This is a genomic window from Streptomyces sp. 142MFCol3.1 (assembly GCF_000424945.1).
Lineage (GTDB): Bacteria > Actinomycetota > Actinomycetes > Streptomycetales > Streptomycetaceae > Streptomyces > Streptomyces siamensis.
In genome coordinates, this window is the sequence record NZ_AUKV01000032.1 from 1 (window position 1) to 55,935 (window position 55,935).

52 protein-coding genes and 2 pseudogenes (1 of these 54 only partly in view) are annotated in these 55,935 nt (G+C 71.9%); 27 read left to right on the plus strand and 27 right to left on the minus strand.

Going from position 1 to position 55,935, the window contains the following annotated elements:
- Positions 1-774 (plus strand): molybdopterin oxidoreductase family protein (locus H305_RS55270; protein ID WP_037766320.1); only part of this gene is annotated, 774 nt, incomplete at its 5' end.
- A 75-nt stretch (positions 775-849) separates the two neighbouring features.
- Here H305_RS55270 and H305_RS0135010 read toward each other — a convergent pair.
- Positions 850-1,263: a gamma-glutamylcyclotransferase family protein gene (locus H305_RS0135010; RefSeq protein WP_028804549.1), complete on the minus strand. Its 414-nt coding sequence runs from the start codon at positions 1,261-1,263 to the stop codon at positions 850-852.
- Positions 1,260-1,586, minus strand: a complete 327-nt coding sequence (cutA, locus tag H305_RS0135015) for a divalent-cation tolerance protein CutA (protein WP_028804550.1) — start codon at positions 1,584-1,586, stop codon at positions 1,260-1,262. Before cutA ends, H305_RS0135010 begins: the two co-directional genes overlap by 4 nt.
- Before the next feature lie 209 nt (positions 1,587-1,795).
- Here cutA and H305_RS0135020 point away from each other — a divergent pair, with 209 nt between their 5' ends.
- Positions 1,796-3,439 carry a M4 family metallopeptidase gene (locus H305_RS0135020; protein ID WP_028804551.1) on the plus strand — a complete coding sequence of 548 codons (1,644 nt, stop codon included), beginning with the start codon at positions 1,796-1,798 and terminating at the stop codon, positions 3,437-3,439.
- Between the two features lie 217 nt (positions 3,440-3,656).
- Here H305_RS0135020 and H305_RS0135025 read toward each other — a convergent pair whose 3' ends face one another.
- Complete coding sequence (locus tag H305_RS0135025) at positions 3,657-4,226, minus strand: NADPH-dependent FMN reductase (RefSeq protein ID WP_028804552.1); 570 nt, start codon at positions 4,224-4,226, stop codon at positions 3,657-3,659.
- Positions 4,227-4,765: 539 nt separating this feature from the next.
- On the opposite strand from H305_RS0135025, the gene H305_RS0135030 reads away from it, so the two are divergent.
- From H305_RS0135030 to H305_RS0135040, 3 genes are all read left to right on the plus strand, one after another.
- The gene (locus tag H305_RS0135030) at positions 4,766-5,284 is read left to right on the plus strand and encodes a hypothetical protein (protein ID WP_028804553.1); all 519 of its coding nucleotides are present in this window, start codon (positions 4,766-4,768) and stop codon (positions 5,282-5,284) included.
- 158 nt (positions 5,285-5,442) lie between these two features.
- Positions 5,443-6,072 (plus strand): class F sortase, encoded by a 630-nt coding sequence (locus tag H305_RS0135035; protein ID WP_028804554.1) that lies wholly within the window; start codon positions 5,443-5,445, stop codon positions 6,070-6,072.
- A gap of 165 nt (positions 6,073-6,237) precedes the next feature.
- Entirely contained in the window at positions 6,238-7,272 is a 1,035-nt protein-coding gene (locus tag H305_RS0135040; protein WP_051371287.1) for a S1C family serine protease, read from the plus strand.
- 30 nt (positions 7,273-7,302) lie between these two features.
- Here the strand turns inward: H305_RS0135040 and H305_RS0135045 are convergent, their stop codons facing one another.
- The 4 genes from H305_RS0135045 to H305_RS0135060 form a co-directional block, all read right to left on the minus strand.
- Positions 7,303-8,085 carry a sulfite exporter TauE/SafE family protein gene (locus tag H305_RS0135045; protein WP_028804556.1) on the minus strand — a complete coding sequence of 261 codons (783 nt, stop codon included), beginning with the start codon at positions 8,083-8,085 and terminating at the stop codon, positions 7,303-7,305.
- 70 nt (positions 8,086-8,155) lie between these two features.
- Positions 8,156-8,803, minus strand: coding sequence for a response regulator (locus H305_RS0135050; protein ID WP_028804557.1), 648 nt, complete (start codon positions 8,801-8,803; stop codon positions 8,156-8,158).
- A 13-nt stretch (positions 8,804-8,816) separates the two neighbouring features.
- On the minus strand, positions 8,817-10,094 hold the full coding sequence (locus H305_RS0135055; protein ID WP_028804558.1) for a sensor histidine kinase: 1,278 nt from the start codon (positions 10,092-10,094) through the stop codon (positions 8,817-8,819).
- Positions 10,095-10,142: 48 nt separating this feature from the next.
- Positions 10,143-10,649 carry a hypothetical protein gene (locus H305_RS0135060; protein WP_028804559.1) on the minus strand — a complete coding sequence of 169 codons (507 nt, stop codon included), beginning with the start codon at positions 10,647-10,649 and terminating at the stop codon, positions 10,143-10,145.
- Positions 10,650-10,981: 332 nt separating this feature from the next.
- Here H305_RS0135060 and H305_RS0135065 point away from each other — a divergent pair, with 332 nt between their 5' ends.
- The 3 genes from H305_RS0135065 to nirD are packed head-to-tail and all read left to right on the plus strand — an operon-like array spanning position 10,982 to position 15,326.
- Positions 10,982-12,352, plus strand: a complete 1,371-nt coding sequence (locus H305_RS0135065; RefSeq protein WP_028804560.1) for an NAD(P)/FAD-dependent oxidoreductase — start codon at positions 10,982-10,984, stop codon at positions 12,350-12,352.
- The gene (nirB, locus tag H305_RS47940) at positions 12,352-14,976 is read left to right on the plus strand and encodes a nitrite reductase large subunit NirB (RefSeq protein WP_037766323.1); all 2,625 of its coding nucleotides are present in this window, start codon (positions 12,352-12,354) and stop codon (positions 14,974-14,976) included. Before H305_RS0135065 ends, nirB begins: the two co-directional genes overlap by 1 nt.
- Complete coding sequence (nirD, locus tag H305_RS0135075) at positions 14,973-15,326, plus strand: nitrite reductase small subunit NirD (RefSeq protein WP_028804561.1); 354 nt, start codon at positions 14,973-14,975, stop codon at positions 15,324-15,326. The genes nirB and nirD overlap by 4 nt, the downstream gene beginning before the upstream one ends.
- Before the next feature lie 305 nt (positions 15,327-15,631).
- Here nirD and H305_RS0135080 read toward each other — a convergent pair whose 3' ends face one another.
- The 3 genes from H305_RS0135080 to H305_RS0135090 all read right to left on the minus strand — a co-directional run bounded on the left by H305_RS0135080 (position 15,632) and on the right by H305_RS0135090 (position 21,210).
- Positions 15,632-16,567 carry an oxidoreductase gene (locus H305_RS0135080; RefSeq protein WP_028804562.1) on the minus strand — a complete coding sequence of 312 codons (936 nt, stop codon included), beginning with the start codon at positions 16,565-16,567 and terminating at the stop codon, positions 15,632-15,634.
- Positions 16,568-16,817: 250 nt separating this feature from the next.
- Positions 16,818-19,559, minus strand: a complete 2,742-nt coding sequence (ppdK, locus tag H305_RS0135085; protein ID WP_028804563.1) for a pyruvate, phosphate dikinase — start codon at positions 19,557-19,559, stop codon at positions 16,818-16,820.
- Positions 19,560-19,965: 406 nt separating this feature from the next.
- Positions 19,966-21,210 (minus strand): ROK family transcriptional regulator, encoded by a 1,245-nt coding sequence (locus H305_RS0135090; RefSeq protein ID WP_028804564.1) that lies wholly within the window; start codon positions 21,208-21,210, stop codon positions 19,966-19,968.
- A 119-nt stretch (positions 21,211-21,329) separates the two neighbouring features.
- Here H305_RS0135090 and H305_RS47945 point away from each other — a divergent pair, with 119 nt between their 5' ends.
- Together H305_RS47945 and H305_RS0135100 are read left to right on the plus strand one after the other, a co-directional pair.
- Positions 21,330-22,982, plus strand: a complete 1,653-nt coding sequence (locus tag H305_RS47945) for an MGH1-like glycoside hydrolase domain-containing protein (RefSeq protein ID WP_420708182.1) — start codon at positions 21,330-21,332, stop codon at positions 22,980-22,982.
- Complete coding sequence (locus H305_RS0135100; RefSeq protein WP_028804565.1) at positions 22,979-24,916, plus strand: glycogen debranching N-terminal domain-containing protein; 1,938 nt, start codon at positions 22,979-22,981, stop codon at positions 24,914-24,916. Before H305_RS47945 ends, H305_RS0135100 begins: the two co-directional genes overlap by 4 nt.
- 34 nt (positions 24,917-24,950) lie before the next feature.
- Here H305_RS0135100 and dusB read toward each other — a convergent pair whose 3' ends face one another.
- Positions 24,951-26,102 (minus strand): tRNA dihydrouridine synthase DusB, encoded by a 1,152-nt coding sequence (dusB, locus tag H305_RS0135105; RefSeq protein WP_028804566.1) that lies wholly within the window; start codon positions 26,100-26,102, stop codon positions 24,951-24,953.
- Positions 26,103-26,221: 119 nt separating this feature from the next.
- Between dusB and H305_RS0135110 the strand changes: the two genes are divergently transcribed.
- Positions 26,222-27,676, plus strand: coding sequence for an MFS transporter (locus tag H305_RS0135110; protein ID WP_028804567.1), 1,455 nt, complete (start codon positions 26,222-26,224; stop codon positions 27,674-27,676).
- A gap of 208 nt (positions 27,677-27,884) precedes the next feature.
- Here the strand turns inward: H305_RS0135110 and H305_RS47950 are convergent, their stop codons facing one another.
- On the minus strand, positions 27,885-28,961 hold the full coding sequence (locus tag H305_RS47950) for a helix-turn-helix transcriptional regulator (protein ID WP_078629405.1): 1,077 nt from the start codon (positions 28,959-28,961) through the stop codon (positions 27,885-27,887).
- 101 nt (positions 28,962-29,062) lie between these two features.
- Here H305_RS47950 and H305_RS0135125 point away from each other — a divergent pair, with 101 nt between their 5' ends.
- On the plus strand, positions 29,063-30,493 hold the full coding sequence (locus tag H305_RS0135125) for an MFS transporter (RefSeq protein WP_028804568.1): 1,431 nt from the start codon (positions 29,063-29,065) through the stop codon (positions 30,491-30,493).
- A 100-nt stretch (positions 30,494-30,593) separates the two neighbouring features.
- On the plus strand, positions 30,594-30,800 hold the full coding sequence (locus tag H305_RS0135130; protein WP_028804569.1) for a hypothetical protein: 207 nt from the start codon (positions 30,594-30,596) through the stop codon (positions 30,798-30,800).
- A gap of 29 nt (positions 30,801-30,829) precedes the next feature.
- On the opposite strand, the gene H305_RS0135135 is transcribed toward H305_RS0135130, so the two are convergent.
- The gene (locus tag H305_RS0135135) at positions 30,830-31,417 is read right to left on the minus strand and encodes a TetR family transcriptional regulator (RefSeq protein WP_028804570.1); all 588 of its coding nucleotides are present in this window, start codon (positions 31,415-31,417) and stop codon (positions 30,830-30,832) included.
- 26 nt (positions 31,418-31,443) lie between these two features.
- The gene (locus H305_RS0135140; RefSeq protein WP_028804571.1) at positions 31,444-32,448 is read right to left on the minus strand and encodes an aldo/keto reductase; all 1,005 of its coding nucleotides are present in this window, start codon (positions 32,446-32,448) and stop codon (positions 31,444-31,446) included.
- Between the two features lie 215 nt (positions 32,449-32,663).
- Here H305_RS0135140 and H305_RS0135145 point away from each other — a divergent pair, with 215 nt between their 5' ends.
- Positions 32,664-33,719: a chitinase gene (locus H305_RS0135145; protein WP_028804572.1), complete on the plus strand. Its 1,056-nt coding sequence runs from the start codon at positions 32,664-32,666 to the stop codon at positions 33,717-33,719.
- A 91-nt stretch (positions 33,720-33,810) separates the two neighbouring features.
- Here H305_RS0135145 and H305_RS0135150 read toward each other — a convergent pair whose 3' ends face one another.
- Entirely contained in the window at positions 33,811-35,193 is a 1,383-nt protein-coding gene (locus tag H305_RS0135150; protein WP_028804573.1) for a glycine--tRNA ligase, read from the minus strand.
- 272 nt (positions 35,194-35,465) lie between these two features.
- On the opposite strand from H305_RS0135150, the gene H305_RS0135155 reads away from it, so the two are divergent.
- From H305_RS0135155 to H305_RS0135170, 4 genes are read left to right on the plus strand one after another with little or no spacing between them, the layout of a single operon-like run.
- Positions 35,466-36,428: a metal ABC transporter substrate-binding protein gene (locus tag H305_RS0135155; RefSeq protein WP_028804574.1), complete on the plus strand. Its 963-nt coding sequence runs from the start codon at positions 35,466-35,468 to the stop codon at positions 36,426-36,428.
- 5 nt (positions 36,429-36,433) lie between these two features.
- Positions 36,434-37,213: a metal ABC transporter ATP-binding protein gene (locus H305_RS0135160; RefSeq protein WP_037766359.1), complete on the plus strand. Its 780-nt coding sequence runs from the start codon at positions 36,434-36,436 to the stop codon at positions 37,211-37,213.
- Positions 37,213-38,115, plus strand: a complete 903-nt coding sequence (locus H305_RS0135165; protein WP_028804576.1) for a metal ABC transporter permease — start codon at positions 37,213-37,215, stop codon at positions 38,113-38,115. Before H305_RS0135160 ends, H305_RS0135165 begins: the two co-directional genes overlap by 1 nt.
- A gap of 58 nt (positions 38,116-38,173) precedes the next feature.
- The gene (locus H305_RS0135170) at positions 38,174-38,599 is read left to right on the plus strand and encodes a Fur family transcriptional regulator (RefSeq protein WP_028804577.1); all 426 of its coding nucleotides are present in this window, start codon (positions 38,174-38,176) and stop codon (positions 38,597-38,599) included.
- A gap of 98 nt (positions 38,600-38,697) precedes the next feature.
- Here the strand turns inward: H305_RS0135170 and H305_RS0135175 are convergent, their stop codons facing one another.
- From H305_RS0135175 to H305_RS56500, 6 genes are read right to left on the minus strand one after another with little or no spacing between them, the layout of a single operon-like run.
- On the minus strand, positions 38,698-39,213 hold the full coding sequence (locus tag H305_RS0135175) for a YcxB family protein (protein WP_028804578.1): 516 nt from the start codon (positions 39,211-39,213) through the stop codon (positions 38,698-38,700).
- Between the two features lie 5 nt (positions 39,214-39,218).
- Positions 39,219-40,076 (minus strand): isoprenyl transferase, encoded by an 858-nt coding sequence (locus H305_RS0135180; protein ID WP_028804579.1) that lies wholly within the window; start codon positions 40,074-40,076, stop codon positions 39,219-39,221.
- A 36-nt stretch (positions 40,077-40,112) separates the two neighbouring features.
- The gene (recO, locus tag H305_RS0135185; protein ID WP_028804580.1) at positions 40,113-40,862 is read right to left on the minus strand and encodes a DNA repair protein RecO; all 750 of its coding nucleotides are present in this window, start codon (positions 40,860-40,862) and stop codon (positions 40,113-40,115) included.
- 22 nt (positions 40,863-40,884) lie between these two features.
- Positions 40,885-41,499, minus strand: a complete 615-nt coding sequence (locus H305_RS0135190) for a DUF1266 domain-containing protein (RefSeq protein WP_037766330.1) — start codon at positions 41,497-41,499, stop codon at positions 40,885-40,887.
- Between the two features lie 55 nt (positions 41,500-41,554).
- Positions 41,555-41,785 (minus strand): hypothetical protein, encoded by a 231-nt coding sequence (locus H305_RS0135195; protein WP_028804582.1) that lies wholly within the window; start codon positions 41,783-41,785, stop codon positions 41,555-41,557.
- Positions 41,782-41,925 carry a hypothetical protein gene (locus H305_RS56500; RefSeq protein WP_179332407.1) on the minus strand — a complete coding sequence of 48 codons (144 nt, stop codon included), beginning with the start codon at positions 41,923-41,925 and terminating at the stop codon, positions 41,782-41,784. The genes H305_RS0135195 and H305_RS56500 overlap by 4 nt, the downstream gene beginning before the upstream one ends.
- Positions 41,926-42,124: 199 nt before the next feature.
- Between H305_RS56500 and H305_RS0135205 the strand changes: the two genes are divergently transcribed.
- Both H305_RS0135205 and H305_RS47955 read left to right on the plus strand, forming a co-directional pair.
- A complete protein-coding gene (locus H305_RS0135205; protein ID WP_028804583.1) occupies positions 42,125-42,958 on the plus strand; it encodes a helix-turn-helix domain-containing protein in 834 nt (277 codons plus the stop codon).
- Positions 42,940-43,161: a DUF397 domain-containing protein gene (locus H305_RS47955; protein ID WP_037766333.1), complete on the plus strand. Its 222-nt coding sequence runs from the start codon at positions 42,940-42,942 to the stop codon at positions 43,159-43,161. The genes H305_RS0135205 and H305_RS47955 overlap by 19 nt, the downstream gene beginning before the upstream one ends.
- Here H305_RS47955 and H305_RS0135215 read toward each other — a convergent pair.
- From H305_RS0135215 to H305_RS56170, 4 genes and pseudogenes are all read right to left on the minus strand, one after another.
- A complete protein-coding gene (locus tag H305_RS0135215) occupies positions 43,122-43,829 on the minus strand; it encodes a hypothetical protein (protein WP_028804584.1) in 708 nt (235 codons plus the stop codon). The two genes, H305_RS47955 and H305_RS0135215, sit on opposite strands and share 40 nt — an antisense overlap.
- A 271-nt stretch (positions 43,830-44,100) precedes the next feature.
- The gene (locus H305_RS0135220; protein WP_028804585.1) at positions 44,101-44,760 is read right to left on the minus strand and encodes a response regulator; all 660 of its coding nucleotides are present in this window, start codon (positions 44,758-44,760) and stop codon (positions 44,101-44,103) included.
- Complete coding sequence (locus H305_RS56165; protein WP_028804586.1) at positions 44,760-45,101, minus strand: sensor histidine kinase; 342 nt, start codon at positions 45,099-45,101, stop codon at positions 44,760-44,762. Before H305_RS56165 ends, H305_RS0135220 begins: the two co-directional genes overlap by 1 nt.
- 172 nt (positions 45,102-45,273) lie before the next feature.
- Positions 45,274-46,029: pseudogene (locus H305_RS56170) on the minus strand (histidine kinase); the annotation flags it as partial.
- Between the two features lie 97 nt (positions 46,030-46,126).
- Here H305_RS56170 and H305_RS47965 point away from each other — a divergent pair.
- Positions 46,127-47,040 (plus strand): annotated as a pseudogene (locus tag H305_RS47965) (ATP-binding cassette domain-containing protein).
- On the plus strand, positions 47,037-47,867 hold the full coding sequence (locus H305_RS0135240; protein WP_028804588.1) for an ABC transporter permease: 831 nt from the start codon (positions 47,037-47,039) through the stop codon (positions 47,865-47,867). Before H305_RS47965 ends, H305_RS0135240 begins: the two are co-directional and overlap by 4 nt.
- On the opposite strand, the gene H305_RS0135245 is transcribed toward H305_RS0135240, so the two are convergent.
- A complete protein-coding gene (locus H305_RS0135245) occupies positions 47,833-48,330 on the minus strand; it encodes a protein-tyrosine phosphatase family protein (RefSeq protein WP_028804589.1) in 498 nt (165 codons plus the stop codon). The genes H305_RS0135240 and H305_RS0135245 overlap by 35 nt on opposite strands.
- Before the next feature lie 261 nt (positions 48,331-48,591).
- Positions 48,592-49,332, minus strand: coding sequence for a FadR/GntR family transcriptional regulator (locus H305_RS0135250; RefSeq protein WP_028804590.1), 741 nt, complete (start codon positions 49,330-49,332; stop codon positions 48,592-48,594).
- Between the two features lie 212 nt (positions 49,333-49,544).
- On the opposite strand from H305_RS0135250, the gene H305_RS0135255 reads away from it, so the two are divergent.
- The 5 genes in view from H305_RS0135255 to H305_RS0135275 are tightly spaced (at most 19 nt apart) and all read left to right on the plus strand, a layout consistent with a single transcriptional unit that may run on beyond the window.
- The gene (locus H305_RS0135255; RefSeq protein WP_028804591.1) at positions 49,545-51,179 is read left to right on the plus strand and encodes an ABC transporter substrate-binding protein; all 1,635 of its coding nucleotides are present in this window, start codon (positions 49,545-49,547) and stop codon (positions 51,177-51,179) included.
- A 19-nt stretch (positions 51,180-51,198) separates the two neighbouring features.
- Entirely contained in the window at positions 51,199-52,158 is a 960-nt protein-coding gene (locus tag H305_RS0135260; RefSeq protein ID WP_028804592.1) for an ABC transporter permease, read from the plus strand.
- Entirely contained in the window at positions 52,158-54,134 is a 1,977-nt protein-coding gene (locus H305_RS0135265; protein ID WP_037766338.1) for a dipeptide/oligopeptide/nickel ABC transporter permease/ATP-binding protein, read from the plus strand. Before H305_RS0135260 ends, H305_RS0135265 begins: the two co-directional genes overlap by 1 nt.
- On the plus strand, positions 54,131-55,222 hold the full coding sequence (locus H305_RS47970) for an oligopeptide/dipeptide ABC transporter ATP-binding protein (RefSeq protein ID WP_107440167.1): 1,092 nt from the start codon (positions 54,131-54,133) through the stop codon (positions 55,220-55,222). The genes H305_RS0135265 and H305_RS47970 overlap by 4 nt, the downstream gene beginning before the upstream one ends.
- Positions 55,219-55,935 carry the 5' portion of a dihydrodipicolinate synthase family protein gene (locus H305_RS0135275; protein ID WP_028804594.1) on the plus strand. It continues 219 nt past the right edge of the window, so 717 of the gene's 936 nt are visible here — the first part of the coding sequence; the start codon lies at positions 55,219-55,221; the stop codon falls past the right edge of the window. Before H305_RS47970 ends, H305_RS0135275 begins: the two co-directional genes overlap by 4 nt.

Consider the following 55,935-nt stretch of genomic DNA (forward strand, 5'->3'; position numbering starts at 1 on the left):
ACCGCCCGCACGACCGGAGCCGGGCCCGGGGCCGCCGGTGACTGCGACGACTGCGAGGACGCCTCGCTCGACGTGTTCGAGGACGACCCCGCGGGGGACGCCGGCGCCGTGCCGGGCGGCGGCAGTGGCCCCGCACCGGCGGACGGGGACGGCCCGGCGGGGACGGGAGTCGGCCCGGCGGGGACGGGAGTCGGCCCGGCGGGGACGGGAGTCGGCCCGGCGGGGACGGGAGTCGGCCCGGCGGGGACGGGAGTCGGCCCGGCGCCGGCCGCCGACGGCCCCGCGCGGGCGGGCGACGGCGCGGGCGTGCACCCCGGGACGCCGCGCCTCTTCCTCGACCGCTTCGCCACCGAGGACGGGCGGGCGCGGTTCGTGCCCGTGTCGCACCGGCCGGTGGCCGAGGAACCGGACGACGAGTACCCGGTGCTGCTGACCACCGGCCGGGTCGTGGCGCAGTACCAGTCGGGCGCGCAGACCCGGCGCGTCGACGAGCTCAACTCCGCCGCCCCCGGCCCGTTCGTGGAGATGCACCCGCGGTTGGCCGAGCGGCTCGGGGCGCTGGACGGTGACGCGGTGGCGGTCGTGTCGCGGCGGGGCCGTGCCGTGGCACCGGCCCGGATCACGAGCGCCATCCGGCCCGACACCGTGTTCATGCCCTTCCACTGGCCGGGCGAGGGCCGCGCCAACACGCTGACCAACCCGGCCCTCGACCCGACGTCGCGCATGCCGGAGTTCAAGGCGTGCGCGGTGCGTCTGGAGGCCGTCGAGCGGTGACCGCCAGGGGCGCGCCGGCACCCGGCCGGGGAGCGCCCCGCGGGGACGTCGTGGGCAGGTGCGCCGCCCGTCCGCTCAGAACCGCGAGCGCCAGTCCCCGCCCGTGATCCGCGTGCCCCGGGCGCGGAGGCGGGCCGCGACTGCGGGAGCGGCCACGTACACCCAGGCGCGGACGCCCGCGGTCCCGTCCGCACGCACGACGTCACGCGCCACCCGCTCGTAGAGGTTGCGCGGATCGCCCGGCGCGTACTCCTCCAACCGGTCGAGGGCGGCCAGGAGTTCCTCGTACTCCTGGGGCAGCGCGGTCACGAGTTCACCGCTCACCACTCCGCCGGCCTCCTCGACGGCGTACGGGTATCCGGGCCCGTCGTACAGCACGACGTCCCGCATCCGGACCGGTTCCTCGGACTGCGTGCGGCCCCGCAGGAACTGGTCGTGGTTGTGCTCGCCGGGGCGCAGGGTGCCGTAGACGAAGAAGGGGAGTCTCACCCGGCGGTCTCCTCCTCCAGCCATCGCAGGTAGTCCGCGCCGCCCCGGACGATCTCCGTCGCGATGATCTCGGGGGTGTCGTAGTCGTGCGCCCGCCGCAGATACGCCTCCAGTTCGTCGTACCGGGCGCCCGTCGTCTTGAAGAGCACCTGCCACTCGGCGGCGGTCTCGATGTCGCCCCGCCATCGGTAGACGGACGTGACCGGTCCGGAGATCTGCGCACAGGCCGCGACCCGCGCCTCGACCGCGCCGCGGGCGAGCGCCTCGGCCTTGTCGGCGGCATCGGTCGTGGTCAGGACGGTCAGCCAGGCGGCCGTGACCATGATCGGCTCCCTCTCGGTTCGTCGCGGCGGTCCCCGCACGGCCTCGGCGGCGGCTGCCTCCGAGGCCTTTGCAGAAACGATTCTCACCCCTCACACACCCACACACATCCATCAGTGCGCGCTATGGACATGACATGTCATGCACCTTTAAATCTGTGACGACATCAGCGCCTCCCCCACGCGCCCAAGGCGCCTTCCCAAGGAGACCGATGAGTCGGACACGGCACATCCGAGGTTCCCGTCTCGCCACCGCGGGCATAGCCGCGACCACGGCCACACTGCTGGCCGCCGCTCTGGCCCCGGCCGCGAGCGCGGACGGCAGACCGAGCAGGGCCACCGCCCTCGCGAACGCGGCGTCGGCGCTCGTGGAGCACGCCACGAGCCTGGGACTCACCTCCGCACAGGACACCTCCGTACGGGACGTCGTCATCGACAAGGACGGCACCCAGCACGTCCGGTACGACCGGACCTACCGTCAGCTGCCCGTTCTGGGCGGGGACTTCGTGGTCCACCTGGCGCCGGGCGGTGCGTACCGGAGCGCCGACCGCGCCACCCGCAGCCCTCTGTCGCTGCCGGGCGTGACCCCCGGCCTGGCCGCGCCCAAGGCCGCCGACCTGGCGGTGAACGCGCTGCGCGCCGCGAACCTGGGCGAGGCCCTGAAGAAGATCACGGCCAAGCCCCGACTGGTCGTCGACGCTCTGCACGGGGCGCCGAAACTCGCCTGGCAGACCGACGTGGTGGCACAGGACTCGCTCGGCAACCCGGTCGCCCGCAGCGTCCTCACCGACGCCCGTACCGGCGCGCAGATCGACGCCTGGGACACCATCGAGACGGCGACCGGCGACGGCCAGTCGCTCTACGGCGGCACGGTTCCGCTGGAGACCACGCTGTCCGGGTCGACGTACCAGCTCAAGGACCCCACGCGCGGGAACACCTACACGGGCGACGCGGCGAACAAGACGGACCTGTGCATCTTCGGGATCTGCTTCAGCCGCGCCCCGGCGACGCTGTTCACGGACGCCGACAACCACTGGGGCTCGGGCACCACGTCGGACCGCTCCTCGGCCGCCGTCGACGCCCAGTACGGCACGAACGAGACCTGGGACTACTACAAGAACGTCCACGGCCGCAACGGCATCGCCGGCGACGGCAAGGGCTCGTACAACCGCGTGCACTACGGCAACAACTACAACAACGCCTTCTGGGACGACAGTTGCTTCTGCATGACGTACGGCGACGGCGACGGGACGACGTTCGGCCCGCTGGTCGCGCTGGACGTGGCCGGACACGAGATGTCGCACGGCGTCACCTCGAAGACGGCCGCCCTCACCTACTCGGGCGAGTCCGGCGGCCTCAACGAGGCGACATCGGACATCTTCGGCACGATGGTGGAGTGGTACGCGAACAACTCCTCCGACGCCGGTGACTACCTGATCGGCGAGAAGATCGTCCGTTCCGGCTTCGGCAAGCCCGCCCTGCGCTTCATGGACAAGCCCTCCAAGGACGGCAACTCGGCCGACTGCTGGAGCAGTTCGGTGGGCAACCTCGACGTCCACTACTCGTCGGGGGTCGCGAACCACTTCGCGTACCTGCTGGCGGAGGGCAGCGGCGCCAAGACGGTCAACGGCGTCGGCTACGACTCCCCGACCTGCAACGGTTCGACGGTCACCGGCATCGGACACGACAAGGTCGGCAAGATCTGGTACCGCGCGCTGACGGTCTACATGACGTCCTCGACCAAGTACGCAGGCGCCCGTACGGCCACGCTGAACGCGGCGAAGGACCTGTACGGCGCGGGCAGCACCGAGTACAACGCGGTCGCGGCCGCCTGGTCCGCGGTTTCCGTGGCCTGATCCCGCGCACCCCCGGCCGTCCATGGGCAGGCGTCGACAGGACGCCTGCCCATGCGCGCTCCGTGACCGGGCCCGGGTCGGCCGCCGTCCCGCCGGGGCGGGCCCCCGCTCGGACCGGCGGACGCGGCGAAAGCGGCGGAAGCGGCAGGCCGTCGTCGCTCCCTTCGAACCGGCCGCCCATCCCCTCCGGACTTCGCCGGGGCCGCGCTCCGGCCCGCTACCCCCCGTACGGCCGCCTCTCCTTGGCCTCCCGCAGAGCCCGTGCCCACCAGGCCAGTTGGTCCAGCATCGTCGTGGCCGCGGCGGACGGGCCGGCCGGGTCGCGCGGCCGGCCACCGGTGTCGAAGGCGCCTGCCGCGCCGTGGAAGGACACCGTGTCGCGCACGGTCACGGCGTGCAGTTCGGCGAAGACCTGCCGGAGGTGTTCGGCGGCGCGCAGACCTCCGGAGATGCCGCCGTAGGAGACGAGGGCGACCGGCTTGGCACGCCACTCGGTGAAGTGCCGGTCGATCAGGTTCTTCAGACCCGCGGGGAAGGAGTGGTTGTACTCGGGGGTGAGGACGACGAAGGCGTCCGCGGCGTCCAGGGCCGGTGACACCTCCGCGAGCGCGGCCGCCACCGACGGCGACGGGTCGTGCGAGAGCGCCGTGGGGAGCGAGGCGGCGGCGACGTCGACGACCTCGACGGCGAAGTCGTCGCGTTCCCCGATGCGCTCCAGGAGCCAGTCGGCGACGACGGGGCCGAAGCGGCCCTCCCGGTCACTTCCTACGACCACCGTGACCCGCACCGGGGCTTCGGGGACGGCGGAGACGGCCGGCGCCGCGAGCGGGCCGGGGGCCTGGACCGGCGCGGAGCCCGGGACCGGTGCGGAGGCCGGGAGCGCCGGGTCGGACGCCGACGCGGAGCCGGGTGCGGCCGTGGAGCCGGCGGCCGGCGGGGAGACGGGTGCCGTGGTTTCGGCTGCGGCTGTGTTCATGACCCACACCCTCATACCTCAAGCTTTGTTGAGGTCAAGCGGACGAGGCCGCCGCCCGGCGCCGGTCCCCGCTCCCGCGCCGAAGCGGCGCCCGGTCACCCGTTCACACCTTCGCCAGCCTCCTTCGGGCCCTTTTCCGCGACGCGCCGGTCACAGACCGGTGACCTGCTGGAACGCCGTGGAACCAACCCGTGTGGCGCTCCTCCCTGACACCCGTTCACCTCATTTTTGACGGTCCATCAGGAAGCGGGTTCGGTCGTGTGCCACTTACCTCGGTAAAGCAGGGGCGTGACCGAGGCAGCGGCACTTGGGGGTGTCGCGGGCCGCGCCCCCTCGGAGGAGCAAGCACGATGCGACGTACCGCCCGGATGCTGACCGGTACCGCGCTCGCCGTCGCCGCCGCGGGTCTCGCCACGGCGCCCGCGTACGGCGGTGAGACCGGAAGGCTGGAGGTGTTCCCCTCGACCGTCGTCCCCGGCGCGGGCGTCACGGTCAACACGGCGGCGTGCGGCGCGGCGGCCGCGGCGGCGGGCGATGCAAGCGCGGTCGGCGCCGGCACGTTCCCGCTGGCCCCGAGCGCTCACGAGAACGACGCGATCGGACAGTTCCGGGTGCCGCCCAGCGCTCAGCCGGGGACGTACGAGATCGTCGCACAGTGCGCGGGGGGCAAGCAGGTCACGGGTGACCTGATGGTGACCCTGACGTCCACGCGCGAGCAGGTCCAGCCGCGTGGACTGGTGAAGACGGGGGTCGGTGGTGCTCTGGGCACCGATCCCGTGCAGACCGCGGCGGGAGTGGCGGCCCTGGCCGTCGCCGCCGCGGGCGGTACCTGGCTCCTGCATCGCCGGGCGAGAGGCGACGGGATCTGACGGACACCCTCCGCCGTCCGTCCGCCGGTACCGCCGTCCCCTCCCCCTCCGTGGCCCGACGCCCCTCGCGGCCCGGAGGGGGAACGGGACCCGACCCGACCGACCCGCAGGATCCAGGAGAGAGCGCGGCCTTGGACATATCCCGCCAGGAGGCTCACGTGCGCCCGGTCAGCAACACAGCGATAGCGTCCGTCACCGTGGTCGCCCTCTGTTCCGGCGCCTTTCTGCTGCGCAGCGGCGCCGAGACGAACGCACCGCCCCAGCCGTCCGCCGCGCAGGCGGCGGCACCCGGCACCGGTGAACGGCGGCCCGCCGCGCCCGCGCTGCCGCACTCCCCGCCGGAGCGCATCCGCATACCCTCCATCCGCGTGGACGCCCCCCTGATGGGTCTCTCCCTCACCCCGCAGGGCAGCCTGGACGTCCCGCCCGCGGAGCAGAAGAACCTCGCCGGCTGGTACGAGGCCGGCACCACACCGGGCGAACGGGGCACCGCGATCGTCGCGGGACACGTCGACAACTCCGAGGGCCCCGCCGTCTTCTACGACCTCGGCTCCCTGAAGAAGGGCAATGTCATCGAGGTGGCGCGCCGCGACGGCGGCACGGCCGTCTTCACCGTCGACTCCGTCGAGGTGTACGACGCCCGCGACTTCCCCGACGACAAGGTGTACGGCGCCGCGCGGCGCCCCGAGCTGCGCGTCATCACATGTGGCGGCGGCTATTCGAAGACGACCGGGTACCAGGGCAACGTCGTCGTCTTCGCCCATCTGACGGGCAGCCGCGCGGCCTGACCGACAGCGGCCGCGTCGTCCGGCGGCGGTCGTTCCGCCGCGACACAGATGCGGCAAAGGATTAGCCTGGAAGGGGCAGTTCATCTCCCCGGCTTGAGTGTTGGGGCCCGGCCGGGAGCTGGGAGGGCCCTGATGAGGCCGATAGCGAGAGTCTGCGTCACCGCCGTGTCAGCCATCGCCCTGAGCGGCGGGCTCACCACCGCGCAGGCGCGGGCGGACGATCCTGACGAGATCTTCGAGAAGGTGGCACCCGCGACCGTGCAGGTGCTGGCGGGCGGCGAGGCCGACGGTACCGGCGTCATCTACGACGCCGAGAAGGGGCTCATCGTCACCAACGACCACGTCGTCGCCGGTCAGACCTCTCTCCAGGTCCGTATCGAGGACGGTGGGCCCGTGCCCGTGCGGGTCGTGGCGGCCGATCCCTGCGAGGACCTGGCGATCGTGAAGCTCGCCACCCCGCAGGACGACCTCAAGGAAGTGGAGTTCGGCGACAGTGGCGACCTCAGACAGGGCGACCAGGTGACCGCGATCGGCTATCCGGTCGGCGCGGGCGACACCAGTCACGAGAAGGCGGTGCTCACCACCGGCGTGGTGCAGTCCCCCGAGGTCGCGCAGACGGGGCAGGTCAGCTCGCCCAACCTGTCGTCCACCGTGCAGCATTCCGCGACCCTCAACCCGGGCAACTCCGGCGGCCCGCTGCTGAACAGCGACGCGAAGCTCGTGGGCATCAACACCTTCAGCATCGAGGGCACCCAGGGGCAGTACTACTCCATCGCGGGCGACCACGCCAAACCCCTCCTGGAGGGGCTCGCCGAAGGGAAGAGCAAGAACAATCCCGGGTGGCAGGGGCTGGTCGCGCTGAGCGACCCCAACTTCGCGTCCTACTTCCCCGGACAGGAGACCGAGGCGACGAAGCTTCAGAAGGCCATCACCGCCAAGGGGATCGACGGCGTCTACGTGACGAGCGTGGACGGCCACTCCGTGGCCGCCAAGGCGAACATGACGGCCGGTGACGTGATCACCGACATCAAGGACACGAAGGTCACGTCGGTCCCGCAGGTGTGCGACATCCTCCAGTCGTCCGCACCGGGCGAGAAGGTCGACGTGCTCGGGGCGTACACGAGCGACACGGAGTTCGAGGACGGGACGTCCGCCAAGGCCGGGGACACCTGGAGCGCCACCGTCACGCTCAGCCAATGAGCCCCGTCCGGGCCGGGCGACTCCCCGCGGCTAGGCGATCCACTGCTGGTAGGCCATGTTCGCCACCAGCGCGAACACCACCGTCAGCAGCACGACGCGGACGAACCCGCTGCCCTTCTTGAGCGCGGTGTGTGCCCCGACGGTGCCGCCGACCAGATTGAAGACGGCCATCAGGGCGGCGAGCTGCCAGTGCACCGTGCCCTTCCAGGCGAAGGTCGCGAGGGCACCCGCGTTGGTGCAGCAGTTGACGATCTTGGCGGTGGCGGAGGCGGTCACCAGATCGAGGTGGAGGAGCGCGGTGAGGGCGAGCACGAGGAACGTGCCCGTGCCGGGGCCGATGAGCCCGTCGTAGAAACCGATGCCGAGGCCCGCCAGCCCGATCGCGGCGAGGACGCGACGCGCGGAGACGGGCGTCGTCGGGGGCGCCGTGCCGAAGGCGGGCCTGAGGATCACGAAGGCGCCGACACCGAGCAGGACGACCATGACGACCGGCTTGAGCACGTCGGTGCTCAGCCCGGCCGCGACGAACGCGCCCGCCGTGGAACCGGCGAGCGCCGCGAGCCCGATCCGCACCGCGAGGCGCACGTCGACGGGCGCCTTGCGCGCGTACGTCACGGCCGCGCCGGTCGTGCCGACGATCGCCACCGCCTTGTTGGTGCCGAGCGCGTACGCCGCCGGGGTGCCGCTCGGCAGTCCGAGCAGCAGCGCGGGGAGCAGGAGCAGCCCGCCACCGCCCACCACGGCGTCGATCCAGCCGGCCGCCAGGGAGGCGAGGCACAGGACGACGACCATGGTCAGCGATATGTCGGGCATGATCGCGACCCTACGGACGAGGTAGATGTGCCGTCCATCGATCCGGTGAACCTTGAGCGACTTCTGAGCTTCAGCGCACCGAGTCCAGATAGCGCAGGACAGCGAGGACCCGGCGGTTGCCCGTGTCCGACGGCGGCAGGTCCAGCTTCACGAAGATGTTGGCGACGTGCTTCTCGACGGCCCGCTCGGAGACGGTGAAGGCGGCGGCGATCGCGTGGTTGGTGCGGCCCTCGGCCATCAGCGCGAGGACCTCCCGCTCCCGTGGGGTGAGCGTGTCGAGGGCACCCGCCCGGCGGCTCGCGCCGAACAGCTGCGCGACCACCTCGGGGTCGAGGGCCGTACCGCCGCGGGCGACGCGCTCCATGGCGTCCACGAACTCGCCGATGTCGACGACGCGTTCCTTCAGCAGATAGCCGAACCCGGCGGGTTCGCGGAGCAGTTGCGTCGCGTACGTGGTCTCGACGTACTGCGAGAAGAGCAGCACCCCGGTGCCCGGGTGGTCCGCGCGCAGCCGTACGGCGGCCCGCACCCCCTCGTCCGTCTGTGTGGGCGGCAGCCGGATGTCGACGACGGCGACGTCCGGCCGGTGCTCGGACACCGCCGTCAGCAGCGCCTCCGCGTCCCCCACGGCGGCGGCGACCTCCACACCGCGCAACCTGAGCAGCTGGGCCAGCCCGTCGCGCAGCAGGGCGGAGTCCTCGGCGATGACGACGCGCATATGACCTTCCGGATCAGTAGGGCAGTTCGGCCGTGACCACGGTAGGACCTCCCGGCGGGCTGTCGCAGGTGAGCGTGCCGTCGACGGTACGGGCCCGGGTGCGCAGCCCGGTCAGGCCGGAGCCCGCGCCGATCACCGCTCCCCCGCGGCCGTCGTCGCGCACGGTCAGCCGCAGCAGTCCGTCCCGGGCGGTCACGGTCACGGCGGCGGCGCTCGCCGCGCTGTGCTTGGCCGCGTTGGCGAGGAGTTCGGCGGCGCAGAAGTACGCGATCGACTCGACGGCCGGGCCGGGGCGGTCGGCGATGTCGGCCCGGACCTCGACGGGCAGGGCACTGTCCGCGGCGAGGGTGGCCAGGGCGGTGTCGAGGCCCTGGTCGAGCACGGGCGGGTGGATGCCCTTGACGAGGTGGCGCAGGTCGGCGATGGCCTGGGTGGCGTTGCCCTGCGCGGTGTCGACGACCGTGAGGATCTGCTGCGGGGAGGCTCCCGTGCCGATCAGCTCCTTGATCATCGTGAGATGCATGGCGAGGCCGACGAGCCGGGCCTGGGTGCCGTCGTGCAGATCGCGTTCGATCCGGCGCAGGGTCGCCGCCGCGTCCTCGACGGCCTGTGCGCGGGTCTCCTCCAGGGTGCGGATGCGGCGGTCCGCGGCATCGGGTCCGAGCAGCGCGGTGAGCAGGGCGCGGTGCGGGGCGAGGGCGTGGCGCAGCAGCCAGGACGCGGTGGCGAGGAGCAGCAGCCCGAGGGCCACGGGGATCAGCCAGCGGGGCCAGGAGTCGACCTGGAAGCCGAAGAACTCCAGTGACACACGGTGCTCCGTGCCGTCCGAGGCCCGCCGGGTGTCGTAGTTCCAGTTCTCGATCAGGGGGTGCAGGGTCAGCAGGACGCCGTATACGTAGCCGATGACGACGGTGACGAGTCCGAAGACCGCGGTGAAGGGTGTCGCCAGCGCGCAGGCGACGGCGCGCCATCCGCCGCGGTCGGCGAGCAGGGCCCGGCGCCAGCCGAGGATACCGCTGCCGGTGCGGCGCTGCGGGTCCTCGATCTCCAGCCCGAGCAGCCGCCGTGCCAGCGCGCGTTGCAGCCTGCCGAGCGCCAGCGCTCCGCGCACGGTGACGGCGATCAGCCACAGCCCGAGCGTGGTGATCGACAGGACGCCGCCGACCAGCAGCCCCACGAGGGTGAGGAGGAAGCCGACGAGGGCGAGCGGGAAGGCGATCAGGCCGTAGAGGAGGGCCGCGAGGGCCCGCCGCCCGAACGGGAGGGCGAGCACGGCGCGGAGCTGGTTCATGGGATCAACCTAGAAGTCGCGGAGAGGGCCGGGGGTCTCGCGGGGCGGTCACGGCAGGAGGGCCGACGCGACACGGAGCTGGACGGCCGCCATGGCACGGCCGAGCCAGGGCATGACCAGCAGGAAGCCGAGGCCGCCGGCGACGGCGTGGAAGGTCCAGGCGCCGGCGAAGGTGGGCCCTCCCCAGGCGTCCGCGTAGTCGGAGCCGGCGCGCAGGGGCCAGCCCAGGTTCATCGGCACGAGGGACCAGCCGTATGCGGTGACGGCGAGGACCAGGAGGTTGAGGGGTGTCGCGAGGAGCGCGTGGGCGAGGCCGCCCGAGGAGCCGGCCGGGCGGGCGCCGAGGAAGCGGCGCAGCAGACCGCGCTGCCAGCGCCCGGTCGGAGCGCCCAGCAACGACAGCGGCACGCACGCCACGCCGACCGGGAAGGCCAGCAGCGCGTAGGCGACGCGGCGCCACGTGCCCGCGGTGAAGGGTTCGCGGACGAACCGCCAGACGCGTACGGCGGTGTCGTCACGTGCGGGCGGCGGCTGGAGTCCGCGGGCGGTGGCCATGGTGGTCCCCCTGTGGGCGAGCTGGTGTGGTCCGGCACCTCAAGGGTTGCGTGCGCGGGCGGCGCGTTCGATGGTGCCCGCACGGAAACCGGGGGTTCGGTCAACCCCACCTCCCCCGCTCCGCGCCGGACCGGCCGAGGCCTCACCTCCGCTCCGGCCGGACGGGCGAAGGCCTCACACCCGCGCCGCATCGCCCACCCGAAGCCTCACACCCGGCGTCCGTCGCCCGACCCGAAGCCTCACACCCGGGGTCCGGTGCCGCTGAGGGCAGCGTTCCTCCCGGGAAACAGTCGTGATCCTGCCGGGTAACACCGGCACCGCACCGTGTGGTCATGACCTCGAATACGCGTGTGGTGGTGATCGGCGCCGGGCTCGCGGGCGTACGGCTCGCCCGGCGGCTCGCAGAGCTCGGCGCGTCCGGCGGCCCCGTTCTCGTCGCTCCCGGCGGCCCCGCGGTGCCTGCCGCGCCCGGCGTCTCCGTGGTGCTCGTGGGCGAGGAGGAGCACGCACCGTACAACCGCGTCCTGCTCGCGGAGGTCCTGGCCGGACGGTACGCGCCCGAGGTGATCGCCCTCCCGGCACCGGGCGGCCTGGTCCGCGCCCGGGTCACCGGCATCGACCGGGCCGCGCGCACCCTGCGCTGCGCGGACGGCTCGGAGATCGCATACGACACGCTGGTCCTCGCGACGGGCTCGAACCCGGTGCTCCCGCCGCTGCGCGGACTGTTCGCGCAGGGCGGCCACGAACTCCCGGAGGGCGTCCACGCGTTCCGCACCATGGACGACTGCCTGGGCCTGTCGAAGGCCGTGCGGGAGGGCACCCGCGCCGTGGTGATCGGCGGCGGACTCCTCGGTGTCTCGGCCGCGCGTGCCCTCGCCGTGCGCGGTGCCCAGGTGGTGCTGGCGCAGCAGTCCGAGCGGCTCATGGAGCGCCAGCTGGACCCGGCGGCCTCCCGCCTCGTCCACCGGCACCTCACCGACCTCGGGGTGGAGGTGCACACCGAGTGCCGGGTGCGTGACGTGCGCTGTGTCGGCGGCGCGGTCCGCTCGGTGGAGATGGCCGACGGTTACGCCCTCGACGCCGACCTCGTCGTCCTCGCCTGCGGGGTCCACCCGCGTACGGGACTCGCCCAGCAGGCGGGCCTCGCCGTCCACAAGGGAATCCTCGTCGACGACGAACTGCGCACGTCCGACCCGCACATCCGGGCGATCGGCGACTGCGTCCAGTACGACGGGACGGTCTACGGGCTGGCCGCTCCGGCCCTCGAACAGGCCGACGTGCTGGCCGGGCTGATCGTCGCCGAGGCCGCGGTCGCGGGGCGCGCCGCGGTCGCCGACGGTCCGGGCGCCGCGGACAGCTCCGGCGCCGCGGACGCTCCGCGTGACCGGGCGGGCTCCGCCGCCCGCTACACGGGGACCCGGTCGCTGACCCGGCTCACCCTCGCGGGCGGCCGCGCCCCCTTCGACCTCGCCGCGTTCGGCGAACCCGACCCCCGCCCCGGGGACGACGTCGTCCAGCTCACCGACGCCACCCGCGGCACCTACCGCAAGGTCGTCGTCCGCGACGACCGGGTGGTCGGCGGCGTGCTCGTCGGCGACCTGGGCACCGTCGGTGCCCTCGCCCGCGCCTGGGAGGGAGCGGAGCCTCTCCCCGGGGACGGCGCACCACTGCTCCACCTGCTCACCAACGACGGAGGCTCCTGATGTCCATGGACACCCCCACGATCGTGCTCGTCGGCCATGGCATGGTCGGCCAGCGCTTCCTCGAAGCGCTCGCCGAGCGCGGGCTGACCGCCACGCACCGCGTGGTCGTGCTCTGCGAGGAGCCCCGCCCGGCCTACGACCGGGTCCAGCTCACCTCGTACTTCTCGGGCCGCACCCCGGAGGAGCTCTCCCTCACCGAGACGGAGTTCATCAAGGAGCACGGCATCGAGCTGCACCTCGGCGACCCGGCCGAGTCGATCGACCGTGCGGCGCGAAAGGTGACGGCCCGCTCGGGTCTGACGGTCGCGTACGACACGCTCGTCCTGGCCACCGGCTCGTACCCCTTCGTCCCGCCGGTCCCCGGCAAGGACGCCGAGGGCTGCTTCGTCTACCGCACGATCGAGGACCTGCTGGCCATCGAGGCGTACGCGAAGGCGCGGGCCACGACCGGCGCGGTGGTCGGCGGTGGACTGCTCGGGCTGGAGGCGGCCGGTGCCCTCAAGGGACTCGGACTGTCCACGCACATCGTGGAGTTCGCGCCCCGGCTCATGCCGGTGCAGGTCGACGAGGGCGGTGGCGCGGCACTCCTGCGCACCATCGAGGAGATGGGCCTGACGGTGCACACGGGCACCGGCACGCAGGAGATCGTCACCGGGGACGACGGCGCCGTGACCGGCATGCGGCTGTCCGACGGCTCCGAACTCCCCACGGACCTCGTGGTGTTCTCGGCGGGGGTGCGTCCTCGGGACCAGCTGGCCCGCGACACCGGGCTCGCGGTCGGCGAGCGCGGCGGCATCACGGTGGACGCCCAGTGCCGCACCTCCGACCCGCGGGTGTTCGCGATCGGCGAGTGCGCCCTCGCCTCGGACGGCCGTGTGTACGGCCTGGTCGCGCCCGGTTACGAGATGGCCGAGACCGTCGCCGCCACGATCGCCGCCGACGAGGCGAGCTTCACCGGCGCCGACCTCTCCACCAAGCTCAAGCTCCTCGGCGTCGACGTCGCCTCCTTCGGCGACGCGCACGGTGCCACCGCGGACTGCCTCGACGTCGTCTACGCCGACTCGCGGTCGGGCACGTACAAGAAGCTGGTCATCGGCCGGGACGGCGAGTTGCTCGGCGGCATCCTGGTCGGCGACGCGGAGGCCTACGGCACGCTGCGCGCCCTGACCGGTTCGGTTCCTCCCGTCGCGCCCGAGCAGCTGGTGCTGCCGGCGGGCGCGGGAGCGCCGGTCGCGCTCGGCCCCTCAGCGCTGCCCGACTCCGCGGTCATCTGCTCCTGCCACAACGTCACCAAGGGCACGATCCGCGGCGCGGTCACCGAGCACTCCTGCACCTCGGTACCGGAGGTCAAGAAGTGCACCAAGGCGGGCACCGGGTGCGGCAGTTGCGTCAAGGTGCTCGGCCAGCTCGTCAACGACGAGCTGGAGGCGAGCGGCGTCGAGGTCGACCACGGGCTGTGCGGCTGCTTCGGGCAGACCCGCGAGGAGCTGTACGAGATCGTCCTCGCGCTGCGGATCACCTCGTACCAGGTACTGCTGGACCGGCACGGCCGCGAGGAGGCCCGTGGTGGCGAGGGGTGCGAGATCTGCAAGCCGGCCGTCGGCTCGATCATCGCCTCCCTCGCGCCGACGATCGGCGCCGACGGGTACGTCCTGGACGGTGAGCAGGCCGCGCTCCAGGACACCAACGACCACTTCCTCGCCAACCTCCAGAGGAACGGCTCGTACTCGATCGTCCCGCGCATTCCCGGGGGCGAGATCACTCCCGAGAAACTCATCGTGATCGGCGAGGTGGCCCGCGACTTCGGGCTCTACACGAAGATCACCGGCGGCCAGCGCATCGACATGTTCGGCGCGCGCGTCGAGCAGCTGCCGCTGATCTGGGCGCGGCTGGTGGACGCCGGCTTCGAGTCCGGTCACGCGTACGGAAAGTCCCTGCGCACCGTCAAGTCCTGTGTGGGCCAGACCTGGTGCCGGTACGGCGTCCAGGACTCGGTACGCATGGCGATCGACCTGGAGCTGCGGTACCGGGGGCTCAGGTCCCCGCACAAGCTCAAGTCGGCGGTGTCCGGCTGCGCCCGCGAGTGCGCCGAGGCGCAGTCCAAGGACTTCGGCGTGATCGCCACCTCCAGCGGCTGGAACCTGTACGTCGGCGGCAACGGCGGTGCCACCCCGCGCCACGCGGACCTGCTCGCCCAGGACCTGAGCGACGCCGAACTCGTGCGCCTGATCGACCGGTTCCTGATGTTCTACATCCGCACCGCCGACCGGCTGGAGCGCACCTCCACCTGGCTGGAGCGCATCCCGGGCGGCCTCGACCACGTGCGGGACGTGGTGGTCCACGACTCGCTGGGCATCTGCGAGGAGCTGGAGTCGCTGATGTCGGCGCACGTGGCGAACTACCGCGACGAGTGGGCCGAGACCATCAACCACCCGGAGAAGCTGGCCCGGTTCGTGTCCTTCGTGAACGCCCCGGACACCCCCGACCCGGTCGTCGGGTTCATCCCCGAGCGCGACCAGATCAAGCCCGACCTGCCGCTGCTGACCATCGGCACCCATCCGCAAGCTCTCGGCTCCGCTCGAGCAGGGGAGACCCCGTTCCTGGAAGGAAGCGCCCAGCGATGACCCTGGCACCCGAGACGACCACGGCCCTCAGGCTCCAGCTCCTGCTGGAGGACGGCTGGTTCACGGTCTGCGACCCGTCCCTGCTGACCCCGGGCCGCGGAGTCGCCGCACTGCTGCCCGACGGCCGTCAGGTCGCGTTGTTCACCGACCGCGCGGGTCGGACGTACGCCGTCGACAACCGCGACCCGTTCACCGGTGCGGCGGTGCTCTCCCGCGGTCTGACCGGCACCCACCGGGGCCGTCCGTTCGTCGCCTCCCCGCTCCTCAAGCAGCGCTTCGACCTGGAGTCGGGACGCTGCCTGGACGACGACTCGGTCGGCGTGGCGGTGTACGAGGTGCGCGCCGCCTGACCGGCCCCGCGCTCAGCCGCGGTGCCGCCCTGGACCACATCCGGGAGGGCGTCCGCATCAACGTCGTCAGCCCGGGCGCCACCGCCACCACGATGTCGCCGCGTCCCGGTGAGACCGAGGCGGGACGCGCGGAGCGGCCGCGGCACGACCTGCCGCTCGGCCGGGTGGCGCGGGCCGTCGGCAGCGGGCCGTCACCCGGGCGCGAGCCGTCGGCAGGCGTGGGAGGGCGGCACGGCCTGGGTGGCCGGCAGGGCGCGGGTCCAGGCGCCGTCCCGGCGGCGGGGCAGCTCCCGCGGCCGGTGGCGTCACGCCTCGATCGCGTCGTAGGTGACGCCCGTCAGCCGCTCCGAGGCGGCCCAGAGGCGCTCTCCCGCCCGGTCGTCGCGGGTCCACGGAGCCCGCCACGACGGCGCGGGCGCGCCCCGCCACATCGCCAGCGACGGGCCGGTGAAGGAGTCGGGCGCAACCCGGGGCGCGGTGGCGGCGTACAGCGAGGGCAGCGCCCCGGCCTCGGCGCTCTGCGCGAAGAGCCGGTTACCGGCCTCCATCAGCCGCTCGGCTCCCTTGCGGCCCTCCAGCCGGGGCCCCGCTGCCTGGAGGCCGGTGGCGGCGTAACCGGGGTGCGCGGCGGCCGCGACGACGTCCGAGCCGGCGGCGGCCAGGCGCCGCGCCAGCTCGTGCGTGAACAGCAGGTTGGCGGTCTTGGAGCGGGCGTAGGCGATCCACTTGCGGTAGCGGCCGCGATCGCTGCCCAGGTCGTCGATGTCGATGTTCGCCAGCGCGTGCACCATGCTCGACACGGTCACGATCCGCGCGCCGGGCGTGCGCAGCAACGCGGGGAGCAGGAGCCCGGTGAGCGCGAAGTGCCCGAGGTGGTTGACACCGAACTGGGTCTCGAAGCCGTCGCCGGTGCGGCTCTCGGGCGGCGCCATGACCCCGGCGTTGTTGACGAGGAGGTCGAGCCGCTCGTAGGCGCCCGCGTACCCGGCCGCGAACTTCCTGACGGAGGCCAGCTCCCCGAGGTCCAGCGGCAGGAACTCCACGTCCGCCGTCGGCACTTCCGAGAGGAGCCACTCGCGGGCCGCGGTGCCGCGCGCCGCGCTCCGGCAGGCCAGGACGACCCGGGCGCCGCGCCGGGCCAGCTCCCGCGCGGTCACGAAGCCGAGGCCGCTGTTGGCCCCGGTGACCACCGCGGTGCGCCCGCTCTGGTCGGGGATGTCGCCCGTGTTCCACCCGGTCATGACGGATTCCCTCTCCGGTTCCCGCGTCCTCGACGATCACGGTCCCCGCGCTCACGGTACGCGCCGTCCCGTCCCCGGGCAGGCGGAGAGGGCGGCACCCCCCGCACAGGGGTACCGCCCTCTCTTCGCGCACCGGGACCACCGCCGTCGGTGAGGGTCGGGGACCGACGGCGGTCCCGGGGCCGGGACAGGCCCTCAGGGCCTTGCGGGTGTCGTTCGGATCAGATCGGGCTGATCCGAACGACACCTTCTAGCGGTGGTCACTGCCCTTCGACGTCGACGCCGCGCGCCCCGCCTCCAGGCGGGCCACCGGGATCCGGAACGGCGAGCAGGAGACGTAGTCGAGCCCGACCTCGTGGAAGAAGTGGACCGACTCGGGGTCGCCGCCGTGCTCGCCGCAGACGCCGAGCTTCAGCTCGGGGCGCGTCTGCCGGCCCGCCTTGACGGCGGACTCCACGAGGGAGCCGACACCGTCCTTGTCGATCGTCTCGAAGGGGGAGACTCCGAAGATGCCCTTCTCCAGGTAGGCCGTGAAGAAGGAGGCCTCCACGTCGTCCCGGCTGAAGCCCCACACGGTCTGCGTGAGGTCGTTCGTGCCGAAGGAGAAGAACTCGGCCGCCTCGGCGATCTGACCGGCGGTCAGCGCGGCGCGCGGCAGCTCGATCATCGTGCCGATGGCGAGCTTCAGCTCCGTACCGGTCGCCGCCTGCACCTCGGCGATGACCTGGTCGGCCTCCTCGCGGACGATCTCCAGCTCCTGGACGGTGCCGACGAGCGGGATCATGATCTCGGCACGCGGGTCGCCCTTCGCGTTCTTGCGCTCGGCGGCGGCCTCCGCGATCGCCCTGACCTGCATCGTGAACAGACCGGGAATGACCAGGCCGAGGCGCACACCGCGCAGGCCCAGCATCGGGTTCTGCTCGTGCAGGCGGTGCACGGCCTGGAGCAGCCGCAGCTCGTTCTCGTGCGGGTCCTTGCGGGACTCGGCGAGCGCGACGCGCACCGACAGCTCGGTGATGTCGGGAAGGAACTCGTGCAGCGGCGGGTCGAGCAGCCGGACGGTGACGGGCAGGCCGTCCATCGCGGAGAACAGCTCGACGAAGTCCTGCTTCTGGAGCGGGAGCAGCGCCTTGAGGGACTCCTCGCGCTCGGCATCCGTGTCGGCCAGGATCAGCCGCTCGACCAGCTCACGCCGGTCGCCGAGGAACATGTGCTCGGTACGGCACAGGCCGATGCCCTGGGCGCCGAAGCGACGGGCGCGCAGCGCGTCCTCGGCGTTGTCGGCGTTGGCACGGACGCGCAGGCTGCGCTTGCGGTCGGCGAAGGCCATGATCCGGTGCACGGCCTCGACCAGCTCGTCGGCGTCGTCGGCGCCGGCGTGCATCCGGCCCTCGAAGTACTCGACGACCGGGGACGGGACGACGGGGACCTCACCGAGGTACACCTTGCCGCTGGAGCCGTCGATCGAGATGAGGTCGCCCTCCTCGACGACGTGCCCCCCGGGCACGGTCATCCGGCGGCGCTTGGTGTCGACCTCCAGCTCCTCGGCGCCGCAGACACAGGTCTTGCCCATGCCGCGCGCGACGACCGCCGCGTGCGAGGTCTTGCCGCCGCGCGAGGTCAGGATGCCCTCGGCCGCGATCATGCCGTCGAGGTCGTCGGGATTGGTCTCCCGGCGGACCAGGATGACCTTCTCCCCGGAACGCGACCACTTCACGGCGGTGTACGAGTCGAAGACCGCCTTGCCGACCGCCGCACCCGGCGAGGCCGCGATGCCCCGGCCGACCTGCTCGACCTTCGCGTGCTCGTCGAAGCGCGGGAACATCAGCTGGGCGAGCTGGGCGCCGGTGACGCGCTGCAGCGCCTCGGCCTCGTCGATCAGGCCCTGGTCCACCAGCTGCGTGGCGATACGGAAGGCCGCGCCCGCCGTGCGCTTGCCGACGCGGGTCTGGAGCATCCACAGCTGGCCGCGCTCGATGGTGAACTCGATGTCGCAGAGATCCTTGTAGTGGTTCTCCAGGGTCTCCATGATCTGCATCAGCTGGTCGTACGACTTCTTGTCGATCGACTCCAGCTCGGCGAGCGGGACGGTGTTGCGGATGCCCGCGACGACGTCCTCGCCCTGCGCGTTCTGCAGGTAGTCGCCGTACACGCCCTGGTGGCCGCTGGCGGGGTCACGGGTGAAGGCGACGCCCGTGCCGGAGTCCGGGCCCAGGTTGCCGAAGACCATGGAACAGACGTTGACGGCGGTGCCCAGGTCGTGCGGGATGCGCTCCTGGCGGCGGTACAGCTTGGCACGGTCGCCGTTCCACGAGTCGAAGACCGCCTTGATGGCGAGGTCCATCTGCTCGCGCGGGTCCTGCGGGAAGTCGCGGCCGGCCTCGGTCTTGACGATCTTCTTGAACTTGGTGACGAGCTTCTTCAGGTCGGCCGCCTCGAGGTCGGTGTCGACCGTGACCTTCTTGGCGTCCTTCGCGGCGTCCAGCGCCTCCTCGAAGAGCTCACCGTCCACACCGAGGACCGTCTTGCCGAACATCTGGATGAGGCGGCGGTACGAGTCCCACGCGAAGCGGTCGTCGCCGGCCTGCTTGGCGAGGCCCTGGACCGACTTGTCGGAGAGGCCGATGTTCAGGACGGTGTCCATCATGCCCGGCATCGAGAACTTCGCGCCGGAGCGGACGGACACGAGCAGAGGGTCGTCGGCCTGGCCGAGCTTCTTGCCCATCCTCGCCTCGAGGGCTTCGAGGTGTGCACTCACCTCGTCACGCAGTGCCGCGGGCTCCTCGCCGCTGTCGAGGTACGTCTTGCACGCCTCGGTCGTGATCGTGAAACCCGGGGGGACGGGAAGGCCCAGGTTGGTCATCTCGGCGAGGTTCGCACCCTTGCCGCCGAGGAGGTCCTTGAGGTCCTTGTTGCCCTCGGTGAAGTCATAAACGAACTTCACGCCTTCGACGCCGTTCTCGGCTACGTGAAGATCCTTGTTTTCCGACACGCGTCTCGACTCCTCGACGTCGCGGTGGCTGCCCTGACGGCGAGGAACATACCCAGATCGAAGGCGCCTGGGTACGTCCACTTGCGCGTCATGCGCCTGTAACCACTCGTCCGCCAGCAGATCGAAAGTCAAAGCTTGGCAAGCGCCGAGGCCCGGATGTTTTCACTTCTTGAACGCAGGATCCCTCACGACACCCCATGAACGCTCACATGAGCGACCTTCAGCACGCCTGAGTTTAATCGATGAACGATCAAGGGGTGGCACTGAGTGCCACCCCTTAGGGAAGTGCAGCCGCCCAAGATCCGCTCATCTGAGCAGCATCCTTATCAAGGGTGGCGAGAATCACGCCGATGAGGACGTCCGGATTTCACCATGCGGACCGGTTCGCGGACACGACACACGGTGGTCACACGCCGAGCGCGGCCAGCCGCTCCTCGGCCCGCTCCGGCGCGTACAGATGCTCCACCACCAGCGCACCGGCCCCCACCAGCCCCGCCCGCTCACCGAGCCGCGAGGTCACCACGTCCAGATGAGCGGTGGAACGGGGCAGCGCCCGCTGATAGAGGAGCTCACGCACACCCGTGAGGAAGGGAGTTCCGGCCAAATCGCCGGCGATCATCAGAACACCGGGGTTGAGCAGCGTCACCACGGTGGCGAGGACGTCACCGACCTGTCGTCCCGCTTCCCGCGCCAGCGCCATCGCCTCCGGGTGTCCGGCCGCCAGCAGGTCCCGCACATCCGAGCCGGACGCGGCGGGGACCCCCGCCTCGGCGAGCCGGCGTGCCACCGCGCCACCGCTCGCGACGGCGGCCAGGCAGCCGTACGAGCCGCACCTGCACAGCGCGTCGGCGCCCACCCGGATGTGCCCGATGTCGCCCGCGCCTCCGTCGACGCCCCGGTAGATGCTGCCGCCCACGACCATGCCCGCGCCTATCCCGGTGGAGACCTTGACCAGGGCGAACGCCGAGCAGTCCGGATAGCCGGTGCGCTGCTCGCCGTACGCCATGAGATTGGCGTCGTTGTCCACGAGGACGGGGACCGCCGCCCGGCCGGCGCCCGGAGCCGTGCGCGGGCCGGCATGTTCGGCGAAGGCACGGCCCAGACGGCCCCTTGTGTCGTAGCCGTCCCAGCCCGGCATGATCGGCGGCTGCACCACGCGGCCGGTGTCGCTGTCGACCGGACCCGGCACCGCGAGGCCGATGCCGCACACCGAGTCCGCGCGCTGCCCGGCCTCCTCCAGCAGGCCGGCGAACCAGCGTCCCAGTTCGTCCAGGACCGCCTCCGGGCCCTCGTCCACCACCAGAACGCCGGTCCGCTCGGCCAGGATCTCCCCGGTCAGCGTGAGGAGGGCCGCCCGGCCGTGCCGGGTGTCGAGGTCGGCGGCCAGGACGACGGCGTGCTCGTCGTCGAACTCCAGGGTGATGGAGGGGCGGCCCCCGAGGGGCGAGTCGACCGGACCGCCGGCGCCCTCACGCAGCCAGCCCGCGCGGAAGAGCCGGTCGAGCCGCTGGCCGACCGTGGCGCGGGACAGACCGGTGGCCTGCTGGAGCGCACCTCGCGTGGTGGCCCGGCCGCTGCGCACCAGTTCGAGCAGATCTCCGGCGCTCGCCTGGTGTCCGGCCTTCACGGTTCCCTCTGCCCTTCCCGTCATGCGCACCCCCTTGCGTTCCTCAACTCTGCATTACATATTGAGTTTTGCGTGTTAAATAGACGTAACCCTACGGTAGCCACTGCCGAACCGGTCGGCCGGACGTCTTCGGGGAGACCTGAGTGGACCGCACAACCCAGCTCACCGCCCTGCGCACGGGGACCGCCACCCCCCTGCACACCTCCGGCACTCCCGCACACGCCTCAGGCCCGCCGCTCCCGCCCGGCACGGGCGGGAGCTCCCGGTCCGGACCACTTGTGTACGACTCTGCCGGTCCGGCCGGTTCCCTGCACCTCAGGGCCGCGCGCGTCCTCGACGACAACTGGACCGGCACGTCCACGGTGCCTTCGCGCGGCCTGTACCCGCACCAGTGGTCCTGGGACTCCGCGTTCATCGCGATCGGCCTGCGCCACCTGTCGCCGCTGCGCGCCCAGACGGAGTTGGAGACCCTGCTCGGCGCGCAGTGGGCCGACGGGCGCGTCCCGCACATCGTGTTCAACCCCTCCGTCCCGCTGGACGCGTACTTCCCGAGCCCCGACTTCTGGCGCTCCTCGACCGCGGGGCGGGCTGCGGGCGCCCCGCGCACCGTACAGACGTCGGGCATCGTGCAGCCACCGGTGCACGCACTCGCCGTCTGGCTGGTGCACCGCGCGGACCCGGGCCTGTCGTGGGCGCGCGCGTTCCTCCCCCGGATGTATCCCCGTCTCGCGGCCTGGCACCGCTATCTCCTGCACCGCAGGGACCTGGGGGGCGGCGGCCTCGCCTCCGTGGTCCACCCCTGGGAGCAGGGCATGGACAACAGCCCCTGCTGGGACGCCCCGCTCAGGCGGGTCGCCCCGGCGCCGGCCCGCTCCTTCCGCCGCGCCGACCTCGACCACGGGGCCGCCGAGGACCGGCCGACCGATCTCGACTACGGGCGGTACGTGCGGCTGGCCGCCGACTACCGGGACGGCGGATACGCGGACGGGGGCGGCGCGTTCGCCGTCGAGGACCCCGCGTTCAACGCGCTGCTGATCGCCTCCGAGCACGCGCTGGCGTGCGTCGCGCAGGAGCTGGGCGCGGCGGGCACGGCCCGGCACGCCCGCGCCGAACGCCTCACCGCGGCCCTGGTGGAGCGGCTGTGGGACCCGGCGGCGGGCATGTTCTTCTGCCGGGACGTGCACGACGGGGGCGAGAGCGGTGCTCGCGACACGGAGCGGCGGTCCCGGAGCAGGGCTCGCGACACGGAGCGGCGCTCTCCGGGTGGAGCGCTGATCCGCGAGCGCGGTGTCGCCGGGCTGCTGCCGATCGTCCTGCCCGCGCTGCCGCGCGACATCGCCGCCGCCCTGGTCCGCACGGCGAGCGGCCCGCACTTCGGACTCGGCGGCGACACCCGGCTCGTACCGAGCTACGACCTCACGGGGGACGCCTTCGACCCGCACCGGTACTGGCGCGGGCCGGCCTGGTTCAACACCAACTGGCTGCTGGAGCGCGGTCTGCGGCTGCACGGGGAGCACGCGCGGGCGGACGGTCTGCGGGCCGCACTGCTCGACACCGCGGAGGAGTCCGGATTCGCGGAGTACGTGGACCCGTACTCCGGCGAGGCCTGCGGAGCGCTCGGCTTCAGCTGGACTGCCGCGCTGACGCTCGACCTGCTGCACGACCCCTTCGGGGCGGACCGATTCGTGTCCCCGGCGGGCCGCGACGCGTTCGACAGGACACACGGCGCAACACCACACGACACGACGGCACACAGCGCATGCGAGACGGGCGCCAAGGGAGGGGACCGGGGATGACGGACCGGCATCATCTGCTCGTGCACGGTGGGACGTTCGCCGCCGTGGGTGACGGCGGGGACATCAGCGGCGTGCGGAGCGGCAGCTCGCCGGACGGGCTGTTCGTCCGGGACGCCCGGCACCTCAGCCGCTGGCAGCTGACCGTCGACGGCGCGGTGCCCGAGGCGCTCACGCCGGTCGCGGACGGCGACACGGCACGCTGCGTGCTGGTGCCGCGCGGTGGGCGCACTGAGCCGCCCGCCTGCACGCTCTTCCGCGAACAGGCGGTCTCCGAGGGCGCGTTCGTGGAGGCGCTGCGCGTCACCAGCAATCGTCCGACGCCCACCACGGTCCGTATCGCGGTCACCGCGGACGCCGACTTCACCGACCAGTTCGAACTGCGCTCCGACCACCGCACGTACGCGAAGACGGGCGTGGTGCGGCAGCGTCAGGTCCTGGACGACGGCGTGGAGTTCAGCTATCGGCGCGGTGAGTGGCGGTCCTGTACGACGGTCACCTCCGAGCCCGCGCCGGACGGTGTGGAGGAGACGGGCACGGGCGCCCGGCGCCTCGTGTGGACGCTCGAACTCGAACCGCACGGTTCGGCTGAGCTGGCGCTGCGCGTCGCCGCCCGTCCGCACGGCACAGTCGTGGCGCCGCCCGTACCGCTGTCCCCCGCCGCCGCCAGCGAGCAACTGCTCGAACTCGAAGGGGAGTTCGCGAAAGGGGTGCCCTTCCCGACCGGCTGGCCGGAGCTGGCCGCGGCCTGTGCGCGCGGCCTGTCCGACCTGGCCGTGCTCCAGGTCCCGGCGACGGGCCCGGACGGCGAGGAGCTGCGGGTGCCCGCGGCCGGAGTCCCTTGGTTCCTCACCCTGCTGGGCCGGGACGCCCTGCTGACCTCGCTCTTCGCCCTGCCGTACCGTCCCGGGCTCGCCGCCGCCACGCTGCCCGCGCTCGCCGCGACCCAGGCGACGGAGACGGGCGCCGGCGCGGTGGCCCAGCCCGGCAAGATCGTGCACGAGGTGCGGCACGGCGAACTGGCGCACTTCGGGCAGGTGCCGTACGGACGGTACTACGGCTCGGTCGACGCGACTCCGCTGTTCCTGGTGCTGCTCGGCGCGTACACGGAGCAGACCGGCGACATGGCGCCGGCCCGCCGCCTGGAGGCCAACGCCCGCGCGGCGATCGGCTGGATGCTCGACCACGGCGGTCTGACCTCGCGCGGCTATCTCGTCTACCGCGCGGACGGGGGCGGCCTCGCCAACCAGAACTGGAAGGACTCGCCGGGGGCGATCTGCTCGGCCGACGGCAGCCGCCCCACCGGCCCGGTGATGGCGGCGGGCGCCCAGGGGTACGCGTACGACGCCCTGCGCCGGACCGCACAACTGGCGCGCACGGTCTGGGACGACGAGGTCTACGCGGCCCTGCTCGAACAGGCCGCCGCCGATCTGCGCGACCGTTTCCAGCGGGACTTCTGGATGTCCGAGCACGGCTTCCCCGCGCTGGCGCTGGACGGCGACGGCCGGCACGTCGACGCGCTCGCCTCGGACGCGGGCCATCTCCTGTGGTCCGGTCTGCTGGACAAGGAGTTCGGCGAGCTGGTGGGCCGCCGTCTGCTCGAACCGGACTTCTTCTCGGGCTGGGGCGTGCGCACGCTGGCCTCGGGACAGCCCGCGTACCACCCGATGTCGTACCACCGCGGTTCGGTCTGGCCGCACGACAACGCGCTGATCACGCTGGGACTGGCTCGCTACGGCCTGCACGACGAGGCCCGCACGGTCGCGCACGGGCTGGTCGACGCGGCGACCGCCGCCGGGCACCGGCTCCCCGAGGTCCTCGCCGGTTACGGCCGTGACACACACCGCGAGCCGGTGCCGTACCCGCACGCGTGCGTACGGGAGTCGAGGTCGGCGGCGGCTCCGCTGGCGCTGCTCACCGCCGTGGGAGGTGCGTAGCGCGGGGCGGCCTGCCCCGGGCGCACGGACCGGGTCAGCCCCCGGACGTGTCCAGTTCCGCGTCCTCGCTGATCCCCGCGCAGTCGTACGGGTCCTTCAGCCAGCCGTCCGGCAGGACGACCCTGTTGTTGCCGGAGGTGCGGCCGCGGGGACCGTCCGCGCCGGCGGGCCAGGACTGGTCGAGGTCCAGCTCGCCGAGTCCTTCGGAGAGTTCGGCGAGCGACGAGGTGATCGCGAGGCGCTTGCGCATCTCGGAACCGACCGCGAAGCCCTTCAGGTACCAGGCGACGTGCTTGCGGAAGTCGATGACCCCGCGGGCCTCGTCGCCGATCCACTCCCCGAGCAGGGTCGCGTGGCGGACCATGACGTCCGCGACCTCGCGCAGCGTCGGCCGGGCGAACTCCGCGCGCCCCTCGAAGGCGGCCACCAGGTCGCCGAAGAGCCAGGGCCGGCCGAGGCAGCCGCGGCCCACGACGACGCCGTCGCAGCCGGTCTCGCGGACCATCCGGATCGCGTCCTCGGCGGACCAGATGTCGCCGTTGCCGAGGACGGGGATCTCCGGAACGTGCTCCTTGAGGCGGGCGATGGCGTCCCAGTCCGCCGTGCCGCCGTAGTGCTGTGCGGCGGTCCTGCCGTGCAGCGCGATCGCCGTGACGCCTTCCTCGACGGCGATCCGCCCGGCGTCCAGGAAGGTGATGTGGTCGTCGTCGATGCCCTTGCGCATCTTCATGGTGACCGGGAGGTCGCCGGCGCCGGTGACGGCCTCGCGCAGGATCGCCCGCAGCAGGTTCCGCTTGTAGGGAAGGGCGGAGCCGCCGCCCTTGCGGGTCACCTTCGGGACCGGGCAGCCGAAGTTCAGGTCGATGTGGTCGGCGAGGTCCTCCTCCGCGATCATGCGGACGGCCTTGCCGACGGTGGCGGGGTCCACGCCGTACAGCTGGATCGAGCGCGGCTTCTCGGTCGCGTCGAAGTGGATCAGCTGCATGGTCTTCTCGTTGCGCTCGACCAGCGCCCGCGTGGTGATCATCTCGCTGACGAACAGGCCCTTGCCGCCGCTGAACTCGCGGCACAGGGTGCGGAACGGCGCGTTCGTGATCCCGGCCATGGGCGCGAGGACGACGGGCGGCTGCACCGTGTGCGGGCCGATCGACAGAGGGGACGCGGGGGCGAGGGTGGGCGTGGACATTCCCCCATTGTCGCGTACGCCGGCGGATGCTCGTACGGGGATCCGGTCTCGCCCCGCGGCCAAGATCGTGTATCAGTCATTAGTTAGACGCACTATCGAAAACGGCGTACGCTGGACGGATGCCCGAGCTCAGCCACCGCCACCGGATGCTGGTGCTCGCGATCTGCTGCATGAGCCTGCTGATCGTGAGCCTGGACAACACGGTCCTGAACGTCGCCCTCCCCTCGATGCAGCGGGAACTGCACGCCGACGTCGCGGGCCTGCAGTGGACCATCGACGCCTACACCCTGGTCCTCGCCTCGCTGCTGATGCTCGCGGGCTCGACCGCCGACCGCATCGGCCGCCGCAAGGTCTTCACCGCGGGCTTGGTGATCTTCACTCTCGGTTCGGTCCTGTGCTCCCTCGCCCCGAACCTCGAATCCCTCGTCGTCTTCCGCATGGTGCAGGCGGTCGGCGGTTCGATGCTCAACCCGGTGGCGATGTCGATCATCACCAACACCTTCACCGACCCACGCGAGCGCGCCCGCGCGATCGGCGCGTGGGGCGGTGTCGTCGGCATCTCCATGGCCGCCGGCCCCCTGGTCGGCGGCCTCCTCGTCGACTCGGTCGGCTGGCGCTCGATCTTCTGGATCAACCTCCCGGTCGGCCTCGCGGCGCTGCTGCTCACCCTGCACTTCGTCCCCGAGTCCCGCGCCCCCAAGGCCCGCCGCCCCGACCCGGTCGGACAGCTGCTGGTCATCGCGCTGCTCGGTTCACTGACGTACGCGATCATCGAGGCGCCCAGCTCCGGCGCCCCGAAGACCCTCGCCTTCGGCGCGATCGCCGTCGCCGCGCTGCTCGGCCTCCTGTGGTACGAGCCGCGACGGGCCGAACCCCTCATCGATCTGCGCTTCTTCCGCTCCGCACCGTTCAGCGGGGCCACGGTCATAGCCGTCAGCGCGTTCGCCGCGCTCAGCGGCTTCCTCTTCCTGTCGACGCTCTACCTGCAGAACGTGCGCGGCCTGGACGCGTTGCACGCCGGTCTGTGGATGCTGCCCATGGCCGCCCTGTGCTTCGTCTGCGCTCCCCTGTCGGGACGGGTGGTCGGCAGCCGGGGACCGCGCCTGCCGCTGCTGATCGCCGGCGTGGCGATGTCGGCGAGCGGCGTCCTGTTCGCGGCCTTCGAAGCCGAGACGTCGAACGTCACGCTCGTCGTCGGCTACGTCCTGTTCGGGCTCGGCTTCGGTTTCGTCAACGCGCCCATCACCAACACAGCCGTCTCCGGCATGCCCCGCTCCCAGGCGGGCGTCGCCGCCGCCGTCGCCTCGACCAGCCGCCAGATCGGCGGCACCCTCGGGGTCGCCGTGGTCGGCGCCCTGCTGGCGTCGGGGGTGCAGGGTGCGGCCTACCGGGACGTCTTCGTGTCGGCCGCCCGGCCCGGCTGGTGGATCATCGCCGCGTGCGGCCTCGCGGTCCTCGTCCTCGGCGCGCTGACCAGCGGACGCTGGGCCCGCAGGACGGCCGAGGACACGGCCGCGCGGCTGGTGTCGGAGGAGCCCCCGGAGGTACGGGACCCGGCCGGCGTACGCGCCTAAGGGGCTTCGTTCGGATCGGCTCGGATCAGGCCGCGGCGTCCGGTGGCTCTCGCTGGCTCCTCGCGGCAGCGCGGCTGCCCGGTGACCACGCGCTCGACGACGAGGTCGAACCGGCCTGCGACGGCCGCGCCGATCATAGGCCGGGCACCTCCCTGACCTGGCCGGTGCGCAGTGTCGGGGACCGCGACCGGTCGGCGCGGGCCGGCCGTCACGCGGGCCGGCCGTCCCGCTCCGGATTCCCGTCCGCCAGCGCCAGGGCGTACAGCCGCTCCAGCCGCTCACGGCTCTCCTCGTCCGTCGGGACGTACGTCACCATGCGGGCCCCCAGGTCGGGGGCGAGCCACAGGTCGGTGTGGTCGACGGTGACCAGCCCCACGTACGGGTTGAGGAACTGCTTGGTCCTGCTGCGGGCGCCGCCCACCACCTCGTACCGCTCCCAGTGCTCACGGAACTCCGCCGACTCGGCCGTCAGCCGCTTGACCAGCATCTTCCAGGCGGGTTCGCCGAGGTGTCCGGCCATCGAGCCGCGCAGCTTCGCGGCCATCATGCGCATCGCGTCGTCGAGCTGCACGATCGACCTGCGCCACTCGGCGTTCGTGTAGACGAGGACCATGCAGTTGCGGTCCTCGGGCCGCACCGCGTCGAGGTCGCTCATCAGCAGGCGGGCGTACGTCCTGTTGTACGCGAGGATGTCGTACCGGCTGTTCTGGATGCAGGCGGGGACCGGCTCCAGCTGGGTCAGCATGTGCCGCAGAGCCGGGGTGATCGCCGGGCACTGCGCGGCGGGCGAGGGGTCGACGGCGCCCGCCAGCTGGAAGAGGTGGGCACGCTCGCTCGCGTCCAGCAACAGGGTGCGGGCCAGCGCGTCGAGGACCTGCTCGGAGACCTGGATGTCCCTCGCCTGTTCGAGCCACGTGTACCAGGTGACGCCCACGGCGGAGAGCTGCGCGACCTCCTCGCGGCGCAGTCCCGGGGTGCGTCGGCGTCGGCCGCGGGGCAGTCCGACCTGCTCGGGCGGGATGCGTTCGCGCCGGCTGCGGAGGAAGCCGGCGAGTTCGTGACGCCTGATCTCGCTGCCGCGGGATGCGGCGGCGGAGGGCCGGTCCGCGGCGGGGGCGGCCGGTCCCGGCTGCGGGGCTGCGGACGGGGGGCGGCCCCGTCCGGCCGGGGCGGGAGCCGGCGCGTCGGCCGGGGTGCGGGCCGGTGTCCCGGCCTGCGCGGCCGGGGCCGGGTGTGCTGCCCGCCGGGCCGGGGTCGTGGTCGTCTCCCGCGCCATCGTCGTCATGCCTCCAGCCTGAGCCTCACCGGAACCTGTTTCCAGGTACTGCTTCTACCAGGATAAGAACACTCTGGTACCAGCTTGAGGCGGGGAGAAGGCTGGGGGACGTGACCGATACCGCAACTCTCACGACCCCGACCGGCTCCCGAGTCGCCCCACCCGTGCTCGGCGGCGTCGGGCTCTTCACCGTGCTGCTCGGTGCGGCACTGCCCCTCATCGACTTCTTCATCGTCAACGTCGCCCTGCCGACCATCGGCCGTGACCTGAACGCGGGCGAGGCCGTCCTCGAACTCGTCGTCGCCGGCTACGGAGTCGCCTACGCCGTCCTGCTCGTCCTGGGCGGACGCCTCGGCGACCTCTTCGGCCGGCGGCAGTTCTTCCTCGGCGGCATGGCCGCCTTCGGCCTGACGTCCCTGGCGTGCGGGCTCGCGCCCTCCGCCTGGACGCTGGTCGCGGCACGCGTCGCGCAGGGCGCGGCGTCCGCGGCGATGCTGCCGCAGGTCCTCGCGACCATCCAGTCGGCGACCAGCGGGCCGCGCCGCGCCAAGGCGATGAGCCTGTACGGCGCCACGGCCGGACTCTCCATGGTCGCCGGGCAGGTCCTCGGCGGCGTCCTGGTCGCCGCCGACATCGCGGGCACGGGCTGGCGCTCGGTGTTCCTCGTGAACGTGCCCGTCGTGATCGTGGGCCTGGTCCTCGCCGCACGCGCCGTACCGGAGACCCGCTCGCAGCGCCCGGAGCCGGTCGACGCCCCCGGCACGATCCTGCTCGCGGTGTCCCTGCTCGCCCTGCTCGCTCCGCTGACCGAGGGCCGGGCTGCGGGCTGGCCGCTGTGGACCTGGCTGTCGCTGGCCCTGTTCCCGCTCGCGGCGGCGACGTTCTATCTGGTCGAACGCCGCAAGGACCGAAGCGGCCGTACGCCGCTGGTTCCGCCGAGCCTGTTCGCGCTGACCTCGCTGCGCCGCGGCCTGGTGATGATCGTGCCGTTCTCGATCGGCTTCAGCGGCTTCATGTTCGTGATCGCGGTGGCGCTTCAGCGCGGTGCGGGTCTAGGTCCGGTGCCCGCGGGGCTCGCCCTGGCGCCCATGGCCGTCGTCTTCCTCGCCGTCTCCCTGTGCGGGCCCCGGCTGGTCGCCCGCCACGGCACCCGTGTCGTCACCGTCGGCGGTCTCGTCCAGGCCGTGGGCGTGACGCTGCTGGCGCTGGCCGCCTGGCGGTCCTGGCCGGACCTCGGCGTGCGGGAGCTGCTGCCCGGCGCGGCGGTGGCCGGCGCCGGCCAGGCCCTCCAGCTGCCGGTGATCTTCCGGATCATCCTCTCCGAGGTGCCGCCCGCCCGGGCCGGCGTCGGCAGCGGCGTCATGATCACCACCCAGCAGTCGGCCCTCGCCCTGGGTGTCGCCACCCTGGGCTCCCTCTTCCTGGCCCTGGTCCCCTCCCACGGCATGCGGGACGCCCTGGTGACCACGCTCCTGGTCCAACTCGCGGGTGTGGTCCTGACCACAGCACTGAGCCTCCGCCTGCCGCGCACGATCAGCTGACCCCGAAGATGTTCAACTCGCCGCCGAAGAAACCCCGTTGATCTTCTCCGTGCTGCACACTCCTAAGCGCACGAGCGGAGCGCTGTCATTGGAGGGCGTCATGCTTCAGATCAACACGAGCAAGGTGAGCCGCTGGGACCAGCACGGCCGGGAGCATGTCGTCCATGTGCAACGTGCCGGCGTGCAGCGGACGATCAGATGCGACACGTGCGGATGGCGCAAGGGTGCGCAGTTCCTGCCGTGGCTGAAGGCGGAGGAACATCTCGCCGAGGCGCATCAGGCGACGGTGGATCCGGCCGACGCGTGAGGGGGACGCGGGGCCGGGCGCCCGGCGGGTCAGGCGCGCAGGCCGCGCAGGACCAGGGCGACGACCGCCTCGAAGTCCGCCTCGATGCCCGGCTGTTCCCATTCGCGGGCGTAGCAGGGGTCGTGGAAGCGGCCCGTGGCGTCGAAGGCGGCGCGGGCCGAGACGGCGGGGTCGGCGGCGTCGAACACGCCACGCGCGGCGCCGTCGCGGACGATCTCGGTGAGCTGGCCGGTGAGGTCGGCGATGTGCCCCTCGACGACCGCGCTGTTCTCTCCGATCAGCACGGTGTAGGTGGCGAAGAGCTGGGGGTCGTCGCCCGCCTTCTTGCGCTTGGCCGCGAACAGACCGGTGAACCAGTCGCGCAGCCGCGACGCGGGGTCGCGGTCCTCGGCGACGATGCCGGCGAGGGCCTCGGACGTGCGGTCCAGCCAGCGCTGGGTGACCGCTTCCCGCAGCGCCGCCTTCGTACGGAAATGGCGGTAGACGCTGCCGTGGCTGACGCCGAGCGCGCGGGCCACGTCCACCACGGTGGCCTTGGCCGGGCCGTGGCGGCGCAGCACCTCCTCGGTGGCTGCGAGGATGCGCTCGGCGGTCAGGGTCTCGGAGGTCGGTGCCATGACGAAGACCGTACCTGCCGGTGCCGTCAGCGTTCGCTGTCGAGGTGTGCCATCTGGGCCTCCGGGTAGCGGGCGCCCGCGGCCGCGCCCGCCGGCACCGCTTCCTCGATCGCGGCCAGGTCGTCCGGGCCGAGCGTGACGTCGAGGGCGCCCAGCGCCTCCGTGAGACGGTCGCGGCTGCGCGCGCCGACGAGCGGGACGATGTCCTCGCCGCGCGACAGCACCCAGGCGATCGCGATCTGCGCGACGCTGACGCCCTTCTGTTCGGCGATCTTCCGCAGGGCTTCGACGAGCGTGAGGTTGTGCCTCAGGTTGTCGCCCTGGAAGCGGGGGCTCATGGCCCGGAAGTCGTTCGCGGTGAGCTGCCGGTCGGCCGTGAAGTGGCCGGAGATCAGCCCGCGGGACAGCACGCCGTACGCGGTGATGCCGATGCCCAGTTCCCGGACGGCCGGGAGGATCTCCCGCTCGATGCCGCGGGAGATGAGCGAGTACTCGATCTGGACGTCGGCGACGGGCGCGGTCGCGGCGGCCCGGCGGACGGTGTCGGCGCCGACCTCGCTCAGGCCGATGTGCCGGACGTGCCCGGCCTGGACCAGTTCGGCGATGGCGCCGACCGTCTCCTCGATCGGCACGTCGGGGTCGACCCGCGCGATCCGGTACACGTCGATGTGGTCCACGCCCAGCCGCTGGAGCGAGTACGCGGCGAAGTTCTTCACGGCGGCGGGGCGGCCGTCGTAGCCCGTCCAGCCGCCGTCCGGGTCACGCAGCGCACCGAACTTGACGCTGGTCAGGGCCTGTTCGCGCAGGGCGGGAGGGGCGGAGCGGAGCGCTTCGCCGATCAGCATCTCGTTGTGGCCCATGGCGTAGAAGTCGCCGGTGTCGAGCAGGGTCACGCCCGCTTCGAGCGCGGCGTGGACCGTCGCGAGGGACTCGGCCCGGTCGGTGTCGCCGTACAGCGCGGACATGCCCATGCAGCCGAGGCCGAGGGCGGAGACCCGGGGGCCGGTGGTGCCGAGAGTGCGGGTGCGCATGAGGACTCCTTGTGTCCCGAGGGGGTGGTAACGTCCCCAGCCTGACATGACAGATGACAGATTTCAATATCTGTCATCTGTCATTTGCCAGCCCGCGTCCACCCCTCTGGTCCAGACCTATTGACGAAAGGTCTGGACCGCGAGCACTGTCATGCCTACGACATTTCTTGCCAGCTCTACGGACACCTCGCCGTACCCCCACCCGGGAGGCCCGCATGATCCGCCGGAAACTCCGTCTGCTGGGCGCCGCGCTCGCGGCGGCCTGTCTCGCACAGCTCATGACCATCGGCGGCGCGCCCAGCGCGTCCGCCGCCGACACCTGCGCCGTGAAGTCCCGCCCCACCGGGAAGGTCCTCCAGGGGTACTGGGAGAACTGGGACGGTTCGTCCAACGGCGTCCACCCGCCCTTCGGCTGGACCCCGATCACCGACTCCCGTATCGCCGCGCACGGCTACAACGTGATCAACGCCGCGTTCCCCGTCATCCGCTCGGACGGCACGGCGCTGTGGGAGGACGGCATGGACGCGGGCGTGAAGGTCGCGACGCCGGCGGAGATGTGCGCGGCCAAGGCGTCCGGGCAGACGATCCTGCTGTCGATCGGCGGCGCCGCCGCGGGCATCGACCTCAGCTCGTCCACGGTCGCCGACCGCTTCGTCGACACGATCGTGCCGATCCTGAAGAAGTACAACTTCGACGGCATCGACATCGACATCGAGACCGGGCTCGTCGGCAGCGGCAGCATCGGGCAGGCGTCCGCGTCGCAGGCCAACCTGATCCGGATCATCGACGGGGTGCTGTCCCGGATGCCGTCGAACTTCGGCCTGACCATGGCGCCGGAGACCGCCTACGTCACGGGCGGCAGCATCGCGTACGGGTCGATCTGGGGCGCGTACCTGCCGATCGTGAAGAAGTACGCGGACAACGGACGCCTGTGGTGGCTCAACATGCAGTACTACAACGGCAGCATGTACGGCTGCTCCGGCGACTCGTACTCCGCGGGCACCGTGCAGGGCTTCACCGCCCAGACCGACTGCCTGAACAAGGGGCTGGTCGTCCAGGGCACCACGATCAGGGTGCCGTACGACAAGCAGGTCCCGGGCCTGCCCGCCCAGTCGGGCGCGGGCGGCGGCTACATGTCGCCGAGCCTGGTGTCCCAGGCGTGGTGGCACTACGGCACGTCCCTCAAGGGCCTGATGACCTGGTCCGTCAACTGGGACGGCTCGAAGAACTGGACGTTCGGCGACAACGTCAAGGCGCTCGAGGGTCGTTGAGCGACAGGAGCCCCCGGTTCCGCGTGGAACCGGGGGCTCGTGTGCGCCGGGCCGGGCGTGCGGCCCGGCGGCGATCAGGCGCGGGGCGCGGTCAGCAGCCGATCAGACGCGCGGCGAGGTAGCCCTCGATCTGGTCGAGGGAGACACGCTCCTGCTTCATGGAGTCGCGCTCGCGGACGGTGACGGCGTTGTCGTCGAGGGTGTCGAAGTCGACGGTGACGCAGAACGGCGTGCCGATCTCGTCCTGGCGACGGTAGCGGCGGCCGATGGCGCCGGCGTCGTCGAACTCGATGTTCCAGTGCTGGCGCAGCGCGGCCGCCAGGCCCTTGGCCTTCGGCGACAGCTCGGGGTTGCGGGAGAGCGGCAGCACGGCGACCTTGACCGGCGACAGGCGCGGGTCGAGGCGGAGCACGGTGCGCTTCTCCATCTTGCCCTTGGCGTTCGGGGCCTCGTCCTCGACGTAGGCGTCGAGGAGGAAGGCGAGCATGGCGCGGCCGACACCGGCGGCGGGCTCGATGACGTACGGGGTCCAGCGCTCGCCGGCTTCCTGGTCGAAGTACGACAGGTCCTGGCCGGAGGCCTTGGAGTGGGCGGAGAGGTCGTAGTCCGTACGGTTGGCGACGCCCTCCAGCTCACCCCACTCGTTGCCGCCGAACTGGAAGCGGTACTCGATGTCCGCGGTGCGCTTGGAGTAGTGGGAGAGCTTCTCCTGCGGGTGGTCGTACCACCGCATGTTCTCCTCGCGCAGACCGAGGCCGGTGTACCAGTTCCAGCGCTCCTGCATCCAGTACTCCTGCCACTTCTCGTCCTCGCCCGGCTTGACGAAGAACTCCATCTCCATCTGCTCGAACTCGCGGGTGCGGAAGATGAAGTTGCCGGGCGTGATCTCGTTGCGGAAGGACTTGCCCATCTGCGCGATGCCGAACGGCGGCTTGCGGCGCGAGGTGGTCTGCACCTGGGAGAAGTTGGTGAAGATGCCCTGCGCGGTCTCGGGGCGCAGGTAGGCGACGGAGCCGCTGTCCTGCGTGGGGCCGAGGTGGGTGGACAGCAGGCCCGAGAACTGCTTGGGCTCGGTGAACTGGCCCTTGTTGCCGCAGTTGGGGCAGTTGATGTCCGCGAGACCGTTCTCCGGCGGGCGGTTGTGCTTCGCCTCGTAGGCCTCCTCCAGGTGGTCCGCGCGGAAGCGCTTGTGGCAGGAGGTGCACTCGGTGAGCGGGTCCGTGAAGGTGGCGACGTGACCCGACGCGACCCAGACCTCGGTGGCCAGGATCACCGACGAGTCGATACCGACGACGTCCTCACGGGAGGTGACCATGTAGCGCCACCACTGGCGCTTGATGTTCTCCTTGAGCTCGACGCCCAGCGGGCCGTAGTCCCAGGCGGCGCGCTGGCCGCCGTAGATCTCACTACAGGGGAAAACGAAGCCACGGCGCTTGCTCAGGCTGACGATGGTGTCGATCTTGTCGGCGGCCACGGTGCTCTCTTCATTACGAACGGAGATGGATGGGGGCGGCGCGGAGCGCCTCGGTGAGGGGTGGAGATCGGGAGACGGGCGGACGAATGCTTCAGGTTACCGGCGGGGCCCACCCCTGTATCAAATCGGTTCGCGGTCCCGGTCGCTTCCTGCCGCTTGCTGCTACTTGATCCGCTCACCGGGACTTCCGGAACCGCTCTCTCCAGGGTCCCCCGGGGGCCCGTCGGAGCGCTTGTTGACAACCGTTTCCAATTTTGTTGAAAATGACTGTCATGAACGTACAGCGACGCCTCATATCCGGGACCGCCGTGGCCGCCGCCACCGTCCTCGGTCTCGGCACCCTCTCCGCCTGCTCCGGCTCGGCCTCCGCCGACGGCAAGGGCGCGGGGAAGCTCGACGTGGTGGCGTCGTTCTACCCGATGCAGTACCTCGCCGAGCAGATCGGCGGGACGCACGTGAACGTCACGACGCTGACCCAGCCCGGCCAGGAGCCGCACGACCTGGAGATCAGCGCGCGGCAGACCGCGCAGCTCCAGGAGGCGGACGCCGTCCTCTACCTGAAGAACCTCCAGCCGGCCGTCGACGACGCCGTGGCGCAGTCCGAGGTCAAGACCAAGATCGACGCCGCGTCGCTGACCTCCCTGGAGAAGCACGGCAACGAGGTCGGCGGGCACGCGGCGGCCCACGACCACAGCGAGGGCGAGGAGAGCGGCGGCAGCGACCCGCACATCTGGCTCGACCCGGTGAAGTACGCCGAGGCGGCCAAGGGCGTCGGCTCGGCCTTCGTGAAGGCCGACCCCGAGCACGCGGCGGACTACCAGAAGAACACCGAGGCGCTGGTGAAGAAGCTGGACACGCTGAACACCCGCTTCACGGACGGCCTGAAGAACACCAGGACCAAGGTCTTCATCACCACGCACGCCGCCTTCGGCTACCTCGCCGAGCGCTACGGCCTCACCGAGGAGGCCATCAACGGCCTGGACCCGGAGTCGGAGCCCAGCGCGAACCGGGTGAAGGGGCTGGAGGAGATGGCCCGCGCCGACGGCGTCACCACCGTGTTCTACGAAACCCTCGTGAACGACAAGACGGCCCGGACGATCGCCGGCGACGCCCACCTGAAGACGGACGTCCTCGACCCGATCGAGGGCATCACCGACAAGTCCAGGGGCGACGACTACGTGCAGGTCATGGAGTCGAACCTGAAGGCGCTCCAGACGGCCCTGGGCGCCGAGTGACCGCCATGGAGGAAGCCTTGAGCGAGCCCGTCATATCCCTGCGCGGGGTGACCGCCCGGCTGGGTTCGCGCCCGGTCCTGCGCGGCATCGACCTGGCCGTGCACCGCGGCGAGATCGTCGCGCTGCTCGGCGCCAACGGTTCCGGCAAGTCGACCGCCGTGCGCAGCATCATCGGACAGGTCGGCGTCAACGGCGGCGACATCGAGATCTTCGGCACCCCGCAAAGCCGCTTCCGGGACTGGAAACGCGTCGGGTACGTGCCGCAGCGCACCACCGCTGCCGGCGGCGTGCCCGCGACGGTCGCCGAGATCGTGGCGTCCGGCCGGCTGTCGCGCGCCCGCTTCGGCGTGCTGCGCAAGGCCGACCACACGGCCGTACGACGCGCCCTGGAGCTCGTCGGCATGGCCGACCGCGCCAAGGACCCCGTCGACGCGCTCTCCGGCGGCCAGCACCAGCGCGTGCTGATCGCCCGCGCGCTGGCGTCCGAACCCGAGCTGCTGATCATGGACGAGCCGATGGCGGGCGTCGACCTCGCCAGCCAGGAGGTGCTGGCCGCGACCTTGCGCGAGCAGGTCGCCCAGGGCGTCTCCGTCCTCCTCGTCCTGCACGAACTGGGCCCGCTGGAGCCGCTGATCGACCGTGCGGTCGTGCTGCGCGACGGCTGCGTCCTGCACGACGGCCCGCCCCCGCGGGCGGTCGGCCAGCACGCGCTGCCCGGCCACGACCACGTACATCCGCACGCGGCTCACGACGCCGAACCGATCCGGACGGGACTGCTGAGCTGATGGAGATCCTCGACTACGCCTTCATGCAGCGGGCCCTGCTCGCCGCCGTCCTGGTGGGGATCACCGCGCCCGCCGTCGGCATCTACCTCGTGCAGCGCCGCCAGGCCCTGATGGGCGACGGCATCGGGCATGTCGCGATGACCGGAGTGGGCCTCGGCTTCCTCCTGTCGACCTCGCCGGTGTGGATGGCGACGGCCGTCTCGGTCCTCGGTGCCGTCCTGATGGAACTGATCCGCTGGTACGGCAGGACGCGCGGCGACATCGCCCTCGCGATGCTGTTCTACGGCGGCATGGCGGGCGGCGTGATGTTCATCAACCTCGCGCCGGGCGGCTCGAACGCCAACCTCACCTCGTACCTCTTCGGCTCGCTGTCCACCGTCTCGGAGTCCGACGTGACGGCGATCTGCCTGCTCGCCGCGTTCGTCGTGCTCGTCACCCTGGGGCTGCGCCGTCAGCTGTTCGCGGTCAGCCAGGACGAGGAGTTCGCGCGGGTGACCGGCCTGCCGGTGCGCGCCCTGAACCTGCTGACCGCGGTCACGGCCGCGGTCACCGTGACGGTCGCCATGCGGGTGGTCGGGCTGCTCCTGGTGAGCGCGCTGATGGTGGTCCCGGTGGCCGCCGCCCAGCAGCTCAGCCGCAGCTTCGCGGCCACCTTCGCCATCGCCGTGGCGATCGGGGTGAGCGTGACCATCGGCGGCACCGTGACGTCGTACTACCAGGACGTGCCGCCCGGCGCGACCATCGTGCTGCTGACGATCGGCGCGTTCATCGCGCTGACGGCGCTGGCGACTCCGCTGGCCCGCCGACGGGCCCGCGCGGCAGCGGCGGCGCAGGCCGCGGGCGACCCCGCGGAGTGTGCGATTCCGGCCACGGGGGGTGAGCGGACGGACGTCGGCGTCTGACCGGGCAGGGCCCGGACTGGCACAATGGCCGGGCAAGGGCAGACGTGAGGAGGCAACGGTGACAACCGCTGGATCGCCCGTTCGGGGCCGTTCCACCCGGCAGCGTGCCGCCGTGGCGGCGGCTCTCGACGAGGTCGACGAGTTCCGCAGCGCTCAGGAGCTCCACGACATGCTCAAGCACAAGGGTGACTCGGTCGGGCTCACCACCGTCTACCGCACCCTTCAGTCCCTCGCCGACGCGGGCGAGGTCGATGTCCTGCGCACCAACGAAGGCGAGTCCGTCTACCGCCGCTGCTCCTCGGGCGAGCACCACCACCACCTGGTGTGCCGTGTGTGCGGCAAGGCGGTCGAGGTCGAGGGCCCGGCCGTCGAGAAGTGGGCGGAGTCGATCGCGACGGAGCACGGCTACGTGAACGTCGCGCACACCGTGGAGATCTTCGGCACGTGCGCGGACTGCGCGCAGTGCCCGTCGCCCGAGGGCTGAGGCCGCCCGCCTGCGGCCGGCGGCCCTGACACGGGAGCCGGACACGCTTCGGACGGGATTCGCGCAGGCTCCCGGCCGTGGTCGGAGGGTGGGCCGGTTCAGACGCGGGTGAGGTTGCGGTCGAGGATCGAGCGCAACCTCTCGACGTCCAGGGGGCTGCCGGCCCCGCGCTTCGGCAGCAGGATCGAGGCGGGCGCCCTGGGCCCGGAACCCAGCAGGACGAAGGAGCGGCGCGTCTCCGCGTAGCGGGCCATCCGCGACCAGCCGGTCAGCCGGCTGCCTTCCTCGTGCGTGACCCGCACCCCCCACGCGTCCACGACGGCCCGGTACTCGCCCCGGGCGGCGGCGCGCCGCTGGACGAGCCGGGCCTGCCACCACGGCAGCACCCCGAGGCCCAGCACGGCCGCACCGAGCATCACGGCCACCCTGGGATCGGCGGAGGCGCCGAGCGCCATCGGCAGCGCGCCGACGAGCACCCCGAGGACGCCGGAGGCGAGCAGGAGGCGCCGGCCCCAGCGCCCGGCGGCCGAGGCGTTCTCCGCGACGCGCAGCGCCTCACGGAACTCCCCGGCCGTGGCCCGGTACACCAGCTCGACGCGCTCCCCCTCGTCCATCCGCGTCAGACGCCCTCGGCGTCGGGCCGCCCCTTCATGGCCGCCTCCATCGCGACGAGCTGCTCGTTCGGGACGGCGCCGCCGAAGCGGCGGTCGCGCGAGGCGTATTCGACGCAGGCACGCCACAGGTCACGCCGGTCGAAGTCGGGCCACAGCACGTCCTGGAAGACCATCTCGGCGTACGCGCTCTGCCAGAGAAGGTAGTTGGAGGTGCGCTGCTCGCCACTGGGCCGCAGGAACAGGTCCACGTCCGGCATGTCCGGGTAGTAGAGGTACTTCGCGAACGTCTTCTCGGTGACCTTCGACGGGTCGAGCCGCCCGGCCCGCACGTCCTCCGCCATGGCCTGCGCCGCGTCGGCGATCTCGGCACGGCCGCCGTAGTTCATGCAGAAGTACAGCGTGAGCCGGTCGTTGTCCTTCGTCTGCTCCTGGGAGATCTGGAGCTCCTTGGCGACGGACTTCCACAGCTTGGGCATCCGGCCCACCCAGCGCACCCGGATGCCGAGGTCGTCGAGCTGGTCGCGGGTCTTGCGGATGAAGTCGCGGTTGAAGTTCATCAGGAAGCGCACCTCGTCCGGCGAGCGCTTCCAGTTCTCCGTGGAGAAGGCGTACAGCGAGATCGCCCCGACGCCCATCTCGATCGCGCCCTGGAGCACGTCCACCACCCGCTCGGCGCCCACCTTGTGCCCCTCGGTGCGCGGCAGCCCGCGCTCCTTGGCCCAGCGGCCGTTCCCGTCCATGACGATCGCCACATGGCCCGGGACCAGTTCACCGGGAAGCTTCGGCGCGCGGGCGCCTGACGGGTGTGGTTCGGGCGACTGGTACTCGCGGCGCTGGCGTCCCAGGATCCCGCGTACGGCCATGTGCTTCTCGTCTCCTCTTGCTGCTTGCGCTTGCTGTCACTGCTTCTCGACGTACCGAAGGGAACGAAGTCCGCGCTCCAAGTGCCAGTGCAGATAGGCCGACACGAGCCCGCTGCCCTCCCTGACGTACCGCGGCTCGCTCGCGTCCGCGGTCTGCCAGTCTCCCGTGAGCAGCGCCCCGAGCAGTTCCAGGGCCTGGGCCGAGGGTACGACGCTGCCGGGCACCCGGCAGTCGACGCAGACGGAACCTCCCGCCGCGACCGAGAAGAACCGGTTCGGACCCGGCATGCCGCATTTCGCGCAGTCGCCGAAGCTCGGCGCGTAGCCGTTCACCGCGAGGGAGCGCAGCAGGAAGGCGTCCAGGACGAGGTGCGGCTCGTGCTCGCCGCGGGCGAGCGTGCGCAGCCCGCCGACCAGCAGCAGGTACTGCTGCACGGCCGGCTCCCCCTCGTGGTCGGTGAACCGCTCGGCGGTCTCCAGCATGGCCGTGCCCGCGGTGTAGCGCGCGTAGTCGGTGACGATCCCGCCACCGTACGGAGCGATCGTCTCGCTCTGCGTGCACAGCGGCAGCCCGCGCCCGACGAGTTCACTGCCCCGCGCGAAGAACTGCACGTCGACGTGCGAGAAGGGCTCCAGCCTGGCGCCGAACTTCGACTTGGTGCGCCGGACGCCGCGGGCCACGGCACGTACCCGTCCGTGACCGCGGGTGAGCAGCGTGATGATCCGGTCCGCCTCACCCAGCTTCTGGGTGCGCAGCACGATGCCGTCGTCGCGGAACAGACTCATGGGCCCATTCTCCCGTACGGATTCAGCGTCCGTGGTCGGGGCGGCCGATCGCCTCCCAGGGAGCCATGTTCCAGGGGCTGGCCCGGTTCGCCGGGTCCAGGAGGGACTTCAGGTGCGCGTCGGACACGGCCTGCGGTGCCGGGAGCTCCTCGCCCCCGCGGCTTCGGAGGTTGTCGCGCCAGACCATGCGGCCCAGCAGGTAGTGGTCGGCGTACTCGGACCAGGAGGCGTACGAGCGCACCACCGCCGGCACGATGTTCTTCAGGGCGGTCCACGCCTCGGACTCGCTCAGCATCCCCGCCGCGAACCCCCTGCGCGAGATGTCCACGTACAGTCCGGCGTCCCAGGCCAGCGGTTCGACGCCGAGCCGCCGCCGGGCTCCCGAACGGTAGCCGGACCGCGCCAGGCCGTCGAGGCGGCCGACCAGCGCCTCGCGCGAGGTGATCTCCCACTGGTCGGCCAGCCACCGCCGGGCCTTGTCGTCGTCGATGCGGGTGAACGGGTACAGGGTCGTCCGGGAGGCGTCCCGGTCCCGGTTCACCGGCGCGCTCAGCGACACCATCCACAGCTGGTGCATGGTGAGCGGAACGGGGTACTTGCGCGTGACCTTCCGCCCGCGACGGTTCCATATCGCCATGCGGCCGCACCCTACGTCACGCGGTCTGTCTCCCCGCGGTCCCTCCGCCTCCCCTTCAAGGGACCTCACCTCGACTGCGTGCGTTGGCGTAGGCGGTCGCCGCGCTGAGCCGCTCCGCGGCGGTGGCACCGCGGACCGCGTCCGGGTCGCAGTCCCACTCCCTCCCGCCGCCGAGCGGTCTGAGCTGTACGTAGGGGCCCTCGTGCCCCATGACCAGGCCCACCCGTCCCGTGCGTGTGTCGACGGCGTACGAGCCGACCGGCGGCTGCTGCCGAGGCGGCCTCATCGCAGCGCCGCCGCGAGCCGGGCGGCGACCTCGGCGGAGCAGCCGCCCAGTTCGACGCGCGGGCACGGTGCCTCGCGGGCGAGGGACGCCGCATCGAGCCGGAGCGACGGCAAGGTGATTCCCGCGTTCGCGAGTGCCATCCGCAATTCCCTCACTGTTTCCTCCGCCTCTTCGACGCAACGCGCCGAGTGCCGTCCCCCGAGTGGTCCGTGTTCTGCCGTCACCCTGCTCCCCTTCCTTTTCCTGTTTCACTCTTCTCATCTCGATGGTGACGCTGTGCGCCTACACTCGGCAGGAGTCTGTGCACTGCAAGTGCACGGCAGTACAAGGGGGTTGGCCATGGCCAACGGTTCGCGGCAGGCGGCGTGGGAGTTCTTCGGGGCGGAGCTGAAACGACGCCGGGAGGATGCCGGCCTCACCCAGGTGGAGTTGGGGGCACGCGTTTTCGTGTCGGGCGGATACATCGGCCAGTTCGAACAAGCGATTCGCAAACCCCAGTTGGACGTGGCCCGGAGAATCGACGAAATCCTGCAAACCGAGGGTTTTTTCGAACGCACATGGCGGAAACTCATCGACGACAAGCGGTACGCGGAATACTTCGCGGAGGTCGTCGAACTGGAGCGGACGGCGACGAAGATCTGCGAGTTCGCGCCGACGCTCGTGCCGGGGCTTCTCCAGACCGCCGCGTACACCCGCGCCGTGATGCTGGCGGGCAACCCGTTCGCCTCCGACGACAGCATCGAGGAGAAGGTCGAGGCACGTCGGGAGCGGGCCCGGGTGCTGGACGGCGCGACACCGCCCGAGTACTGGGCGATCCTGCACGAGCACGTGCTGAGGATCCCCGTCGGCGGCTCCGCCGCGATGGCCGAGCAGCTCGACCACGTCGTGTCTCTGTCTCGCCGGCGGAAAGTGCTGGTGCAGACGCTGCCGTACGCGGTCGGGGCCTACCCCCTCATGGGCCGCATGGTGCAGCTCATGGAGTTCGAGGAGGCCCCGCCAACTGCCTATACAGAGGCGGTGTATTCAGGGCGTCTGCTGGACGATCCGGCCCTGGTGAAGCGGGTATGGGCAGCATACGATCTGCTCAGGGCCGCCGCGCTGCCACGGGAGGCGTCCCTGGCCCTGATCGAGTCGGCGGCGGAGGATCACAGACGATGCGCGAGTACGACCTGAGCCTCGCCCAGTGGCGCAAGAGCAGCTACAGCGACGACAACGGCGGCAGTTGCGTCGAGGTGGCCGCCGGAGTCCCCGGTGTCGTCCCCGTCCGGGACAGCAAGGTCCCGGACGGCCCCGCCCTGGTCTTCCCGTCAGCCGCGTGGGCCGACTTCGTGGCTCATCACGCGACCCTGTCGAGCCCGGCCCGCACGGACTGCTGAGTGCCGTCGCGCTTGGTCGACTCGTAGGCGAAGTCCACGGTGTCGCCGGGTCGCAGCGTGAGGGTGATCCGGCCGTTCTTCACGCAGTTGCCCGACTGGATGTCCTCTCCGAGCGTCATTCGGTCACTGCCGCCGACCGCGGTCAGTGTGACGACGCCGTAGCAGTCGGAGGACTCCATGGCGTAGTGGATGCTGCCGACCTGTTCCCGCGGGGAGCCCTGGTTCAGCTCCAGGGTGACCCGGTAGTGATCGGTCTCGGAGGCGTCGAGCTCCTCGGCGTACCCCTGCCAGCGCCCGAGGAACGCCTCCGGCATGCCGGCGAGCGCCGGGGCCGCCGATGGCGTGGTGGGCGTCGCGGACGGGGTGGGCGTCGCGGAGGGGCCGGACGGACCGGGCGTAGTGGACGTACCGGGGCTGCCGGGTGCGCCGGACGCCCCTGACGTGGGGGACGCGCCGCTGACCGTCGAGCCGGCGTCGCGCCGCTCCGAGTCCCCGCTGAGCTGCACGAACAATCCGATCAGGGCCGCCACGATGGTGGCGGCGGCGCCGATCAGGGCCACGACGAGCGCGGTGCGGTGGGAGTCCCCCGATCCCGCGGCCGGGCTCCCCTGGTGCGGCGGATGCTGCCGCCTTGCGTAGGGGTCCGTCGGGGACTGCGGTGTGGTCATGGAGCGGCCTCGGGTCCGTGGTTCGGCGGAAGATCAGGCCATATTGCCGCCCAGACCCCGGACTTGTGCGACTTTCACCCAAATCTACGGAATAGATCATGCCGAAACGATTCGCCCGCTGAGGGCGCGACTGCCGGTCCATGGCCCCGGCTGTTCGTCCGGGCTCGTCAGGGCTCGTCAGGACAGGGCGGAGTTCATCAGACCGGCGACCGCATGACCCTCAAGTACCGGCGAACGCAGCGGGGTTGCCTGTGACGTGGAGACGGAGCGCTCACCGGTCCACGGACACCAGGCCCGCCTCGTACGCGAGGATCACCAACTGGACCCGGTCCCGGGCGTCCAGCTTGGACAGCAGGCGGGTGAGGTACGTCTTCGCCGTGGCCACGCTGATGAAGAGCCGCTCGGCTATCTCGGTGTTGGACAGGCCCGTGCCGACCAGGGTGAGGACCTCGCGCTCCCGTTCGGTGATGCCCTTCAACTCGCGGCGTGCCCTAGCCTGTTCGGGGCGGACCGCGATGAAGTCGCGGATGAGACGGCGGGTGACGCCGGGTGCGATGAGGGCGTCGCCGGACGCCACGACGCGGACGGCGCCGATGATGTCGTCCAGAGCCATGTCCTTGACGAGGAAGCCGGACGCGCCCGCGCGCAGCGCCCCGTACACGTAGTCGTCGTCGTCGAACGTGGTGAGGACGACGACCCTCGACTCCCCGCCGCCGAGGGTGATCCGGCGCGTCGCCTCGATGCCGTCCATGCCCGGCATGCGGATGTCCATGACGACGACGTCGGGGCTCAGTTCGGCCGCCAGGGTCACCGCCTCCTCGCCGTTCGCGGCCTCGCCCACCGCCTCGACGTCCTCGATGTCGGCGATGACCATGCGCAGGGCCGTGCGGATGAGCTGCTGGTCGTCGGCCAGGACCACACGGACCGGCATCAGGGGGCCACGGCCTTCGCGGGGAGCGGAAGGCGGGCCGTCACGCGGAAGCCGCCCTCGGCCCTGGGTCCCGCGCTGAACTCGCCGTGCAGCAGCGCGACCCGCTCCCGCATGCCGAGGAGCCCGAAGCCCGTGTCGGTGGTGCTGCCCCGGCCCCGGCCGTCGTCCGTGACGTCGACGACGACCTCGTCGTCGCGGTGGTCGACGGTCACCCGGCAGGCCGTCGTGCCCGCGTGCCGTACCACGTTCGTCACCGACTCCTGGACGATCCGGAACGCGGACAGGTCGATGTCCGCGGGGAGCGGGCGCGGCTCGCCCTTCCGGCTGACCTCGACGCGCACGCCCGCGGCCGTCGTGACGGCGGCCAGCCGGTCGAGGTCGGCGAGCCCCTCCGCGGGGCGACCGCGACGCCTCCTCGCCCGGGGACGGACCGGTGCCAGGGCTGCGCGACTGGTCGGCCTCGCGCAGCGCGACCAGCATGCGCCGCAGCCCCGCCAGGGTCTCGCGGCCCGCCGTCTCCACCGCCGTCATCGCATCGCGCGCCGCGTCCGGCCGGGTGTGGACGACCCGGGCCGCCGCCCCGGCCTGGAGGGCGACGATGCCGATGCTGTGCGCGACCATGTCGTGCATCTCGCGGGCGATGCGCAGACGTTCGTCGGTGACGGCCTGTGCGGCGGCACGCACGCGCAGCGTCTCCGCGTACTCGCGGGTGCGGCGCGAGGCGTCCCCGAGCAGCCAGGAGACCACGGCGGTGAGCGCCACGGTCAGCCCCGCCAGCGTGCCGACGCCCCATCCGCACGCGAGCCGCACCGCGAGCCAGGCCACCAGCACGGCGAGGGACATGCCGAGCGCGACGACACCGGTCCGGCGCGGACGGCCGGCCGCGATGAAGTAGAGCGCGAGGTCGACGGCGAGGAACTGCGCCAACTGGACCGCACCGACAGCCAGGTTGGTCGTCACGAAGGCTGCCGCCGCCAGCAGCAGGGCCAGGGCGGTCAGGGGCCGGCGCGACAGCTGACGGCCGGCCACCAGGGCCAGCGCGCAGGCGATCGCCAGGAACGACAGGCCGTCCCAGCGGAAGAACTGGGCCGCGACCTGCTCGCTGGGCGCCTCCTCGCCGGGCAGACGCAGGCGTGCGAGGAAGGTGAACACGGCGCTCGCGCACCAGGCCACGGCCACCCAGGCACCGGGCGGCACACGCTTGAGCAGGGGAAGGGGCGGCGTCACGTGCATGCGGTGATCGTAGGTGTGCGCCGTGCGCGCGGGCATCGTCCCGGGGACGTACGACCAGGGTCGGCATCCGCGCCCGGGCGATGTCCGCGCGGGGCCGATGCCCCGGGCCCCGCCGCGGCGGGACGGTGTTCCCGTGATCGAAGTCGATGGACTGACCAAGCGCTACCAAGACACCACGGCCGTACGGTGGTTGTCGTTCCGGGTGCGCCCGGGGCACGTCACCGGGTTCCTCGGCCCGAACGGCGCGGGCAAGACGACGACCCTGCGCATGCTCCTCGGCCTGGTCGCCCCGACCAGCGGCACCGCCACCGTCGACGGACGCGCCTTCCGGGAGCGGCCGCGCGGACTGCGGCACGTCGGCGCCCTCCTCGACGCGGGCGACGTGCACGGCGGACGCAGCGCACGCGCCCATCTGTCGGCGCTGGCCCGCGGCAACCGCATCCCCTCCGCGCGGGTCGACGAGGTGCTGGAGGAGGTGGGGCTGTCGGGCCCCGCGGCCGGGCGTCGTGTCGACGGCTACTCGCTCGGCATGAAGCAGCGCCTGGGCATCGCGACGGCGCTGCTCGGCGACCCCCCGGTGCTGCTGTTCGACGAACCGCTCAACGGCCTCGACCCGGAGGGCGTGCGGTGGGTGCGCGGACTCTTCCGGAAGCTCGCCGCCGAGGGCCGCACGGTCTTCGTCTCCAGCCACCTCATGTCCGAGATGGAGAACACCGCCGACCAGTTGATCGTCATCGGCCGGGGCGAACTGATCGCCGCGGAGAGCCTCACGGACTTCGCCGCACGCGGCACCCGGCTCACCGTGACGGTCCGCACGCCCGACACCGGACGGCTGGCCACCGTGCTTCCGCCGAGGGGGCGGCGGTCGCGCCGTACGACGAGCGGACCCTGAAGGTGACGGTGCTGAGCGCGGCCCGCATCGGCGAACTCGCCTTCCAACACCGGATCCTGCTCGAAGAGCTGACCCCGCAGGCCGCCTCCCTGGAGGCCGCCTTCATGGAACTGACCGCCGACAGCGCCGAATTCCTCGCCGGAGACGCCCGATGACGGCCCTCGCCCCGCCCGCCGCCCGGTTCGCGGACCTCCTCGCCGCCGAGTGGATCAAGATGCGGTCCCTGCGCTCGACGTACTGGGCGCTCGGCGCCGGTGCGCTGGCCGTCATCGCCTTCAACGCGAACGCGGCCCGGGTCGACGCCGGCGACCACCCCCGCTTCGACCCGTCGCAGCGGGACAGCGTCGTCGAACTGGCCCTGCGCGACGCGTTCACCGACGGCTCCGCGATGATCCTGCTCCTCGCGGTGGCGAGCATCGGCGCGGTCACCGTCGTCGGCGAGTACGCGACGGGGATGATCCGTACGACGTTCGCGGCGGTCCCCGACCGGCGGGCGGTGATGGCGGCGAAGGTGACGCTGGTGACGGCCGTCATGACCATGTACGGCGTGCTCGTCGCGGGCGTCTCCTTCGCCTCGGCCCAGGCGATCCTCTCCACCCGGGGCGCCGGCGTCCCGATCGGTCACCCCGGCGCCTTCCGCGTCGTCGCCGCGTCCGCGCTGCTCGCCCCCGTCGGCGCGCTGGCCGGCATGGCCCTGGGCGCGCTGATCCGGCACAGCGCGACCACGATGGTCGCCACCACCGCCGTGCTCCTGCTGATCCCCGCGTTCATCACCGACCGCTACCGCTGGACGGCCGCAGTCCGGCACGCCCAGCCCGTCAACGCGTGGTCACGGCTGGTCGACATCGACTACGGGCACAACCCCTACACGCTGGTCCCGCGGTACCAGGCGACCGTCGCGGGCGGCTGGACCACCTACGCGGCGTGGGCCGCGGTGGCCGCGGTCGTCACCGTGCTGTCGGTGGACCGCCGCGACGTGTGAGCCGGGCGCGGGCGGGCGGCGGCGGAGCGGGCACGGCGAAGCGGCGTACGTAGCGGCGCTGCCACGGTGTCTCGACGGCGTGCCGGTCGTAGTGACGGCGCACGTAGTCCACGGCCTCGTGGGGCGGTACACCGTCGAGGACCGCGAGGCAGGCGAGGGCCGTGCCCGTGCGGCCGCGGCCTCCGCCGCAGGCGATCTCGACGCGGCCGGTCTCCGCGCGGCGCCAGGCCTCGGTGAGGACGGCGCGGGTCTCCGCGTGGTCGGTGGGGAGGCGGAAGTCCGGCCAGCGCAGCCAGTGTGCCTCCCAGAGGGGCTCGGGGGGCCGCTTGCCGAGCAGGTACACGCCGTACGTCGGCTGCGCTCCGTCCGGTGCCGGCCCGTGGCGCAGCGCCCTTCCCCGCACCAGCCGGCCGGAGGGCAGCCGCAGCACGCCCGCGCGGTCCGGATCCCAAGTCCCTTCCATGCGCCCCAGCCTAGGCGCGCGGGCGGTCACCGGCGGTGCTTTCGCCCCCGCCGCCCCTACCCGTCCCGTACCCGGGGCTCCGCCCCGGACCCCGCTCCTCGAACGCCAAAGGGGCTGAACTTTCTGCCGGCCGGAGCTGGGGAGTTCCGGCCGAGGGCAGAAGTCTTCAGCCCGTCCGGCGCTTGAGGACGAGGCCGTTCAGGCCGATCGGGGTCTGGGGCGGAGCCCCAGGGATACGGGACGTCGGGGCGGAGTCCGGGGTCAGCTCACGCCTCGGGTGGCCTGGGCGGCGCGGGACTCGATACCGCGGAAGTGATCGGCCATCGCACGCTGCGCGCCCTCGACGTCCCGGGCACGCAACGCGGTGACGATGTCACGGTGGCGGCGGACGGTCACCTCGGGCGCCGGGTCGTCGGTCCAGCCGCGTACCCCCGCGACCCGCCGGAAGACGGTCCAGAAGGCACCGAGCAGCTGGGGCACCAGCGCGTTCCCCAGCGACGCGTACAGCAGCTCGTGGAACTCGCGGTCCAGTTCGGGGAAGGGCACGCCCTCGCGCCCCGCCTCCTCCATCCGGGCCACGACCTCTTCGAGCCGGTCGAGTTCCTCCTTGGAGAGGGTCGCGGCGACCCGGCGGATCAGTCCCTCCTCCAGGACCTCGCGGACCTGGAGGATCTCCGCGAGCGCCCCCGTCTCGTCGTCCAGCTGGGCGAGCGTGCGGAAGGTGAGGCCGTCGACGAGGGGCGTCAGGGATGCCTGGCCGACGTATGTGCCGTAGCCGTGCCTGATCTCGACTATGTCGAGCGCCTGGAGGGCCTTGAGCGCCTCGCGGACGGAGTTCCGGCTCACGCCGAGATCGGTCATCAGCTCGGTCTCGGTGGGCAGCGCCGCTCCGGCCGGAAGCTTGCGGTCGAGGATCAGCTGCATGACCTCGCGCTGGATCTGACCGCTCACCCGACGCTCGGGCCGACGCCGGTACCCGCTCTCCTCTGACATGCGCCGCATCGTACGCTCGCTGGACATCGGACGTCCCACCTCCGGGCAGATTAAACGCCAACTAGCCTGATTCTCAACGTCATTGGTCGCACCTGTGGAAGATACGCCATTCGTGTGCGATCCCTTGACCGCCCCCACGGGCCCTCTTATGGTCACGCTGCCCCCCATGACGTAGGACGTCGTATCTCCCATCCGCTGGACCACTCCTTGCTGGAGGAACCGTGCGCGACGTGTCCCACACTCCGGCGCTGCACCGCCGGTCGTTCCTGAAGTACACCGGCGCACTCGGCGCGGCCGCCGCCCTCTCCTCGTCACTGGCGGCCTGCTCGTCCGGGCCGGAGTCCACGAACGACACCGGCGGCGGGGGCGGGGGCGGGGGCAAGGACGCCACCCTGACGGCCGTCATCGGCTACGGCAACGACGGCAGCTGGGACCCCACCCAGACCGCGTCCGCCTTCTGCATGGCCGCCAACAACCACATCTACGAGGGCCTGCTCGACACCGACCCCATCTCGCGGGAGCCGTACGCCGCGCTCGCCACCGAGGTGCCCTCCGACCTCGGCGGCACCTCCTGGAAGTTCACGCTTCGGGCGGGCGCCACGTTCCACGACGGCAAGCCGGTCACCGCCGACGACGTGGTCTTCGTCTTCGACCGCATCCTCGACCCGAAGACGCAGACCCTCGCCAAGGGCTTCTTCGCGAGCTGGCTGAAGGAGGTCCGCAAGATCGACGCGCGGAACGTCGAGCTGGTCCTCAAGTTCCCCTTCCCGGAAGGGATTTCCCGGCTCACCCTCGCGAAGATCATGCCGAAGCACGTGTTCTCGCGGCCGGGCGCCTGGGACGACGCGATCAAGGGCAAGGCGATCGGCTCGGGGCCGTACCGGCAGACCGCGCACCACCCGAAGTCGAACACCACCTTCGAGGCGTTCGCCGCCTACAACGGCCCGCGCAAGCCCGCGTTCAAGAAGATGAACTGGCTGACGATAGTGGATGCCGCACCCCGCGTCGCCAAGATCTCCGGGGCGAGCGCCGGCGCGCAGATCGCCGACAACATCCCGTACGCCAACATCGAGCAGCTCAAGAAGGGCGGGATGGACGTCCAGGGCGGCGCGGGCATGAACAACCTCTTCCTCATGTTCAACACGAAGCACAAGCCCTTCGACGACGTGCGGGTGCGGCAGGCGCTGCACTACGCCATCGACACCGGCAAGATGGTGGAGGTCGCCCTCAAGGGACACGGCAAGCCGTCGCAGTCGTTCCTCAACGAGGCCAACCCGTCCTACCGGCCGGCGAAGACCGTCTACGGGTACGACCCCGAGAAGGCCAGGGCGCTGCTGAAGGAGGCCGGGGTCAAGGGCCTGAGGATCGAGATCCTGGCCGTCAACGTCAGCTGGATCGTGGACTGCCTGCCGACCATCAAGGCGTCCTGGGACGCCATCGGCGTGGAGACCACCCTGGCCCCGCAGGAAACCACGGCCGTCTTCACCAAGATGGACCAGAAGCAGGACTACCAGGTCGTCGCCGCCGCCTCGAACCCCAACCAGTTCGGCCTCGACGCCGACCTGATCATGCACTACAACTACGGCCCCGAGAACCTCTGGATGGGCTACGCCCGGTGGGCCGGCGACCCCGTCGCCAAGAAGCTCTTCAGCGACATGGACCGGGCGACCCGGGAACCGGACGCCGACAAGAAGAAGACGATGATCCAGGACTACATCGACGTCGTCGCCGAACAGGCCGTGCTCTACCCGGTCGTGCACAACGAGCTGATGACGGCGTGGAACGCGAAGCGGCTCACCGGGATAAGGGCACAGCCGTACCCCGGCGTCAACCTGCTCCAGGCCAAGTGGGTCTAGGCGACGGAGGAGTCCGTACGTGGTCGCCATCACCAGGATCCTGCTGCGCCGCGTCGCGCTGCTCGTGCCGCTGATGCTCGGGATCGTCCTGTTCGTGTTCCTCGTGATGCGGTTCTCCGACGTCGACCCGGCGTCGGCGTTCTTCCAGGGAGCCAACCCCACCCCGCAGCAGCTGCACGACTTCCGGGAGCAGAACGGTCTGCTCGACCCGCTCCCGGTCCGCTACGCCCATTTCGTCGGGGACCTGCTCCACGGCGACATGGGCACCAGCGCGCTGACCCGCGCCCCGGTCCTCGAACAGGTCACCACAGCGCTGCCGCTCACCCTCCAGCTCACCTTCCTCGGGCTCGGCATCGCGGTGGTGCTCTCGCTGCTCGGCGGGGTGACCGCCGCGATCTACCGGGACCGGCTGCCCGACCAGATCATCCGCGTGGTCTCCCTGACCGGTGTCGCGGCGCCGGGCTTCTGGCTGGCCCTGCTGATGATCCAGTACCTGGCCGTCGACCAGGGCTGGTTCCCGACCGGCGGCTACGTCAACCCGGCCGACTCGCTCAGCGGCTGGCTGAAGACCATGACCCTGCCCGCCCTCGCCCTGTCGCTGCCGGTCGCGGCCCAGCTCACCCGCATCGTGCGGACCTCGGTGGTCGAGGAACTCGACAAGGACTATGTGCGCACCGCCGTCGGCAGCGGTCTGCCGCCCCGTGTGGTCGTCGGCCGCAACGTGCTGCGCAACGCCCTGATCAACCCGCTCACCGTGCTGGGCCTGCGCGTGGGATATCTGCTCGGCGGTGCCGTCGTCATCGAGACGATCTTCTCGCTGCCCGGCATGGGGAAGCTGATGATCGACGCCGTCAAGAACGGCGACCCGGCGGTCGTGCAGGGCGTCGTCCTGACCACCGCCACCGGCTTCGTGGTCGTGAACCTCGTCATCGACATCCTGTATCTGCTGGTCAACCCACGGCTGAGGGGCGCGACCTGATGCTCACCCGCAAGAACCTCACCGCCGTCCTCGCCCGGCCCGGCATCCGGCTGCGCGGCCCGCGCCGGCTGCCGCTGCTGTCGAAGGCCGCCGTCTGCTTCCTCGCGGTCGTCGTCCTGACGGCCCTGTTCGCGCCGCTGCTGGCACCGGACGACCCGCTGGACCAGCAGCCGCTCGTCGGCGGCACCGGGCACCCCTCCGGCGCGCACTGGATGGGGCAGGACAGTCTCGGCCGCGACATCCTCAGCCGGCTGATGTACGGGGCGCGCTGGTCCCTCGCGATCGGGCTGGGGGCGACCGCGCTCGCCCTCGTCGTGGGAGCGCTCCTCGGCGCCGTGGCCGCGACCTCGCGCAAGGCCGTCGACGAGACGCTGATGCGCTGCCTGGACGTCGTGATGGCGTTCCCCGGCATCGCGCTCGCCGCCGTCCTCGTCGCCGTCTTCGGCGGCGGCATCACCGTACTGATCTGCGCGATCGCGTTCCTGTTCACCCCGCCGGTGGCCCGTGTCGTCCGGGCCAATGTGCTCGACCAGTACGGCGAGGACTACGTGACCGCCGAGCACGTCATCGGCGCCCGTACCCCGCACATCGTCGTCCGGCACGTCGCCGTCAACTGCGCGGCGCCCGTGCTGGTGTTCTGCACCGTGCAGGTCGCCGAGGCCATCGTCTTCGAGGCGTCGCTGTCGTTCATCGGCGCGGGCGTGCGGCCCCCGGACCCGTCGTGGGGCAGTGTCATCGCGGACGGCAAGAACATGGTGCTGACCGGCGGCTGGTGGGCCACCGTCTTCCCGGGCCTGCTGATGCTGATCACCGTGCTGTCGCTGAACATCCTCTCCGAGGGGGTCTCCGACGCGTGGGCGGCCCCGGCGGCAAGGGACGTGGAGGTCCCCGGGGCGAGCGACCGGCTGGAGGCGCCCGAGCCCGGCAGCGGCGAGGTCCTCGCCCTTCCCGGCCTCGCGCAGGCCGCCGCGCGGCTGCGCGCACGGGCCCGCCCGCTGGCGGCCGGCGGGCAGCCGGTGCTCGCCGTGGAGAACCTGGCCGTCGGCTTCGACGCCCGCCACGGCGGTGTCGACATCGTCGACGGCATCAGCTTCGAGGTGCAGCCCGGTGAGGTGCTCGGCCTGGTCGGCGAATCCGGCTGCGGCAAGTCGCTCACGGCGCTGACGATCATGGGTCTGGAACCCGGGGGTGCCCGTGTGCGGGGCCATGTCCGTTTCAGTCAGCGGCAGTTGATCGGCGAACCGATGCGGGTACGGCGTCGGCTGCTGGGCCATGAGATGGCCATGATCTACCAGGACGCGCTGTCGTCGCTGAACCCGGCCATGACGATCAGGGCACAGCTGAAGCAGGTGGTGCGGCGCGGTGGCAGGCGCTCGCCCGCCGAACTGCTGGAACTGGTCGGCCTGGACCCCGAACGTACCCTGCGCAGCTACCCCCACGAGCTGTCCGGCGGCCAGCGCCAGCGCGTCCTGATCGCGATGGCGCTGTCCCGCAGCCCCAAGCTGATCGTCGCCGACGAACCGACGACGGCGCTGGACGTGACCGTGCAGGCGCAGGTCGTCGAACTGCTGCTGCGACTGCGCGACGAACTGGGTTTCGCGCTGGTCCTCGTCTCGCACGACCTGGCGCTCGTCTCCGCGGTCACCGACCGGGTGATCGTGATGTACGGCGGGCAGATCGTCGAGACCGGGGTGACCGCCGACCTCGTGGAGGCCCCCGCGCACCACTACACGCGCGGGCTGCTGGGCAGTGTCCTGTCCCTGGAGTCGGCGACCGAGCGGATGACGCAGATCAAGGGGGTCGTGCCCTCCCCCGCCGACTTCCCGGCCGGCTGCCGCTTCGCCGACCGCTGCCCACTGGCGAGCGAGGTGTGCCGGACGACGGCCCCGGACCTGCTGGGCACACCCGCGCACACGGCCGCCTGCCACCATCCGGCCGTCGACCTGGTCACCACGGAGAGCGAGGCGGTCAAGTGAGCACGCCGGCAGAGCGTCCCGTCCGCCCGATCGTCGAGCTGACCGACGCACACGTCGTCCACAAGGCCCGCAGCGGCGGGCTGTTCACCCGGGACAGGGTGTACGCCCTCACCGGCGCCGACCTCACCGTCGCGCCCGGCGAGACGGTCGGCGTCGTCGGCGAGTCCGGGTGCGGCAAGTCGACGCTCGCGAAGGTCCTGGTCGGTGTGCAGCGGCCGACGTCCGGCAGTGTCACCTTCGGGGGCCGGGACCTGTGGTCCATGGGCCCGGCCGAGCGGCGCACCGCGGTCGGCAGCAGCACCGGCATGATCTTCCAGGACCCCTCGACCGCGCTGAACCGGCGGCTGACCGTACGGCAGACGCTGCGCGACCCCCTGGACGTGCACAGGCGCGGCACCACCGCCGCACGCGACGACCGGGTACGGGAGCTGATGGCACTCGTCGGGCTGCCGCGCGCCCTCGCGGACGCGCTGCCGGGCCAGCTGTCCGGCGGCCAGCGCCAGCGCGTCGCCATCGCGCGCGCACTCGCCCTCGACCCGGATCTCGTCGTGGCCGACGAGCCGACGAGCGCGCTGGACGTGTCGGTGCGCGCACAGATCCTCAACCTCCTCCTCGATCTGAAGGAACGCCTCGGTCTCGCCATGGTGTTCGTCTCGCACGACATCCAGACGGTCCGGCGGATGAGCGACCGGGTGATCACGATGTACCTCGGCCGGATCGTGGAGGAGTCGCCCGCCGGCGAGGTCACCGACCGCTCCCGGCACCCGTACACGCGGGCACTGTTCTCCGCGACCCCCGGGCTCCTCGACCCCATCGACCCCATCCCGCTGGCCGGTCCCGTCCCTTCCGCGACCCGGCCGCCCAGCGGCTGCCCGTTCCGCACCCGCTGCTGGCGGGCGGACGACGTGTGCGCGGACACGATGCCCGGACCGACGGCCGCGTCGGCCCCGGGACACCTCTTCCGGTGTCACCATCCTGTGGAGGAGGGCCGGTCGACGCGCGCCCTGGTCGCGCAGGCCGAGTCCGCCGCCCCGGCCACCGCCAAGGCCGACGTCCCGTTCCAGCAGCACATCAGGGAGCCCTCATGACCGTCCCCGCCCCGCTGACCGGTGTCGTACCGCCCGTCTGCACCCCCCTGACACCGGAACGCGAGGTGGACGTCCCCTCGCTCCTCAGGCTCGTCGACCATCTGGTGGACGGGGGTGTGCACGGACTGTTCGTCCTCGGTTCCACGTCGGAAGCGGCCTATCTGACCGATCCGCAGCGCCGGCTCGTGGTCGAGACCGTGGCCCGGCACGTCGCCGGACAGCTGCCCGTCCTCGCGGGCGCGATCGACATGACCACGCCGCGGGTCCTGGCCCATGCCGCCGCCGTCACCGCCGCCGGGGCCGACGCGATCGTCGCGACCGCCCCCTTCTACACCCGCACCCATCCCGCGGAGATCGCACGCCACTATCGCGTGATCGCCGAGCGGACGGACGTGCCCGTCTTCGCCTACGACCTGCCCGTGTCCGTCCACACCGAGCTGAGCGCCGAGCTGCTCCTGGAACTCGCCGCCGACGGGGTCCTCGCCGGGGTCAAGGACTCCAGCGGGGACCTCGGCGCGTTCCGCTCCGTCGTCACCGGTGTGCGCGCCCACCCCGACATCCGGCGGTTCGCCCTCCTCACCGGATCCGAGCTCGTCGTCGACTCGGCGCTCGCCCTCGGGGCCGACGGGGCGGTGCCCGGTCTCGCGAACGTCGATCCCGAGGGGTACGTGCGGCTGTTCCTGCGGTGCGGGGAAGGGGACTGGGCGGGGGCG

Excerpts from the sequence above, each read along its gene's own strand:
- cutA (WP_028804550.1), bottom strand. The coding sequence starts at position 1,586 with ATGGTCACGGCCGCCTGGCTGACCGTCCTGACCACGACCGATGCCGCC.
- H305_RS0135020 (WP_028804551.1), top strand. The coding sequence starts at position 1,796 with ATGAGTCGGACACGGCACATCCGAGGTTCCCGTCTCGCCACCGCGGGC.
- H305_RS0135030 (WP_028804553.1), top strand. The coding sequence starts at position 4,766 with ATGCGACGTACCGCCCGGATGCTGACCGGTACCGCGCTCGCCGTCGCC.
- H305_RS0135045 (WP_028804556.1), bottom strand. The coding sequence starts at position 8,085 with ATGCCCGACATATCGCTGACCATGGTCGTCGTCCTGTGCCTCGCCTCC.
- H305_RS0135050 (WP_028804557.1), bottom strand. The coding sequence starts at position 8,803 with ATGCGCGTCGTCATCGCCGAGGACTCCGCCCTGCTGCGCGACGGGCTG.
- H305_RS0135055 (WP_028804558.1), bottom strand. The coding sequence starts at position 10,094 with ATGAACCAGCTCCGCGCCGTGCTCGCCCTCCCGTTCGGGCGGCGGGCC.
- H305_RS0135060 (WP_028804559.1), bottom strand. The coding sequence starts at position 10,649 with ATGGCCACCGCCCGCGGACTCCAGCCGCCGCCCGCACGTGACGACACC.
- H305_RS0135065 (WP_028804560.1), top strand. The coding sequence starts at position 10,982 with ATGACCTCGAATACGCGTGTGGTGGTGATCGGCGCCGGGCTCGCGGGC.
- nirB (WP_037766323.1), top strand. The coding sequence starts at position 12,352 with ATGTCCATGGACACCCCCACGATCGTGCTCGTCGGCCATGGCATGGTC.
- nirD (WP_028804561.1), top strand. The coding sequence starts at position 14,973 with ATGACCCTGGCACCCGAGACGACCACGGCCCTCAGGCTCCAGCTCCTG.
- H305_RS0135080 (WP_028804562.1), bottom strand. The coding sequence starts at position 16,567 with ATGACCGGGTGGAACACGGGCGACATCCCCGACCAGAGCGGGCGCACC.
- H305_RS0135090 (WP_028804564.1), bottom strand. The coding sequence starts at position 21,210 with ATGACGGGAAGGGCAGAGGGAACCGTGAAGGCCGGACACCAGGCGAGC.
- H305_RS0135100 (WP_028804565.1), top strand. The coding sequence starts at position 22,979 with ATGACGGACCGGCATCATCTGCTCGTGCACGGTGGGACGTTCGCCGCC.
- dusB (WP_028804566.1), bottom strand. The coding sequence starts at position 26,102 with ATGTCCACGCCCACCCTCGCCCCCGCGTCCCCTCTGTCGATCGGCCCG.
- H305_RS0135110 (WP_028804567.1), top strand. The coding sequence starts at position 26,222 with ATGCCCGAGCTCAGCCACCGCCACCGGATGCTGGTGCTCGCGATCTGC.
- H305_RS47950 (WP_078629405.1), bottom strand. The coding sequence starts at position 28,961 with ATGACGACGATGGCGCGGGAGACGACCACGACCCCGGCCCGGCGGGCA.
- H305_RS0135130 (WP_028804569.1), top strand. The coding sequence starts at position 30,594 with ATGCTTCAGATCAACACGAGCAAGGTGAGCCGCTGGGACCAGCACGGC.
- H305_RS0135135 (WP_028804570.1), bottom strand. The coding sequence starts at position 31,417 with ATGGCACCGACCTCCGAGACCCTGACCGCCGAGCGCATCCTCGCAGCC.
- H305_RS0135140 (WP_028804571.1), bottom strand. The coding sequence starts at position 32,448 with ATGCGCACCCGCACTCTCGGCACCACCGGCCCCCGGGTCTCCGCCCTC.
- H305_RS0135145 (WP_028804572.1), top strand. The coding sequence starts at position 32,664 with ATGATCCGCCGGAAACTCCGTCTGCTGGGCGCCGCGCTCGCGGCGGCC.
- H305_RS0135155 (WP_028804574.1), top strand. The coding sequence starts at position 35,466 with ATGAACGTACAGCGACGCCTCATATCCGGGACCGCCGTGGCCGCCGCC.
- H305_RS0135160 (WP_037766359.1), top strand. The coding sequence starts at position 36,434 with ATGGAGGAAGCCTTGAGCGAGCCCGTCATATCCCTGCGCGGGGTGACC.
- H305_RS0135165 (WP_028804576.1), top strand. The coding sequence starts at position 37,213 with ATGGAGATCCTCGACTACGCCTTCATGCAGCGGGCCCTGCTCGCCGCC.
- H305_RS0135175 (WP_028804578.1), bottom strand. The coding sequence starts at position 39,213 with ATGGACGAGGGGGAGCGCGTCGAGCTGGTGTACCGGGCCACGGCCGGG.
- H305_RS0135180 (WP_028804579.1), bottom strand. The coding sequence starts at position 40,076 with ATGGCCGTACGCGGGATCCTGGGACGCCAGCGCCGCGAGTACCAGTCG.
- recO (WP_028804580.1), bottom strand. The coding sequence starts at position 40,862 with ATGAGTCTGTTCCGCGACGACGGCATCGTGCTGCGCACCCAGAAGCTG.
- H305_RS0135190 (WP_037766330.1), bottom strand. The coding sequence starts at position 41,499 with ATGGCGATATGGAACCGTCGCGGGCGGAAGGTCACGCGCAAGTACCCC.
- H305_RS0135195 (WP_028804582.1), bottom strand. The coding sequence starts at position 41,785 with ATGAGGCCGCCTCGGCAGCAGCCGCCGGTCGGCTCGTACGCCGTCGAC.
- H305_RS56500 (WP_179332407.1), bottom strand. The coding sequence starts at position 41,925 with ATGGCACTCGCGAACGCGGGAATCACCTTGCCGTCGCTCCGGCTCGAT.
- H305_RS0135205 (WP_028804583.1), top strand. The coding sequence starts at position 42,125 with ATGGCCAACGGTTCGCGGCAGGCGGCGTGGGAGTTCTTCGGGGCGGAG.
- H305_RS47955 (WP_037766333.1), top strand. The coding sequence starts at position 42,940 with ATGCGCGAGTACGACCTGAGCCTCGCCCAGTGGCGCAAGAGCAGCTAC.
- H305_RS0135215 (WP_028804584.1), bottom strand. The coding sequence starts at position 43,829 with ATGACCACACCGCAGTCCCCGACGGACCCCTACGCAAGGCGGCAGCAT.
- H305_RS0135220 (WP_028804585.1), bottom strand. The coding sequence starts at position 44,760 with ATGCCGGTCCGTGTGGTCCTGGCCGACGACCAGCAGCTCATCCGCACG.
- H305_RS0135240 (WP_028804588.1), top strand. The coding sequence starts at position 47,037 with ATGACGGCCCTCGCCCCGCCCGCCGCCCGGTTCGCGGACCTCCTCGCC.
- H305_RS0135245 (WP_028804589.1), bottom strand. The coding sequence starts at position 48,330 with ATGGAAGGGACTTGGGATCCGGACCGCGCGGGCGTGCTGCGGCTGCCC.
- H305_RS0135250 (WP_028804590.1), bottom strand. The coding sequence starts at position 49,332 with ATGCGGCGCATGTCAGAGGAGAGCGGGTACCGGCGTCGGCCCGAGCGT.
- H305_RS0135265 (WP_037766338.1), top strand. The coding sequence starts at position 52,158 with ATGCTCACCCGCAAGAACCTCACCGCCGTCCTCGCCCGGCCCGGCATC.